Raw genomic sequence first — 57,009 nt, forward strand, 5'->3', positions numbered from 1 at the left:
CCCCCCCCCCCCCCCCCCCCCCCCCCCCCCCCCCCCCCCCCCCCCCCCCCCCCCCCCCCCCCCCCCCCCCCCCCCCCCCCCCCCCCCCCCCCCCCCGGGGGGGGGGGGGCCCCCCCCCCCCCCCCCCCCCCCACACTGTCCTGCCATCAGGCCCCTGCTTGCGCATGATGGCCTGCGTGCCGCTGGTCATCTCGATCTCCGCCACCTGGTGGCCGCGCTGCTGCAGCGCCTGCACCAGCCCCGGCGACACCAGCCCCTTCTCCACCTCGGTCGGCCCGTTGCGGCTGCCGAAGTTGCCCATGCCGATGGCCGCCTGCACGTCCATGTTCCAGTCGAGCATGCCGACCAGCGTCTTGGACACGTACTCGATGATCTGCGACCCGCCTGGCGACCCCACCGTGGCGACGAGCTGGCCGGTCTGGCGGTCGAACACCAGCGTCGGCGCCATCGACGAGCGCGGGCGCTTGCCCGGCTGCACGCGGTTGGCCACCGGCTTGCCGTTCTCGCTCGGCACGAAGGAGAAGTCGGTGAGCTGGTTGTTGAGCATAAAGCCGCGCACCATCAGATGCGAACCGAAGTACGACTCGATGGTGGTGGTCATCGAGATCGCGCCGCCGCGGTCATCGACGGCGACGATCTGCGAAGTGGAGATGCGCGGCGGCGAGCGATCCGGCGCATAGGCCATTGCGGTGCCCGGCGGCACGCCCGGCTGCGCCTTGCCGATGCTCTTGTCGCCGATCAGCTCGGCGCGCGAGGCCAGGTAGGACGGGCTGACCAGGCCAGCGACGTTGACCGGCACGAAGTCGGCATCGGCCACGTACAGGCCGCGGTCGGCATAGGCCAGGCGGTCGGCTTCCGAGATCGCGTGGACGGCATCGGGGTTGGCTTCCATCACCGCCGGCGTGTTCACGCCCTGCGGCTTCAGCGCCGCCAGCGCGTACCTGGGATTCTTCGTCTCCAGCGCCTGCAGCGTGCCAAGGATCTGGGCGATGGCGATGCCGCCTGACGACGGCGGCGGCATGCCGCAGATCTTCCAGCGCTTGTAGTCGGTGCAGACTGGCTCGCGCTCCTTGGCCCGGTATCCATTCAGGTCCGCCAGCGACAGCGAGCCGGCGTTGTTGCCGCCGTTCACCTTGGCGACGATATCGCGCGCGATCGGGCCGCTGTACAGCACGCCGGCGCCGTGCCGGGCGATATCGCGCAGCGTCTGCGCCAGCTTCGGGTTCTTCAGCACAGTGCCGGCCGGCTTGGGCTTGCCCTGTGCATCGAGGAAGTATTCAGCCATCTCGGGCGAGTTCGCCATGAACTTGTCGGCAGCCACCTGCGTGTACAGCCGCTGCGAGATCGGGAAGCCCTTCTCCGCCAGGGCGATGGCCGGCTCGAACAGCTTTGCCCACGGCAGCCGGCCATGCTGGCGGTGTGCCATTTCCAGCGCGCGCATCACGCCCGGCGTGCCGACCGAACGGCCACCGATCTGCGCCTCGCTGAATTCCATCGGCTTGCCGTCGGGCCGCAGGAACAGGTTTTCCGTGGCGCCCGCCGGGGCGGTCTCGCGGCCGTCGAAGGCCTGCACGCGCTTGCCGTCCCAGTACATGATGAAGGCGCCGCCGCCGATGCCGGTGGCCTGGGGTTCGACCAGCGTCAGTACGGCCTGCATGGCGATGGCGGCATCGATGGCCGAACCGCCCTGGCGCAGGATGGTGCGTCCTGCCTCGGTCGCGAGCGGATTGGCGGCGGCCGCCATATGGCGCTGCGCATAGACCGTCGACATGCCGGGGCGGTAGCCGGAAGCGACTTCCGGGGCCGGCGGCAGGGTGGCCGCGGGCGTTGTTGCTGCCGGCGCGGCCGGCGTGGCGGGTGTCGCGGCCGGCGCGGCAGGCGCCGCGGTCCCTCCGCCCTGCGTAGCACAAGCACCGAGCAGCGCGGCCAGCGCAAGGGCCAGCGCGCCACGCCACACCGTCGAAGAAGAGTCCAGGTGAGCCATGCGATATCTCCGGGAGGAAGGATCAGGGGGATTGTAGTGGCGATCGGCGCATCCGGGGAGCGGCAAAGTCTGAATCGCTGCACATCGCGCTGGCCTGCCCGTGGCGGCGGAAAAAATCTCGCCGCACTTAACCCCGGCCGCCCGCCTGCCCCGTTTCATCGACAGGCCGTCATGCCGGCGTCCCGCCCGGCGGCCCCCAAGGAGAACAACATGCAACTTCGCGCACCGGTCGTTTCCACCGTTGGCGCCGCCGTACTGGTGCTGGCACTGTCGGGCTGCGGCGGCCACTCGCCGTCGCTTTCGCAGGATGCTTTGCAGCCCGTGCCGCCGGCCCAGAGCCAGGTCCAGAGCCCGGCCCAGGCCGGGGTGCCGCGACCGCCGCCGGCAGCATCGCCCGCACCGTCACCGGCCTACGCGCCGTCGACCAAGGCAACCGATGCCGCCCCCGCGGCCGAAATGCATGCGCGCGCCGCCATGCTGCCGCGGCCTTACTACCTGCCGCCGCCCCAGCCGGCAGACCGCGAGCGCTACGGCGCCATCGACGAGAACGGCGTGAGGCTGGTGGCGCAGGCGCCGGTGTCCACCTTCAGCATCGACGTGGATACCGGCAGCTACAGCAATATGCGCCGGCTGCTCAATGCCGGGCGCGTGCCGCCGGCCGATGCGGTGCGCGTCGAAGAGCTGCTGAACTACTTCCCGTATGACTACGCGCCGCCCACCGACGGCCGCCCGTTCGCCGTGCATACCGCGCTGGCGCCCGCACCGTGGCATCCCGCCAATGTGCTGCTGCGCATCGGCATCCAGGGCAAGGACATGGCCGGTGGCGCGCTGCCCGCTGCAAACCTCGTGTTTTTGGTCGACGTCTCCGGCTCGATGGATTCACCCGACAAGCTGCCGCTGCTGAAGTCCTCGCTGAAGCTGCTGGTCAACAAGCTGCGCCCGCAGGACCGCATCACGCTGGTCACCTACGCCAGCGGCACGCGCGTCGCGCTGGCGCCCACGCCGGGCAGCGACAAGGCCGCCATCAGCGCGGCCATCGATCAGCTCGTGGCGGGCGGCAGCACCGCCGGCGCCAGCGGCATCGCGCTGGCCTACCAGGCCGCGCAGCAGAGCTTTATCGCCGGCGGCATCAACCGCGTGCTGCTCGCCACCGACGGCGACTTCAACGTGGGCGTGACGGACTTCCGGCAACTGAAGAGCATGATCGAGGAGAAGCGCAAGTCGGGCGTCTCGCTGTCCACGCTCGGCTTCGGCACCGGCAACTACAACGAGCAGCTGATGGAGCAGCTCGCCGATGCCGGCGATGGCGCCTACTCGTATATCGACAACCTGATGGAAGGCAACAAGGTGCTGGTCAGCGAAATGCGTTCGACGCTGGCCACCATCGCGCGCGATGTGAAGATCCAGGTGGAATTCAACCCGGCCACGGTGAAGGAGTACCGGCTGATCGGCTACGAAAACCGCATGCTGGCGCGCGAGGACTTCAACAACGACAAGGTCGATGCCGGCGATATCGGCGCGGGCCATACCGTCACGGCGCTGTACGAGCTGACGCTGGCCGGCCAGCCGGGCCTGGTCGATCCGCTGCGCTACCAGCAGGCCGCGCCGTCACCCGGGCGCGATGGCGAGCTGGCGCACGTCAAGCTGCGCTACAAGCGGCCCGCGGCGAGCGCGAGCGAGCTGATGGATGTCACCGTTGCACGGCAGGCCATCCGGCCGCTGGCGCAAGGCGATGACGATTTCCGCTTCGCGGCGGCGGTGGCGGGCTTCGGCCAGGTGCTGCGCGGCGGCAAGTTCACCGGCGCCTGGCGTTATGACGATGCGCGCGCGCTGGCGCAGGGCGCGCGCGGCGCGGACCGTTTCGGCTATCGCGGTGAATTCCTGAAGCTCGTGGACCTGGCACAGAGCCTGGCGACGTCCACGCCGGTCGGCCGCACCGACAGCGGCCAGGCAGAGCGTGCTGCGCGCTGACATGTCCTCGCGCCGTGGCGCGGCGCAAGCCGGCGCAAGCGACTGTCGCGCCGGCTTGCGCTCTCCTATACTCGGGCGCATGCAGGCAACCGATCCCGTCCCTCCCCGTCCCGCATCCGCCGATGCGCTGGCCGCCCTGCCCGACCAGGACCTGATGCTGCTGGTGGCCGGCGGCATCATCGAGCAGCCCGTCACCGAACTGTTCCGCCGCCACAATGCCGGCCTCTACAACTACGTGGCGTGGCTGTGCCAGGGCAATCGCGGCGAAGCCGAAGACATCGCGCAGAAGACCTGGGTCAAGCTGATGACCCGCTGCGGCGACTACCAGCCCACCGCGGCGTTCCGCACCTTCCTGTTCCAGATCGCGCGCAATACGTGGCTCGACCAGCTGCGCAGCGCCGACGCGCGCCAGCGCGAGACGATGGATGACGAGCCACTGGAAGTGCCCGGCGACGACCTGTCGCCCGAAGCCGAACTGCAGTTGCGCCAGCACACGCACCACGTGCACCAGGCCCTGCTGCAACTGCCGGTGGCGCAGCGTGAAGTCGTGGTGCTGCGCTTCTTCAGCGAGATGAGCGTCGAGGATATCGCGCTGATGCTGGGCGAGAAATTCGAGACGGTGAAGAGCCGGCTGCGCTATGCCTTTGCGCGCCTGCGCGGCGAGCTGGCCGGCAGCGTGCCGGGATCGCGGGAGACGCGGCCGTGAGCGCGGCGGACCGGTTTATCGATGGCGAGGACCGGCTGTCGGCGCTGCTGAAGAGCCTGCCCGCCTACGCGCCCTCCGCCGCGCTGGAAGCGTCAGTGCGGGAAGCCGCGCGCGCGGCGCAGCAGGAAGCCGATCGCGTCCGGGCCGGCGCGGCGCCGCTGCCCTTCCCGGCTCCGCCGACGCTTGCAGCCGCGGTGTTGGAGGAAGCCGCGCGCGTGCAGGCGGCACAGGCGGCGCGGCGCGATGCGCTGCTCGGGCGCGTTGCGGCAGGCGGCGAGGCAGCGGATGTACTCGGCGCACCGGTCAGCGAAGCAACGCGCGACTGGCTTGCCGCCGAAGCGCGGGCCAATGTGGCCGCGCAGAAAGAAGCGCAGTCACGCACTTTCCGCGCAGTCCGTGCGCGCCAGTGGTGGCGTTCGCTAGGACTGGCCGCCAGCGTTGCCGCGGTGGCCGGGCTGACGACCAGCATCGTGCTGCGGCAGATCGACGACGGCGCGCTGGTGCCGTCGACAACCCGCGAGATGTCCGCACCGGCACAGTCACCGGCTGCGGATATCGCGGTCGCGCCTGCCCCGGAACCCGCGCCGGAGGCTGCGACCGCAGCCCCATCAAACCCCGCACCACCGGCAGCAAAAACCGCCCCGCCCCCGCGCCGCGAAGAACAGCGTGCCACCGCGAACGAAGACAAGCGCAGCCGCGCGCCGGTCGAGCGCAGCGCACCGCGCGAACCCGCCACGGACAGCAAGCCCGCGGCGCAAGCCGGCGAAAGCCTGTCGGCCCAGGCGCCGGCGATTGTCGCAGCACCACCCGCCATGCCCGCGCCGCCGATGCCTGCCTACTCGGCCATGGCGGACGCCGCGCCGCCAGCCGCTGCTCCGGCCCCGCCACCACCCACTGCGCCTGCCCCGCAGGCCAACGTCGCCCGCAAGGCCGCACCGCTGGCGGCCGCGCGCGCGCCGGTCTCAACCGCCGCATCCGTTGCGCAGGCCATGACCGTGTCGATACAGGACGACCCCGCCGCCACCGCGGCGCGGCTGGGCACACTGACGCCGCTCGGGCTGTGGGCAGCCGAGCCGGACAATACGGAAATCAGGGAATGGGCGGAACGGCTCTGGCAGTCGATGCCAGCGGGACAGCGCCCGCCGGTGCCATATGCCGTGCAGGCCGACCGCACGCTGGCGCCGGGCCAGGTGCGCATCGACCTGCAGCCCCACGCACCGCGCTGAGCGGCACGCAGGGTCAGCGCTGCGTGATCAGCGCGTGGTGAACGACCAGCTCAGGTCGACCGGCTGCGAACCCAGCCGGCCGGTCACGCGCACGTTGTAGCGCTGCCCGCTGGCCAGCGGCGCCACCGGCGTGCAGATCGCCAGGCCGCGCGCCGCGCTCGACAGACCCGACGAGCGGCTGTCGACCTTGAGGCAGTTGACGTTGTTGCCCTGCGCATCGGTGATGGCGAAGTTGTCGGCATCGAACTGCAGCGAGGTATTGATCGCCTGCAGCGACACCGGGTAGCCCATGGTCTTGCCCTCGTAGCCCGGCGCCGGGTTGGGGCTTTCCGAGTTGACCCAGCTTGCCGGCACGTCGGCCTGGCCGTTGAACGGGTAGGCCACCATCTGGTTGTCGCTGCCCCCCTTGGCGGAGTCGGCCAGGTCGATGGTCTGGTAGTAGCTGGCCGCGGTGCCGCTGCCGTTCGGGCCCACGCTTTCGGCAAAGCCGCTGCCGGCCGAGCCGTAGCTGCCGAGCAGCGCGGCGCGGTGGAACGGCGCGTTGATCAGGTCGGAGACCAGCGCGTCCTTCGGCGACATCGACAGCTGCGCATTCGCGACCGAGGTCCAGCGGTTGGCGCCGGCCACCACTTCGGCGGTGGCATTGGTGGGGTATGCGGCCTGGATGCGGTCGTTCGGCGTGGCGCCGGTGTAGCCGGGGCGGCCGCTGGTTTCGTCGTGCGTCAGCGTGGCGTTGGCCAGCATGTAACCGGTGTGGTTCTGCGCCACGGTATTGAGCGCATCGCGCATGGCCAGCGGCGGCAGGCCGACCTGCTCGCGGCGGTAGTTGGCATAGCACAGGCCGGCGGTGCGCGGCTCCTCCAGCACGCGGTAGTTGCTGACGGCATTGCCACGTGCCGGCAGCAGCGTCACGCCGGTGCCCGCGGCGGGCGCCGGTGCCGTGCCGCTGACGGTATAGCAAGCGCCCGCAGTGGTTGGCGTGGAGGAGGTCGAGCCGGTCTGGCTGCCGGATGGCGCAGTGGTGCCGGCCTGCGTCGACCCTTGCGCCGTGCCACCCGAGGTGCCACCCGAAGTGCCGGCATCCCCGCCATCGCCACCGCCGCCACAGGCGGCCAGCGCCAGCGCGGCCGCCGCGCAGAGAGTGGTCAGGGCGAGCGTGGTGCGCCGCGCGCGTCGCGGCAGGGTCTGTTGGCTATCAGCAAGCAAGCGTGTCCCGGTCATCGGTCTGGATCGTCGTGGTCATCGGAGGAAGGAGACTGCCCGGAGGATCCGCAGGCGCGGACAAGCCGGCGCGACCAGCTGCGCGGACGCCGTGCGGAACGGCGTGCGCGGCAAGTGCGCCCGGGGCAGAAAGACCGGACGATGGTATTGGCGTGAACCGGGAGGGTCTAGCCTGCGAACAATTGCTTACGTGTGACCCGCGCGTGCTTCACGAAGTGTCCGAACAGGCGGCGCGGCGTCCGCATGGCGCCCATGCTGTGCGATCCGTGCGACACTCAGCTCGCGTTCGCCACCTCGGAAGTGGTGCCGCCCAGTGACGCCATCACCGCCATCAGCTGCTCGCGCAGCCAGCGGTTGGCGCCATCGTTCTCGCCACCGGCATGCCAGTACAGATGCAGTTCGAGCGACGGCACCTTGAACGGCAGCGACAGCAGCCGGTTGGCATAGGGCTCGTTGGCGATGCGCGCATAGCGCAGCGGCAGCGTGGCGATCAGGTCCGTGCAGCTCACCACCCGGCACGCGGCGGCATAGTGCTGGCAGCGCAGCCGCACGCGCCGTGTCAGGCCCATGCGGTGCAGCGCCTGGTCTTCCAGCCCGGCGCCACGGCGGCGCGACGACACGTGCACATGCTCGGCGGCCAGGTAGCGCTCCAGCGTCAATTCCTTCTTGACCAGCGGATGGTCGCGGCGCGCCAGTACCACCATCGGGTCGTCCATGAACGGCGCGTGGTGGATGGCGGGCGACACCGGCAGCAGGATGTCGAGGGCGGCGTCGATGGTGCCGGCCAGCAGCTCCGATTCCATCTCGCGGCGGTCGAAGCGGATCGCGGCGATCTCCACGTGCGGCGCCATCGCGGTCACGCGTGCCATCAGCGGCGGCAGCAGCGTGGATTCCAGCGCGTCGCGCATGCCGATGGTGAAGCGCCGCACCGTGTTGGTGGGGTCGAAGTGCGGCGTATCCTGCAACGTGCGCGCGAACGACTGCAGCGCGGTGCGCACCTCGGCCGCCAGCGAGCGCGCCAGCGGCGTGGGCGCCATGCCCTGCCCGCGGCGCTCGAACAGCGGGTCGTCAAACAGCGTGCGCAGCCGCCCCAGCGCATGGCTCACGGCGGGCTGGGTCAGGTTGAGCTGGCGCGCGGCCGCGGTGATGCTGCCTTCGCTGTAGATGGCGTCGAACACCACGAAGAGATTCAGGTCGATGCGGGAGAGCTGCATGGCGTCGATTCTGGCATGGAATGCAGGGAATTGATACTGGCAAATCCAGTAAATTCATTTTTCTTATTATCAGCTTTCAGATAGAGTGCATTGCATCGGCCCCTGCCGCACTGATGCCGAGGCAATAAGGCGCCGCCGCCACACCCGGCGTCCACTGATTCGTAGCGAGGAGACCACATGGATTTCGAGTACACCCCGAAGGTCAAGGAAATGCGGGCCAGGCTGCTGGCCTTCTTCGACCAGCACATCTACCCGAACGAAAAGCGTTTCGCGGAGGAAATCGACGCCAACCGCCGCGCGGGCAACGCCTGGGTGCCGACCAGGGTGATCGAGGAACTGAAGCCGCTGGCGCGCGAAGCCGGGCTGTGGAACCTCTTCCTGCCGCGCTCGCCGCGTGCGCCGCAGGGCCTGTCGAACCTGGAATACGCCACGCTGTGCGAAATCATGGGCCGGGTGCCCTGGTCGGCCGAGGTGTTCAACTGCGCCGCGCCCGACACCGGCAACATGGAAACGCTGGAGCGCTACGCGTTGGAAGAACTGAAGGACCAGTGGCTCGAGCCGCTGCTGGCGGGCGAGATCCGCTCGGCCTTCCTGATGACCGAACCCGCCGTGGCCTCGTCGGACGCGACCAATATCGAATGCCGCATCGAGCGCGACGGCGACCACTACGTGATCAACGGCACCAAGTGGTGGTCGTCGGGCGCGGGCGATCCGCGCTGCAAGGTCTATATCGTGATGGGCAAGACCAACCCGGACGCCGGCCGCCATGAGCAGCAGTCGATGATCGTGGTGCCGGCCGATACCCCGGGCATCACCATCAAGCGCTTCCTGCCGGTGTTCGGCTACGACGACGCGCCGCACGGCCACATGGAGATCGAGCTGAAGAACGTGCGCGTGCCGGCCTCGAACATCCTGCTGGGCGAAGGCCGCGGCTTCGAGATCGCGCAGGGCCGCCTCGGCCCGGGCCGCATCCACCATTGCATGCGCAGCATCGGCGTGGCCGAGCGCGCGCTGGAGTTGCTGTGCAAGCGCGCGCTGTCGCGGGTGGCCTTCGGCAAGCCGGTTTCCAGCCAGGGCGTGACCCAGGAGCGCATCGCCGAAGCCCGCTGCGAGATCGAGATGGCGCGCCTGCTGACGCTCAAGGCCGCGTACATGATGGACACCGTGGGCAACAAGGTGGCCAAGGCCGAGATCGCGATGATCAAGGTGATCGCCCCGAACGTGGCGCTGAAGGTCATCGACTGGGCCATCCAGGTCCACGGCGCCGCCGGCGTGTCGAGCGACTTCCCGCTGGCCAGCTGGTGGGCGCACCAGCGCACGCTGCGCCTGGCCGACGGCCCGGACGAGGTGCACCGCAACGCCATCGCCAAGCTGGAGCTGGCCAAGCACATGAACGTGAACCCGGACGGCATCAAGATGCCGGTGGCACGCGGTTTCTGACCGCCAGGCCATGCCGGACAGGCCCAGCCCCTGCCGGCAGTGTGGAAAACGCGCAGCCTGTCTGCGCGTTTTTTTCTTCTGTGCTTAAATCGCCCGGTTCGCCACGTCAGTGGTTGATGTGGCCACTTAGATCGCAGCCAGGAGACCTTTTGCGATGATCGACGTCTACACCTGGGCAACGCCCAACGGCCACAAAGTCCACATCATGCTGGAAGAATGCGGCCTGGAGTACAAGGTCCACCCGATCAACATCGGCGCCGGCGACCAGTTCGGCGAAGACTTCCTGAAAATCAGCCCGAACAACAAGATCCCCGCGATCGTCGATCCCGATGGCCCCGACGGCAAGCCGATCTCGCTGTTCGAATCGGGCGCCATCCTGCTGTACCTGGCCGGCAAGACCGGCAAGTTCCTGCCCGAGGATGTGCGCGGCAAGTACGAGGCGCTGCAGTGGCTGATGTTCCAGATGGGCGGCGTCGGCCCGATGCTGGGCCAGGCGCACCACTTCCGCATCTACGCGCCCGAGAAGATCGAATACGCGGTCAACCGCTACACCAACGAAGCCAGGCGCCTGTACGGGGTGATCGACACGCAGCTGTCAAAGCATGCCTACCTCGCCGGCGACGAATACACCATCGCCGACATCGCCACCTTCCCGTGGCTGCGCAGCTGGCAGAACCAGGGGGTGGATCTGGACGAGTACCCCGACCTGAAGCGCTGGTTCAACGAGATCGCCGAGCGTCCCGCGGTCAAGCGCGGCGTGGAAGTATTGGCCAGCGCGCGCAAGGCGCTGCAGGACGACAAGGCGCGCGAGGTGCTGTTCGGCGCCACGCAGTACAAGCGGCACTGAAACGGCCGGGGCCTGGCCCCGGCTGCGCTCCCTCGCCTTGCTGCCACGCCTTCAGGCTGCCACCAGCGCGGGACGGGCAGCGGCGCACCCGTCCGTGCGCCACGCGCCGTGGCCCCGATGGCCCGGCACCATGTCGTCGGCCGGCCCGAAGCAGCACAGCAGTCCGGTCCCCGGCAACACCACGTCCAGCCGGCATGATTCATCCGGGTCCGGCGCATAGATCGCGCCGGGCTGCAGGAATGCCACGTCGACACCGGCACGCGCGCGCGCGTCATGCCAATGCAGGCCCACCGCGCCGCGGTAGCACAGCGCCCAGCGCAGCCCGCGCGCCTGCAGCCGCTGGGCCCAGTCGTCGATGCGCTGGTCGAGCTGGATGAACTCCGGCTGCAAGCAGGCCCCCTCCGCCCTGCCCGTCCCCACGGCCTCTTCCGCGCCGACCGCGGCAATGCTGCCCAGCGCGCAGTGCCGCGCGCCCGCCGGCAGCGACACCCCGCACGCGGCATCGTCGTGCTGCTGCGGCACCGCGCGTACCAGGATGCTATCGACCATCGCGCGCACCTGCATCGTCACGCCGGGTGCCGGCGCGAACAGTTCGCCGCCGCCCATCAGCAGGCTGTCATGGCCGGGCGCCGACAAGCGCAGGCCGCCACGCAGGCAACCCCACCATTCATGGCGATCCGCCGCAAAGGCGTGCTGCGTTTCGCCGGCGCAGAGGAAAACGTAGTCGCAGGTATCGCCGACGCCCGCCGAGGCCGGCAGCACGCGCGACTGGAATCCGAGAGTGAGATCGGCCGACGTGCGGCGGCCGGCATGGAGGGCGCGCATCCGCGCCTCGAACAGCGTGAAGATCTGCATGGCAATCCCCCTTGCAGGGCGACAGGACGCATCCATCCTGTCGGCGCAGCGCCACGCCGCGCACGCATGACAGCGTGCGCGCAGCACTGCGCTGTGGCCCGTTTGGCACGGCCATGCAGGCCGTCCGGTTCATGCCATCGTGCCGCGCCATGTTGACTGGCGCATCCCTTATTCCGCGGATCAGGCACCGATAGTGAGGGGGAGAATAAGTTGTCGTGGCCTCAAGGTCAAACCCTTAGCCTCAGACCACTCCGAACCATTCACTACCCCATGACTTCTCGACATCTCAGACTTTTCGGATTGCATCTTGCCTGGCTGCGCAAGCAGCGCGGCTGGTCCCAGGAAACCCTGTCGCTCGAAAGCGGTCTGGCGCGCTCATACCTGAGCGGCATCGAAGGGGGCAAGCGCAACGTGGCGCTGATCAATATCTGCACACTGGCCGAAACCCTTGCCGTGCCGCCCTCCGAGATGCTGGACTTCTGCCGCCACGACGCCAGCCAGCTGGAGGTGGCACAGCCGCGCATGCCGTTCGGCAACCGGCAGCAGGCGGCGATCGAGGCCACCGTGCGCCATATGGCCGAACTGAGCGAGCCCGAGCTGAACGTGGTGGCGGCGGTGGCGCGGGCGCTGGCGGGCAAAGGCAGCTTCCGGCCACCGGTAAGCTACGTCAGGCAACCGGCCGCGAAGGGCGGCGGCGACGACACCGAGCGCTAGACGCCCAGCATGCCCTGCCGTTCGATAAAGCGGATCACTTCGTCCAGGCCCTGCCCGGACTTGACGCTGCCCATCACGAACGGCCGGGCCCCGCGCATCTTGCGCGCATCGCTCTCCATCACCTCGAGCGAGGCACCGACATAAGGCGCCAGGTCGGTCTTGTTGATCACCAGCAGGTCGGACTTGGTAATGCCGGGGCCGCCTTTTCTCGGAATCTTCTCACCACCGGCGACGTCGATCACATAGATCGTCAAATCAGAAAGTTCTGGGCTGAAAGTCGCAGCGAGGTTATCGCCGCCGGACTCGATAAAGATCACGTCGGCATCCGGAAACTTCGCCAGCATGCGGTCGACGGCTTCCAGGTTGATCGACGCATCCTCGCGGATCGCGGTGTGCGGGCAGCCGCCGGTTTCCACGCCCATGATGCGCTCGGCCGGCAGCGCACCGGAGATCGTCAGCAGGCGCTGGTCCTCCTTGGTGTAGATGTCATTGGTGATGGCAACCAGGTCATAGCGGTCGCGCATCGCCTTGCACAGCATCTCGAGCAGCGTAGTCTTGCCGGAGCCAACCGGGCCGCCGACGCCGACGCGCAGCGGAGGGTTCTTCTTGGTACGGGCCTGGGTCATGGTGCGATGTGGATTCAGGATCGGAACAGCCGGGAATACTGCGTTTCGTGGCGTGCGGACAGCAGGCCCAGCATCGGGGAAAAGGTTGAGAGTTGTGGCGGCGTGGCGTCGGCGCGGCGTACGGCTTCCTCTACGGTATCGAGCACTGCCGGGTGCAGGCGTCGGAGCATGTGCTGCCCTGCCACCTGGCCCAGCGGCACCGCCTTGATCGCGGCGGCCACCTGATTCTCGGCCCAATTGAAGCAATAGGCGGCAAGGCCGTCGCGCGCAGCGACCTGCAGCGCCACGCAGGCCGCGGTGAACGCCGTCGGCAGGCAGACCGGCGACAGCGCCGCCAGCGCGTCGCGCAACGCCGGCGTGCCCCACTCCATCTGCGCAATCAGCTTTGCCAGCGACCAGCCCATCTGCTCGGTCTCCAGCCGCAGCTCGGAGGTCTCGCGCGTGGCGTGGAACCAGTCGTTCCATGCGCTTACCTGCGCGATGTCGCTGGCAAGCCAGTGGCGATGCAACAGCAGCCACAGCGGGGCTTCGCATTGGGCCTGTACATGCAGCAGGTTGTCGCGGATCCAGCGCTCGGCGGTTGGCGCGTCATGCAGGCTGCCGCTATCGATGGCGGCCTCAAGCCCTTGGGAATAGCTGAAGCCGCCGATGGGGAGGGCTGGGGAGGCCAGGTGGAGAAGGGAGATGAGTTGGGGGAGATGGGTCATGGTTGGACCGCTCCTTTGGCGTCTGGCTCGCTATCTACGTGGCCGAGATACAACACAAATTGACGGATGTGTTCCAGGACTGCATCAGTTTGCACCAATACGTCGTGATTCCAAAACCGCAGCACATGGAATCCTTCGGACCGAAACCAGTCGTCGCGCTGAAGGTCTGCTGCTTCGGCATGCTGGCCACTATCGGCCTCGATGACGAGCTTCAGCGCCTTGCAGACGAACTCCGCAACAAAGGAGCCCATCTGGCATTGCCGTTTGAATTTCAAACCGAGAAATCGGTGGGCGCGCAAGTGAATCCCCCTCCTCCGCCAGCTCAAACCCCTTCAATGCTTATGCCCACAACCCTCACCATGCACATGATCCGCTTCATCATGGTCATGCGAGTGCGCATGACCATGATGCTCATGAAACACCGCCTGCGCCGCCGCATAGTCCTCAGCGAACGTAGCATCATGCCCATGCTTGTGCCCGCCACCATAAGCCCCCGCCTCCGGCTCGAACGGCAACTCGGCGCGTTCAGCTCGCACACCGAGCCGCTGCAGCATGTCCGCCAGCACGGGGTCATATTCCAGCCGCAAGTAATCCCGCCCGATCTCCACCGGCGTATGCCGATTGCCAAGGTGATAAGCCGCCCGCATCAGCGCATGCGCATCATCGGCCCTCACTTCCAGCACACTCTCGGCCGCTGCCCGCACTTCAACGAAGCTGCCATCCTCCGCCACCAGCAAATCGCCCCCACGCAGCACGGTGCCCCGCGGCAGGAACAGCGCCACTTCCTCGCCGCTATCAAGCACCGCCCGCAGCCGGCTCTTGCTACGTTCAGCAAAGGGCAGCACCAGCTTGGGAGCACGCCGCACCAGCACCGGCGCAATGCCGTGCGGGGCGCTCAGGAGTTTGTCGATCTTCAGCATGTCAGAACAGGAAATAGCGCTGCGCCATAGGCAGCTCGGTGGCAGGCTCGCAGGTCAGCAACTGGCCATCGGCAACCACCTGATACGTCTCAGGATCCACCGTGACATGCGGCTGCCAGTCATTGTGCACCATGTCCCGCTTGCTGACCGTGCGCGTGCCGCGCACCGCCGACAGCGTCTTGGCGAGCCCATAGCGCTCGCCGATGCCCCCCGCCAGCGCCGCCTGCGAAACAAACGTCAGCGACGACCGATGCAGGGCCCCACCCGCCGATGCAAACATCGGCCGATAGTGCACCGGCTGCGGCGTCGGGATCGACGCATTGGGATCGCCCATCGCCGCCGCGGCAATCATGCCGCCCTTCAGGATCAAACTCGGCTTCACACCAAAGAACGCCGGCCGCCACAACACCAGGTCGGCCCATTTGCCGACTTCCACGGAGCCCACCTCATGCGCAATGCCATGGGTCAGCGCCGGATTGATCGTGTACTTGGCGACATAGCGCTTGACGCGGAAGTTGTCGTGCCCGCCACGCGCATCGTTGGGATCGCCCGGCAGCTTGCCGCGCTGCAGTGCCATCTTGTGCGCGGTCTGCCAGGTGCGGATGATGACCTCGCCCACGCGCCCCATTGCCTGCGAATCGCTGGAGATCATCGAGAACGCGCCCAGGTCGTGCAGGATGTCCTCGGCGGCGATGGTTTCGCGGCGGATGCGGCTTTCGGCGAAGGCGATGTCCTCGGCAATCGACGGATCGAGGTGGTGGCACACCATCAGCATGTCGAGGTGCTCGTCCAGCGTATTGACCGTGTACGGACGCGTGGGGTTGGTCGACGACGGCAGCACGTTGGCCTCGCCGCACACCTTGATGATGTCCGGGGCATGGCCGCCGCCGGCGCCTTCGGTGTGGTACGTATGGATGGTGCGGCCCTTGAACGCGGCGATGGTCGTCTCGACAAATCCGGCCTCGTTCAGCGTATCGGTGTGGATCGCCACCTGCGTGTCGGTCGCGTCCGCCACCGACAGACAGGTATCGATCGCCGCCGGCGTGGTGCCCCAGTCCTCATGCAGCTTCAGCCCGATCGCGCCCGCTTCCACCTGCTCCAGGATCGGCCCGTGCTGGCTGGCGTTGCCCTTGCCCAGCAATCCGATATTCATCGGGTAGGCATCGGCGGCCTGCAGCATGCGCTCCATGTACCACGGCCCCGGCGTTACCGTGGTGGCGAAGGTGCCGGTGGCCGGTCCGGTGCCGCCGCCGATCATGGTGGTGACGCCGCTCATCAGCGCCTCTTCGATCTGCTGCGGGCAGATGAAGTGGATATGGCTGTCGATGCCGCCGGCGGTGACGATCATGCCCTCGCCCGCGATCACCTCGGTGCCCGGCCCGACCACGATGGTCACACCCGGCTGGATATCGGGATTGCCGGCCTTGCCGATCGCTGCGATGCGCCCGTGCTTCAGCCCGATATCGGCCTTGACGATGCCCCAGTGGTCAACGATCAGCGCATTGGTGATGACGGTGTCGACGCAGTCCTTCGCCATGCGCTGGCTCTGCCCCATGCCGTCGCGGATCACCTTGCCGCCGCCGAACTTTACTTCCTCGCCGTAGATGGTGAAGTCCTTCTCCACTTCGATGATGAGCCCGGTATCGGCCAGGCGCACGCGATCGCCGGTGGTCGGGCCAAACATCTCGGCATAGGCCTGCCTGGAGATCTTTGCCATCACAGCGCTCCCATGATCTTGCCGTTGAAGCCGTAGACGATGCGGTCGCCGTCAAGTGCCACCAGTTCGACGGTACGGGTCTGGCCGGGCTCGAAGCGCACTGCGGTGCCCGCTGCGATATTCAGCCGGAAGCCGCGCGCGGCCTCGCGGTCGAAGGCCAGCGCGGTATTGGTCTCGTAGAAATGGAAGTGCGAGCCGACCTGGATCGGCCGGTCGCCGGTATTGGCCACCGTCACGCTGACCGTGGCGCGGCCAACGTTCAGTTCGATCTCGCCGTCGGCGGGCATCAGTTCACCGGGGATCATGGCAGTCCTCCTCAGGCAACCAGCAGGCCGGCGCCGTACAGCGCCACGCCGGCGCCTGCCAGGCGCGCCAGCCAGCCGGCGCGACGGCGCAGCAGCGTGCCGGCGCCGATACCCAGCAGATGCAGCGCCATGGTGGCGACGGCAAAGCCGCCCACGTAGGCCAGCATCGCTGGCAGCGCGCCCGCGGTGGCCGGCAGTTCGGCGCCATGCGCATAGCCGTGGAATACGGCGAAGCCGCTGACCAGCAGCGTGCCGGCCCAGGCCGGCAGCTTCGCGCGCAGCGCCACCAGCAGGCCGATTACCAGCAGCGAGGCAGCGATCATCGGCTCCACGGCAGGCAACGCCATACCCGACAGTCCTAGCGCAGCGCCCACCAGCATCAGCGCGACGAACGCCAGCGGCAGCCGCAGCGTGTCGGACGCCGAGCGCGCGATCAGTGCGCTCCACACCCCCACCGCCGCCATCGCCAGCAGGTGGTCGGCCCCGGTGAACGGGTGTGCCAGGCCAGCCCACAGGCTGGCGCTGACGGTGGCGGCGTCATGGCCGGGGTGCGCCAGCGCGGCGCTGGCGGCAACGGTCAGGGTAGTGCCCAGCGCTAGGCGCAGGTAGGAAGTGCGAGTCATGGTCGGTTCTCGATTGGGTCTTGTTGTCGGGATCGGCGATGCGGCAAAACTTGTTCAGACGATGGGATGATGAACGGTGACCAGCTTGGTCCCGTCGGGGAACGTCGCTTCCACCTGGATCTCGGGGATCATCTCGGCCACGCCGTCCATCACGTCATCGCGGCTCAGCACGGTGGTGCCCTCGTGCATCAGCTCGGCCACGGTGCGGCCGTCGCGCGCGCCTTCCATGATGGCGGCGGTGATCAGCGCCACCGCCTCGGGGTAATTGAGCTTCAGCCCGCGGGCCTTGCGCCGTTCGGCCAGCAGCGCGGCGGTGAAGATCAGCAGCTTGTCTTTCTCTCGCGGCGTCAGTTCCATCTTGTGTTCCTTGTTCTACGGATGTTTTCGCTTACGTTGCCCACAGGCGCAGCGGCCGTGCGGCCACACCGTGAATCGGCTCGCGCAGCAACTGCCAGCTATCGACCATGACGTGGCGCACGGCTTCCATCTGCCGGCCGAGCACGCGCAACAGCAGCATCGACTGCCCGTTGGCTGCAAGGCAGGTCACACCTGCGCGCACATCTGGCGTATAGGGCAGCCGCTCGGCCAGCACTTCGGCCAGTTCCTGCGTGGCGCCCTCGCCCACCGCCCACAGCGTGCCCAGCACGTTCAGGCCATCAAGTCCCACCACCGCGGTGCGCAGTGGCGATGCCGCGTCGACATGCGATTGTTCGATCCACAGCGCACGCTCGCCGGCGCCGATGCGGGTGTCGAGCCACAACGCGCCGCGGGCCCACTGCTCGCCCGAGGCCTGCCGCCCCAGCACCACCGCATCCCAGCCGATCGCGCTGCCGCCCGGCGCCACATCTAACACGGTCGAGATGCGCGCACGCGCATCGTCGAACACGATGTTCTCCTGCGGCAGCCAGTCCAGCCGCGCGCCTGGCCCCACGGTGAGCCGCACATGCTGCGCCGCCTCGCGTCCGAGCGACTTGTACCACTTGCTAGCGCCCGGCGTGGCCAGCACCGCATGCGCGTCCGCCTCCACCGTCACGTCGATGTCGAGGCTGTCGCCGCCGGCCACACCTGCGGGCGGATGCAGGATCACCGCATGGCAGATCCCGCCCTCCGGATACAGCGGCTTCTGCACCAGCAGCGGCCCCTGGTGGCGGCGCTCGGCCAGCACGGTGCGTTCGCCGCGTTGCGCGAAGCGCAGCCGCAGCGTGGCCTGCCATGCGCCGGGCACGGCGACGGACGAAAGGAAATCGGGATGACGCATGGCGAGGAAGAGCCGGCGGCGGGGACGCGCGATGGCGGGGGTTGCAGGCAATCATAACGCGCTGCCCGCCTGTGCGGAAGCGGCGCGAAGCCGACAAACCCGGCCCTGCGGCGCGCCCGCGCTACACGGCGATCAGCTCCCGCACGCCGTCCTGCTCCATGCTGGCGCCCGCACCCCGCGCCACCACTTCGCCGCGGCTCATCACCACATAGTGGTCGGCAATATGGCGGGCGAACTCGTAGTACTGCTCGACCAGCAATACCGTCATGCCGAACTCGTCCACCAGCAGCCGCAGCGCGCGGCCGATGTCCTGGATGATCGAAGGCTGGATGCCTTCGGTCGGCTCGTCCAGGATCAGCAGTCCCGGCTCGCTCATCAGCGCGCGGCCGATCGCCAGTTGCTGCTGCTGGCCGCCGGACAGGTCGCCGCCGCGGCGATGGCGCATGGTGCGCAGTACCGGGAACAACTGGTAGATCCGGTCCGGCACGCCCGCGGGCCGCGCCCGGCTGGCGGCGCCGATCAGCAGGTTCTCTTCGACAGTCAGCCGCGGGAAGATCTCGCGCCCCTGCGGCACATAAGCCAGCCCGGCCGAGACGCGCTCGTACGGCGGCTTCTTCTCCAGCGCCTTGCCGTCCCAGTGGATGCTGCCGCTGCGCGTCGGCACCACGCCCATCAGGCATTTGAGCAAGGTGCTCTTGCCCACGCCGTTGCGGCCCAGCAGCGTGGTCAGCTTGCCGGCGGGCACGTCGAAGCTGACATTGCGCAGGATATGGCTGCCGCCGTAATACTGGTTCAGTGCATTGACCTGCAGCATGCTTATCTTCCCAGGTAGGATTCGATCACGCGCTCGTCGCGCTTGACGCTCTCGAGCGTGCCTTCGGCCAGCACGCTGCCCTCGGCCAGCACCGTGACCTGGCCGGCATCGCCCGCCAGCGCGGCGACGAACTCCATGTCGTGTTCGACCACCATCATCGAGCAGCTGCCGCGCAGGCCATTGAGCAGCGCCGCCAGCTGCATGGTCTCTTCATCGGTCATGCCGGCCACCGGCTCGTCCAGCAACAGCAGCTGCGGCTGCTGCATCAGCAGCATGCCGATCTCCAGCCGCTGCTTCTGCCCGTGCGACAGCAGGCCGGCGGGCCGGTAGGCTTCCGCCTCCAGGCCTGTGAGCCCCAGGGTTTCCTCGATGCGGCGATGGCCATCGGCGGTCAACCGCGCGCGCAGCGACGACCACCAGCGCTTGTCGGCTTTCATCGCCAGCTCCAGGTTCTCCCACACCGCGTGCTGCTCGAACACGGTGGGCTTCTGGAACTTGCGGCCGATGCCGACCTGCGCGATGCGCGGCTCGGTCATCCGCATCAGGTCGATGGTCTGGCCGAGGAACACGCGGCCACTGACATTGGCATTGCGCGGCCCGGTCTTGCCGGTGATGACATCCATCATCGTGGTCTTGCCGGCGCCGTTGGGACCGATCACGCAGCGCAGCTCGCCATGGTCGATCGACAGCGTCAGCTTGTTGAGCGCGCGAAAGCCGTCGAACTGCACCGTCAGGTCTTCCAGGTACAGGATCGGGCCATGCGACACATCGATGGTGCCGGGCTCCACGATGCGGCCCAGGCCGGTGGCCTCGCCGCTTTCGGCCTGGCCATGCTGGAGTGCGGCGTTCATGCTTCACCTCCTGTGCGGCCCGCGACGACGGGACTGGATACGGGTTCCGGCGCAGGCGGTGCCGCCGCGGCGCGGCGCTCACGCAGGCGGTTCCACAGCCCGGTCACGCCATCCGGCAGGTACAACGTGACCAGCACGAACATCGCGCCCAGCAGGAACAGCCAGTATTCGGCAAAGTGAGCGGTGAACAGGGTCTTGGCACCACTGACCAGGAACGCCCCGATTACCGGCCCGATCAGCGTGCCGCGCCCACCGACCGCCACCCACACCGCCATCTCGATCGAATTGCCCGGCGACATCTCGCCTGGATTGATGATGCCGACCTGCGGCACATACAGCGCCCCGGCGATGCCGCACAGCACCGCCGAGAAGGTCCACACGAACAGCTTGTAGCCGAGCGGGTTGTAGCCCGAGAACATCACGCGCATCTCAGCATCGCGCACCGCGGTGACCACGCGGCCGAGCTTGGAGGTGACGATATAGCGGCAGGCGATAAACCCGGCCAGCAGCGCCAGGAAGGTCAGCACGAACAGCGCCGCGCGCGTCTGCGGCGCGGCAATGGCAAAGCCCGCGATGCGCTTGAAGTCGGTAAAGCCGTTGTTGCCGCCGAAGCCGGTCTCATTGCGGAAGAACAGCAGCATCGCCGCGTATGTCATCGCCTGCGTGATGATCGACAGATACACGCCCTTGATGCGCGAGCGGAACGCAAAGAAGCCGAACAGCCACGCCAGCACGCCCGGAACCAGCACCACCAGCAGCAAGGCATAGCCGAGATGGTCGGTGCCGTGCCAGAACCACGGCAATTCCTTCCAGTCGAGGAACACCATGAAGTCCGGCAGCTCGCTCTTGTACACGCCCTCGCGCCCGATCGAGCGCATCAGGTACATGCCCATGGCGTAGCCGCCAAGCGCGAAGAACAGGCCGTGCCCCAGGCTCAGGATGCCGCAGTAGCCCCACACCAGGTCCAGCGCGATCGCCGCCAGTGCAAAGCACATGATCTTGCCGACCAGCGTCAGCGCATACGCGGACAGGTGCAGCGGATGGCCCTCGGGCAATACCAGCGCGCACACCGGCACGCCGATGCCGACGATCACCGTCAACGCCACCAGCACCATCCAGCCGCGCGGCGAGAACAGCGACTGGCGCTCGGGCACCGCCAGCCGGAACGGCGTGGCGGAAGAGTTCGATTGGAATCGCTGCATCATGCCTCCGCGCTGCGCCCCTTGAGCGCGAACAGTCCCTGCGGCCGCTTCTGGATGAAGAGCACGATCAGCACCAGGACAAAGATCTTGGCCAGCACCGCGCCGTAGAACGGCTCGATGAACTTGTTGATGATGCCCAGCCCGAACGCGCCGACGATGGTGCCCGCGAGCTGCCCGACGCCACCCAGCACCACCACCATGAACGAGTCGATGATGTAGGCCTGGCCCAGGTCGGGGCCGACATTGCCGATCTGCGACAGCGCGCAGCCGCCCAGCCCGGCGATGCCGGCGCCGAAGGCAAAGGCGTAGCTGTCGACCTTCCACGTGCGCACGCCGACGCAGGCCGCCATGGTGCGGTTCTGCGTGGTGGCGCGCACGAACAGCCCCAGCCGCGTGCGGTTCAGAACCGCCCAGGCCACCGCCACCACCGCCAGCGCGAACAGGATGATGACGATGCGGTTGTACGGGATCACCAGCCCCGGCATCCACTCGATGCCGCCGCTCATCCATGCGGGGTTGGCCACTTCCACGTTCTGCGCGCCGAACAGCGTGCGCACCGCCTGCATCAGCAGCAGGCTCACGCCGAAGGTCGCCAGCAGCGTTTCCAGCGGACGGCCGTACAGGTGGCGCAGCACCAGCCGCTCGAGCACGAAGCCCACCACTGCCGCGGCCAGGAACGACGCCGGCAGCGCCGCCGGCAGGTACCACGCGAACGCATCCGGCGCGTAGGTGCGGAACAGCGACTGCACCACGTAGGTGGCATAGGCGCCGATCATCAGGAACTCGCCGTGCGCCATGTTGATGACGCCGATCAGCCCATACGTGATCGCGAGGCCGAGCGCGGCCAGCAGCAGCACGCTGCCCAGGCTCAGCCCGGCGAACAGGTTGCCGACCAGTTCGGCGCGGCGCTGGTCGCTGCGCAGCGTGTCCAGCGCCTGCTGCGCGGCCAGGCGCACGTCGGCGTCGGGCTCGCGGTAATTGCCGGCGCTGTCGCGTTCCACCAGCGGCGCGAGTTTCTGGCGGCTCTGCGGGTTGCTGTCGCTGCCGAGGATGCGGATCGCCTCGAGGCGTTGGTCATGTGCCGCGGGATCGGCCGGCTCGGCAAGTACCAGGTTGGCCCAGATCACGTCGAGGCTGGCGCGCAGGCCGGCATCGGCTTCGTTCTTGCGCGCTGACTCGACCGCCGCGCGCGAGGCGCTTTCGGGCTGGTCGCGCAGCGTCGCGACCGCCTGCGCGCGCACCGCGATATCGGGCGACTGCAGCAGCAGGCTGCTGGCGGCGCTGTCGACCAGCGCGCGCAGGCTGTTGTTCAGGGTCAGGGATTCCAACTCATCCGCTTTCACCTTGACCGGCTTGCCGGTGATGGCATCGACGGTCTTGTCGCCGTCCTGGCGCACCATGCCGACCGACGGTGCGTACTGCAGCGCGTCGTCCTGCAGGGCCTTCAGGATTGGGCCGGCTTCCTCCGGCGGCGCCTTGGCCAGCGCGGTCAGCGCCGCGGTCTTGGCGTCGAAATCGTCTTCGGCCAGCGGCTTCAGGTCGGCCTGCGTGAGCGCCGCGGCCCACGGCGCCGCGGCCAGCAGCAGCGCTGCCAGCAGGGCGCGCAGCCACGGCAGCACGGAAGCGGATGAGGGATTGCGCATAGGGGCTGGCGAATTGCGGAATGAGTGTTTGGGGAGAGGCAGGTATCCATGGCGAAGCAAGCGCCATCAGGCTGGCAAGCGCCCGCCCTCTCCCCCGGCCCCTCTCCCGCACGCGGGAGAGGGGAACCAACCGGCAGCAGGTGGCCCCGGCTTACATCACCTTGTCCGGCTTGCCTTCATTACCCGAGATAAACGGGCTCCACGGCTGCGCGCGCACCGCCTTCGGCGTCTTCCACACCACCGAGAACTGGCCGTCGCCCTTCACTTCGCCGATCATCACCGGCTTGTAGAGGTGGTGGTTCTCGCCCATGGTCAGCGTAAAGCCGTCCGGTGCCTTGAAGGTCTGGCCGTACATCGCGGCACGCACCTTGTCGGTGTCGGTGCTGCCGGCCTTCTTGACGGCCTGCGCCCACATCTTGATGCCGACGTAGGTGGCTTCCATCGGGTCGTTGGTCACGCGCTTGTCGCCGCCCGGCAGGTTGTTGGCCTTGACCCACGCCGCCCATTGCTTCTTGAACGCATCGTTTTCGCTGTTCTTGACCGACATGAAGTAGTTCCATGCGGCCAGGTGGCCCACCAGCGGCTTGGTGTCGATGCCGCGCAGCTCTTCCTCACCCACCGAGAACGCCACCACCGGCACGTCCTTGGCCTTCAGGCCGGCGTTGCCCAGCTCCTTGTAGAAGGGCACGTTGGAATCGCCGTTGATGGTCGAGATCACCGCGGTCTTGCCGCCCTGGGCGAACTTCTTGATATTGGCGACGATGGTCTGGTAGTCGCTGTGGCCGAACGGGGTGTAGACCTCTTCGATGTCCTTGTCGGCAACGCCCTTGCTCTTCAGGAACGCGCGCAGGATCTTGTTGGTGGTGCGCGGATAGACGTAGTCCGTGCCCAGCAGGTAGAAGCGCTTGGCGCCGCCGCCTTCCTTGCTCATCAGGTATTCCACCGCCGGGATCGCCTGCTGGTTGGGCGCGGCACCGGTGTAGAAGACGTTCTTGGACATCTCCTCGCCTTCGTACTGCACCGGGTAGAACAGCAGCGAGTTCAGTTCTTCGTAGACCGGCAGCACCGACTTGCGCGACACCGAGGTCCAGCAGCCGAAGGTCACCGCCACCTTGTCCTTGCTGACGAGCTGGCGTGCCTTCTCCGCGAACAGCGGCCAGTTGGAGGCCGGGTCCACCACCACCGGCTCGAGCTTGCGGCCCAACACCCCGCCGCTCTTGTTGATCTCGTCGATGGTCATCAGGGCCACGTCCTTCAGCGACGTTTCCGAGATGGCCATCGTGCCGGACAGCGAGTGCAGGATACCGACCTTGATCGGCTCCTTGGACTGCGCCATGGCCAGCGGGCTGGTACCGATCATTGCCGCGGCGGCGATGGCCGACAGCTTCAGCATGTCACGTCGTTGCATTTGCAGCTCCCGTTTATGGTGTTGGTCAGGGACTACGCTCCCCGGGTGACGCTTCTGCAACTAGCGTGCCATTGGCATTACGACGGTTTGCTGCCGGGCAATGACGGCCGGCCCGCGGCCGGCGCGACGCAATGAAGCCGGCAGGCCCTGCGCGCACCATGCCCGTGCATCGCGCGTCCGCACTGAGACAGTGCGCCGGCACAAATTCGTGCACCCGCGGTGCATGGCGCAAGCGATCGCGACGAAGACGTGCGCCAGCATCGGGCTGACCCATACGGGGCACGCCCTCCAGCCGAGGTATTAAGCGCGCGCTTAAACCCGGATTCGGTTGCAGGTAAATTAGTACATTCAAGGATTAAGGCGGCCGCCCGGCACGACTACGGTGCAAGTTAGCCGCAGTCTGTCCCTGGTAGACGCGGTCGTGGCATTCCCTCTGCAACGTCGATCCGACGCCGAGAACCCGGGCCAACAACAGGAAGGAGAAACCATGCCGTACGCTGCCGATCCCACCGCGTCACCCGCCGCTGCGCAACCGCCACGCCGCCACCTGCCACGCTTGCCATTCACGCCGCTGCGCCAGTACACCCTGGCGCTGTCCGTTCTGGCCCTGACGCTCGGCGCCTGCGGCGGGGGCGGCGGCGACCCGCCTGTCGTCACTACCCCGATCACGCCCACCGCCACTGGTTGCGAACTGGACGGCAGCACCGGCGGCCAGGCCGTGGTGCTGCCCGGCGACCCCAACGCGCCGGAACAGGCCACGGGATACGCGCCCAAGGTCACGGTCTACAGCAAGACCTATATGGCAGTGACCAACAACCCGGTGTCGACCAAGACCGCCTGCGACGTGCTGAAGGCCGGCGGCACCGCCGTGGACGCGGCGGTAGCGGCGCAGATGGTGCTGAACCTGGTCGAGCCGCAATCGTCCGGCATCGGCGGCGGCGCCTTCATCATGTATTACGACGCGGCCACCAGGAAAGTCATTGCCTACGACGGGCGAGAGACGGCCCCGGCCGGCGCCGACGAGAACTACCTGCAGTGGAAATCCGCGGCCGACCAGACTGCCCCGCTGCCAAACGCTGTGCGCAGCGGCCGCTCGATCGGCACGCCGGGCACGCTGCGCGTGCTGGAACTGGCCCACAAGGAGTACGGCAAGACCGCCTGGAAGGAGCTGTTCGCGCCGGCGATCAAGCTGGCCACCGACGGCTTCGCGATCCCGCCGCGCATGGCCGCCGCAATCTCGGGCAGCACCACGGTGGCCAATATCCAGCGCGATCCCGAAATGGCCGCGTACTTCCTGAATCCTGACGGCACGCCGCGCGCGGTCAACACCATCATCAGGAATCCGGCGCTGGCCAGTGTGTTCGCCGCCGTCGCCTCCGATGGCGCCGACGCGTTCTACAAGAACGGCCCGATCGCGCAGGCCATCGTCGCCAAGATCCAGACTACCTATGACGGCAACACCACGCCGGGCGTGACCACGCTGGACGACCTCGCCAACTACCAGGCCAAGAAGCGCATCCCGGTCTGCACCACCTATCGCCAGTACGAGATCTGCGGCATGCCGCCGCCGTCGTCGGGCGGCATCGCGGTGGCGCAGATCCTGGGCATCGTCGAGAACTACGAGATGTCGCGCTACGCGCCTACGCTGGTCGACCAGAACGGCGGCAGGCCGAGCGTGCTGGGTGCCCACCTGGTCGGCGAAGCCGGCCATCTTGCCTATGCCGACCGCAACAAGTACGTCGCCGACACTGACTTCATCGCCCTGCCCGGCGGCAGTTGGGAAAGCATGGTCAACAAGCCGTACCTGCGCCAGCGTGCCGACCTGATCAGCACCGTGGGCGTGCTGACCACGCCGGTGGCGGCAGGCAACCTGGGCGACGTGCCGCTGTCGCCGTCGATGGTGGAAGAGCGTGGCACCACCCACCTGTCGCTGCATGACAAATACGGCAACGTGGTAGCGATGACCACCACCATCGAGTCAGGGCTGGGCTCGTACCACATGACCAACGGCTTCCTGCTCAACAACGAGCTGACCGACTTCAGCGCCCAGCCGTCGGTCGGCGGCGTGCTGGTAGCCAACCGCCTGCAGCCGGGCAAGCGCCCGCGCAGCTCGATGTCGCCCACGCTGGTGTTCAAGCGCAATGCCGACGGTTCGCGCGGCGACTTCTACATGACCACCGGCTCGCCGGGCGGTGCCACCATCATCCAGTACGTGGCCAAGACGCTGGTCGCGGCGCTGGACTGGGGCATGGACGCGCAGCAGGCGGTGTCGATGATCGACTTCGGCGGCTCCAATGGCGCGGGCTCGGCGATGATCGTCGGCGGCGAGCATCCCAACGTCGACACCAGCGTGCCCGCCGGTGGGCAGGCGGGCGACAACGATCCGCTGGTCAGGGGGCTGCGCAACCTGGGCCATACCGTCAACATCGCGGCGCAGTCCAGCGGCCTGAGCGCGATCATCCGCACCACCGTGGGCGGCTCGGCCGCGCTGGTGGGCGGCGCCGATCCGCGCCGCGAAGGCGTGGTGCTGGGGGATACGTTCAGGCCCTGATACTGTAGCGAAGCCACGCAGCAAAAAAACGGGGCCCCTCGCGGGGCCCCGTTTCTCGATGCGAGGACGCCAGTCCTTACATCACCATCATGTTGGTGTTCAGGTTGTGCATGATCCAGAGCGAACCAGCCACCACGATCACCAGGATCAGCGCCGTGAACAACAGCGCGATCACGTTGCTGCGCTGCTCGGACGACGTGTCCAGGTGCAGGAAGTACTTCAGGTGGACCAGGATCTGGACCGCGGCCATGCCGAGGATGATCCAGAGGATCGTGCCCTTGTCCATGCTGCCGTCCATCACGAGCTTGAACGGGATCACGGTCAGGATCACCGCCAGGATAAAGCCGATCGCATACGACTTGAAGCTGGCGTGGGTGTCATGACTCGCGTGCGAGTCGTGCGAATCGTGGGCGCCGTGCGCCGCCGGTGCGTTGTGTTGTGCCATCACAGATGTCCCATCAGGTAGACCACGGTAAACACGCCGATCCAGACCACGTCCAGGAAGTGCCAGAACAGCGACAGGCACATCAGGCGCTTGGTCAGGGTCGGGGTGATGCCCTTCTTCGACAGTTGCCACATCAGCACGATCATCCACAGCATGCCGCTGGCGACGTGCAGGCCGTGGGTGCCGACCAGCGTGAAGAACGACGACAGGAACGCGCTGCGGCCCGGGCCGGCGCCTTCGGCGATCAGGTGATGGAACTCGTTGATTTCCATCGCCATGAACGCCGCGCCCAGCAGGAACGTGATGCCGAGCCACACCTGCACGCGGCTGAGGCTGCGGTTCTGCAGCGAGATCATCGCCATGCCGTACGTGATCGAGGAGAACAGCAGGATGAAGGTCTCCACCAGCACGTAGTTGAGCTCGAACAGCTCCTTCGCCGACGGGCCGCCTGCCAGCTCGCCGCGCAGCACGGCGAACGCCGCGAACAGCCCGGCGAAGATGATGCAGTCGCTCATCAGGTAGATCCAGAAGCCATACACCGTATTGGCACTGGTATCGTGGTGCGCATGGTCATGGCCATGGCCATGCGCGTCGGCTTTGGCCGGTGCGCCGGCCTGCGCGGGGATGCGGTCTAGGACTTGAGTCGACATGGTTCTCAGGCTTGCGAAGCAATGCGCTGCAGATGGCGCGTTTCGATCTGCTCGACCTCGGTGGCCGGCACGTAGTAGTCGATATGGTCGTCGTTGCTGCGGTGGATGAACGCCCACACCATGCCCACCAGGCCAACGATGGCCATCCACCAGATATGCCAGGTCAGGGCAAAGCCGAACACCAGGCTGAAGGCGCCGATGATGAAGCCCGCGCCCGTGTTCTTGGGCATGTGGATCTTCTCGTAGCCTTCGGTCGGCAGCGTCTCGCCACGGGCCTTCATGTCGGAGAACGCGTCCAGGTCACGCACCACCGGGGTGTGCGCGAAGTTGTAGAACGGCGGCGGCGACGAGGTGGCCCACTCCAGCGTGCGGCCGCCCCACGGGTCGCCGGTCACGTCGGCCAGCTTCTTGCGGTCGCGGATCGACACGACGATCTGCAGCACCTGGAAGAAGATGCCCAGCGCCACGAACACCACGCCGACCACTGCCAGGTACAGCCACGGCGTCCAGGCCGGGTTATCGGTGTGGTTCAGGCGGCGGGTCATGCCCATCAGGCCCAGCACGTACAGCGGCATGAAGGCGAAGTAGAAGCCGACCAGCCAGCACCAGAAGGCGCACTTGCCCAGGCGCTCGTTCAGCTTGAAGCCGAACGCCTTCGGCCACCAGTAGGTGATGCCGGCCAGGTAGCCGAACAGCACGCCGCCGATGATCACGTTGTGGAAGTGGGCGATCAGGAACAGGCTGTTGTGCAGCACGAAGTCAGCGGCCGGCACGGCCATCAGCACGCCGGTCATGCCGCCGATCACGAAGGTGATCATGAAGCCCAGCGTCCACAGCACCGGCGAGGTCATCTGGACCCGGCCGCGGTACATCGTGAACAGCCAGTTGAAGATCTTCACCCCGGTCGGGATGGAGATGATCATGGTCGTGATGCCGAAGAACGCGTTGACGTTGGCCCCCGAGCCCATCGTGAAGAAGTGGTGCAGCCACACGATGAACGACAGCACCATGATCGCGGCGGTCGCGTACACCATGCCCTTGTAGCCGAACAGCTTCTTGCCCGAGAACGTGGCGATGACTTCAGAGAAGATACCGAACGCCGGCAGGATCAGGATGTACACCTCGGGGTGGCCCCAGATCCAGATCAGGTTCACGTACATCATGGCGTTGCCGCCACCTTCGTTCGTGAAGAAGTGCATGCCGAGGTAGCGGTCCAGGCCCAGCAGCGCCAGCGTCACGGTCAGCACCGGGAAGGCGGCCACGATCAGCACGTTGGTGCACAGCGCGGTCCAGGTGAACACCGGCATGCGCATCAGCGTCATGCCAGGCGCGCGCATGCGCAGGATCGTCACCAGGAAGTTCACGCCGGTCAGCAAGGTGCCCAGGCCTGAGATCTGCAAGCTCCAGAGGTAGTAGTCCACCCCCACGCCCGGGCTGAAGTCCAGTCCCGACAGCGGCGGGTAGGCCAGCCAGCCGGTCTTGGCGAATTCACCGACGCCCAGCGAGATGTTGACCAGCATGGCGCCCGACACGAACAGCCAGAACGACAGCGTGTTCAGGAACGGGAAGGCCACGTCGCGCGCGCCGATCTGCAGCGGCACGACCAGGTTCATCAGGCCGGTCATCAGCGGCATGGCCACGAAGAAGATCATGATCACGCCATGGGCGGTGAAGATCTGGTCGTAGTGCTCAGGCGGCAGCACGCCGGTCGCGCCATTGGTGGCGAGCGCCAGCTGGGTGCGCATCATGACCGCGTCGGCGAAGCCGCGCAGCAGCATGATCAGCGCGACCAGGCAGTACATCACGCCGATCTTCTTGTGGTCGACCGAGGTGAACCACTCGTTCCAGAGGTAGCCCCACTTCTTGAAATAGGTGATCGCGCCTAGCAGCGCGGCACCGCCCAGGGCGACGCCGGCCAGAACGACCATGATGATCGGCTCATGAAACGGAATCGCCGACAAACTCAACTTGCCAAACATCATTGCTCCCAGGATTACGCGCCCGCCGACAGCTTGGCCGGCGTGGTCATCGACAGCTTCTCTTCACCGAGCGTGTTGCGCGACGTGCAGATCGGGCCGCCCTTGAACCCATCGGCGGCGAGCGCCGTGCCGCTGTGGTCCATGTACTTGTGCAGGATGTTGTGGAAGAGCTTGTCTTCCACCTTGCCGTAGTACGTGACCGGCTCCTTCTCGCTGGGTTGTGCCAGCGTCTTGTAGCCTTCAACGCCCAGTTCGGTCGACGAGGCGCGAACCTTGGCGACCCACTGGTCGAACTCGTAGTTCGACATGGCGACCGCCTTGAACTTCATGCCCGAGAAGCCGCCGCCGCTGTAGTTGGCGGACACGCCGTCATACGAGCCGGCTTCGTTGGCGATCAGGTGCAGCTTGGTCTCCATCCCTGCCATGGCGTAAACCTGGCTGCCCAGTTGCGGGATGAAGAATGAATTCATGATCGAATCCGAGGTGATCTTGAAGTTCACCGGGGTGTCGACCGGGAAGGCGATCTGGTTGACCGTGGCGATGTTCAGTTCCGGATAGATGAACAGCCACTTCCAGTTCAGCGCCACCACCTCGACGGTGACGGGCTTCTTGTTCGATTCCAGCGGCTTGTACGGGTCCAGGTCGTGCGAGGACTTCCAGGTGATGATGCCCAGCGCGATGATGATCAGGCAGGGGATCAGCCACACCACCACTTCGATCGCGGTGGAGTGCGACCAGTCCGGCTCATAGCGCGCCGAGGTATTGGACGCGCGGTACTTCCAGGCAAACACCAGCGTCAGCACGATCACCGGCAGCACCACCAGCAGCATGAGCCAGGTGGCGATCAGGATGATGTTCTTGATGTCGACGCCGACCTGCCCTTTCGGGTCGAGCAGCGTCATGTTGCAGCCAGCCAGCAGAAGCAGGCCGAGGCAGGGCAGGAACCGCGTCCAACGCGGCAGTATGGGTTTCTTCATGTCACGACTGGTTTGGTTACACCGCGTTTTGGGCAAAAGCGCGGCTAAACCGCCTGATGCTCGCGCAAGAGGCGTGGGGCTATGGGAAAACCGGAAGGACGTGTCCTTAGCTGGCGTTGCGGTCGGGCGGCGGATCTAACGCCGGGGGACCATGCGGCCTTGCAACGCCATGAACACGGAAGGACAACTGACTGCGCGCGCTGCAGGCCCTGTGGGACCTTGCCGGCGCTGCGGTACCTGATGGCCGAAACCGCGAACGGTCCCGGCTCAGTACAGCGGCCGGGTAGCGTTGGAATACGAGGTTTTTGCACCTCCCGACGGACCCGCCTTCATGGCAGGCGCGGTTTTCGGCCGGGGGGCACAACACGTAAAACATCGTGGGCGCGACTGTACCGCAACGCAACATTGAGGGTAAACCCAACGACACGGAACACACTGTTCGGCAGAACGGACAATCGGCGCTGCCGCGTGCAGTCCGAGTCTTGATCGGCGTCAACGCCACAAATCCGCATGTAAATATGCAGAAAGCCGCGCATTGCGCGGCTTTCGGGGCTGCGACAACTTCATGTGGCATATTGTCGCAGTGCATCAGAACCGACGTCGCACCTCAGCCATACCGGCGCGTGATCGACTCCGCTACGCACACGGGACGGTCGCTGCCTTCGCGCTCGATCGTCACTTCCCAGCTGGATTGCGCGCCCACCAGCTGCGGCGACTTGGGCAAGGGGTCGAGCCGTTCGACCTTCAGCAGCTTGATGCGGGCGCGCAGCTTGCTGCCCACCGGCACGGGTGCGGTGAAGCGCACGCGGTTCAGGCCATAGTTGACGCCGATCTTCGACGGCATATGCAGCGCGTTGTGCATGAACTTCGGCAGCAGCGACAGCGTCAGGAAGCCGTGGGCGATCGGGCCGCCATAGGGCGATTCCTTCTTCGCCCGCTCCACGTCGACGTGGATCCACTGGTGGTCGCCGGTGGCCTCGGCAAACTGGTTGACCTGCTGCTGCGTCACTTCGATCCAGTCGCTGACCGCGACTTCCTGCCCTTGCAGGCCTTCCAGCTCTTCGAGCGATGCGATGGTGCGCATGGCGATTGTCTCCTCGATGGGTGGGTTGATTGTGCTTACGCGGGGCGGCGGCCGTACATGCCCATGCCCTTGACCGTGCAGACCAGTTCGCCGCGCTGGTTGGTGGCTTCCCACCGGGTGTGGACCACGCCGCGGTCCGGCTTGGACTGCGACGGGCGCGCATCCAGCACGGTCAGCGCCACCGACAGCGTGTCGCCGGCATAGACCGGCTTGATCCAGCGGATCTCGTCCACGCCCGGCGAGCCCATGCTGGCCGCCTTGCCGGTGATGCTGGTGACCAGGACGCGCATCATGATCGAGCAGGTCATCCAGCCGCTCGAGATCAGCCCGCCGTAGATGCTGTTGGCGGCGGCTTCCTTGTCGATATGGAAAGGCTGCGGGTCGTACTGGCGGGCGAACGTCAGGATCTCTTCCTCGGTGACGAGGTAAGAGCCCAGTTCACGGCGGCTGCCGACTTCAAAGTCCTCGAAATACAGCATCGGTTGTCTACTCCGTTGTGGATGGCTATGGCCTTGTCTTGACGATGATCGCATGCATGCCAGGACCGGGTGTCCGTATTTGCCGAACCCGGCCCTAACATCCCGCAAAGAAAAAACCGCGCCAAGGCCGAAGGCCTATGGCGCGGTCATGGCGCTGGAGGTATGCCGCCACCGTTGGGAACGCTCCCCTCTCCAGCAAGCGGGAGAGGGGAGCGAACCGGCAGTGTGCATGCTTTGCCAGCAGTCTGGATCAGGCAGCTTCCTGGAACCCCGGCTGGGCGGCAAACCTGCCCAGGTGGTGGTCCACGTCGCCGAAGGTGGTGTTGATCAGCGTCAGCCGCTTGAACATATGCGCGGCCGGCAGTTCGTTGGTCACGCCCATGCCGCCGTGGATCTGCACCGCTTCCTGGCCGACCGTGCGGGCTGCCTGCCCCACGCGCGCCTTGGCGGCGGAGACATAGCGGCGGCGCTCTTCCGGCGTTACCTCTTCAAAGCGGGCCGCCGCCAGCAACGTGATCGAGCGCGACTGCTCGGCATGGATGAACATCTCCACCATGCGGTGCTGCAGCGCCTGGAAGCGCGCGATCGGCTGGCCGAACTGCTGGCGCGTCTTGGCGTACTCCAGCGTGGCGGCGTTGAGCGTATCCATCACGCCCACGGCCTCGGCGCACAGCAGCACGGCGGCGTAATCGGCCACCTGCTCGATCAGCGCGAAGGCCTTGCCGGCCTCGCCCAGCAGTTGCGCGGGCGCATCCTGCAAGGTAATGTCGGCCGCGCGCAGGTTGTCGATGGTGCGGTAGTCGGTGATGCTGACGCCGGCGCCCTTCGCATCCACCAGGAACAGCGAGATGCCGTCCTGGTCGGCGTCGGCGCCGCTGCTGCGCGCCGACACGACCAGCTTGTCGGCCTGGCCGCCGTGCAGCACCACGGCCTTGCGGCCGCTGAGCTTGCCGTCGCGGGCGGTGACGCGCACGTTGTTCAGTTCATAGCGCGCCTGCGGCTCGTTGAAGGCCACGGCCAGCTTCAGTTCGCCGCCGGCCACTTGTTCGAGCAGCGCATCCTGGCCGCCAGCCAGCCCCAGCGCGTAGGCGCCCACCACGGTGGCGAAGTACGGCTCCACCACCAGGCCGCGGCCCAGCTCCTGCTGCACCACCATCATGTCGAGCGCCTTGCCCGCGAAGCCGCCCTGCTCTTCCGGCACCGGCAGCGCCGTCAGGCCGAGCTCCACCAGCGAGCCCCATGCGCCCTCGCCGTAGCCGGCGGCGCTTTCATAGTTCTTCTTGCGATCCTCGAAGCCGTAGTCCTTGTCGATAAAACGGCGGACGGCGTCGGCCAGCTGCTTCTGTTCGTCGCTGAGATTGAAGTTCATGTTACGTGTCTCCTCACAGCCCCAGAATCATCTGGCTGATGATGTTCTTCTGAATTTCGTTGGACCCGCCGTAGATGGAGGTCTTGCGATAGTTGAAGTAGTACGCGGCCAGCGGCGCGGCGTCGTCGTTGCCGGTGACGGCGTGCTCGGTCTCGCACTCCAGGTAGGCGGTGTCGAACGGCTGCGCGTACGGGCCGACGGCCTCGACCATCAGCTCGGTCAGCAGTTGCTGGATCTCGGTGCCCTTGATCTTGAGCATCGACGCCTCGGGCCCGGGGCCCTTGCCGGCGGCTTCGCTCGACACCACGCGCAGCACGGTGATCTCCAGCGCCATCAGCTCGATTTCCAGCGCGGCCACCTTGGCGCCGAACACCGGATCCTCCAGCAGGGGCTTGCCGTTCTTCTGCTGCTGGCGCGCCACGCGCTTGAGGAAGCCCAGCTCGCGCTTGGAATTGCCCACGCGGGCAATGCCGGTACGCTCGTGGCCGAGCAGGTACTTGGCGTAGGTCCAGCCCTTGTTCTCTTCGCCGACGCGGTTCTCGACCGGCACCTTGACGTTGTCGAAGAAGACCTCGTTCACCTCATGCTCTTCGTCGAGCATGATGATCGGGCGCACGGTGATGCCCGGCGTCTTCATGTCGATCAGCAGGAACGAGATGCCCTCTTGCTTCTTGGCTTCGGGATCGGTGCGCACCAGGCAGAAGATCATGTCGGCATGCTGGCCGAGCGTGGTCCAGGTCTTCTGGCCGTTGACGATGTAGTGCTTGCCGTCCGGGGTCAGCTCGGCGCGGGTCTTCAGCGACGCGAGGTCAGAACCCGAGCCCGGCTCCGAATAGCCCTGGCACCACCAGTCGGTGCAGTCCAGGATACGCGGCAGGTAGTACGACTTCTGCTGCTCGTTGCCGTACTTCATGATCACGGGCGCAACCATCGCCACGCCGAACGGCAGCACGCCGGGCGCGCCGACGCGGGCATTCTCTTCGTCCCAGATATGGCGTTGCGTGGCGTTCCAGCCGGTGCCGCCGTACTGGACCGGCCAGTGCGGCGCCGACCAGCCCTTGCCGGCGAGGGTCTTGTGCCAGCGCACCAGGTCGTCGCGGTTCGGACGGCGGTGGTTGAGAATCTTGCCGCGGATGTCCGCCGGCAAGTTGGCTTCGAGCCAGCTACGCACTTCCTCGCGGAAGGCGTTGTCGGACGCCGAGTAGTTGAGATCCATGCCCGTCTCCATGTGGTGCCGGCATTGCCTGAAGCTGCCGGCGGTTTGTTCTGCCTGCGCGTCATGCGCCGACAGCAACGGGCACAGGACGCAATTCAGTGAGCCGTCTGCTTCAGCGCATCCGGCACGACGAGCGGGAACGTCTCTATGCCCTCTTCCGCCAGCGCCTGCACTTCCTCAGCCGAGGCCGAACCGCGGATACCGCGTTCCGGCGCTTCGTCATAGTGCATGCGCCTTGCCTCCTCGGCAAAGCGGTCGCCAACATCCTCGGTCTGGGCCAGCACCTGCTTCACTGCCTTCATATAGAGCGCTTGCAGTGTTGCCGGTGGCGCAGGTTGCTGCGCCGGCTTGGCGGCACCCCTCGGCGCGGTCGCGCCTGACAGGTTCAGGCGCGGCGCGCTGGGCAGCCGCGTCACGGCGTGGTCGCCACAGACCGGGCATTGGACGAGGTCACGCGAGATTTGCGACTGCGCTTCTTCCTCCGAGGCAAACCAGCCCTCGAAACGATGGTCATGCGCGCAGCGCAGGTCGAGCACCTTCATGATTTTTCCAGCCCGTCAAAAGCTATATTATCCGTGAATCGAATTTTTGTGAACGGTCGTGCTAAATTTTTTCGAACGACCGTTCGGAACAGCTTCCTGGCGCACAGAATACCGCGACGCCATGCTCCGCTCGTGTTTCCAGCTTAGCCCAGTGCAGCGCGGCGTGCCGGCCGTGGCTCAGCCTCGCAGCGGCTGTTCGCCCGGCTGCCAGGCGCCGGAAATCACTTTTTCCAGCCAGAACGCGCCGATGATGGTCTTCACATCGGTAATGCGCCCGCTGTGCACCCAGTCGATCACCTGTCCGACGGGCGTGATGAAGGTTTCGATGAACTCGCCGTCGTCCAGCTGTGCCTCGCCGTGCGTCAGGTCGCGCGCCAGGAAGATGTCGATGAATTCGGTCGAATAGGAGATGACCGGATGGATGCGCGTCAGGTAGTCCCAGCGCGCCGCGCTGTAGCCGGTCTCCTCCAGCAGTTCGCGTTCGCCGCAGCGCTGCGCGCCCTCCTCCGGATCGAGCTTGCCGGCGGGAAATTCCAGCATCACTTCGCCGATCGGGTAGCGGAACTGGCGCTCCATCAGCACGGTGCCGTCGTCGAACAGCGGGATCATCATCACCGCTCCAGGGTGGACGATGTACTCGCGCCCGGTCTGCTTGCCGTCGGGCAGCCTGACGATGTCTTGCTTGAGGGTAAGGAACTTGCCGCGATGGACCGTGGCCGAGGCGACGCAGACTTCCTTCAGTGCGTCGTCGTTCTCAGCAGGGCCAGCGGTGACAGGGGTGCCGCCTTGAGTCTTGTCGGTCATGGACGCTCCGGATCAGGCAGGGCCCGGCGCCGACAAGACCGGCTTCAGGCCGTGCGGTGTTTGACGAGGTATTGCCAGGTGAAGCCCGGGAAGGCAAACACCAGCATCATGCAGGCGGTGATAGCGTAGAACTGCCAGCCCTGCGGGAAGGCGTTGCCAAGGCTGGCCTCCACCGCAAAGCCGGCGGCGCCGGCCACCGCGTACCACACGATCAGTTCCAGCAGGCGCAGCCAGATCGGCTTGCGCGCCCGCCGCAGCGGAATCACCGCGAACAGGCGCTGGTTCACAAACGGCAGGTTCGCACTGACGAGTGCCAGCAGGATGACAAACCAGCCGCTTGCGGATGCGCTCATGAGATGCGGCGGATCAGGAACCCAGCGTCGCGCGGATGGCCTGGTAGCACAGGTTCATCAGCGCGGCCGGGAAAATGCCCAGCAGGATCACCGCGGCACCGTTCACGCTCAGCATCGAGCGCAGGCCAAAAGTGGCTTCCAGCTCCTCTTCGGCAGCGGGCGCATCGAAGTACATCAGCTTGACGATACGCAGGTAGTAGAACGCGCCGATCAGCGAGAACAGCACCGCCACCACCGCCAGCCAGGTCATGCCGGCCTTGACCACCGCATCCAGCACGGCCAGCTTGGCATAGAAGCCCACGGTCGGCGGAATCCCGGCCAGCGAGAACATCATCACCAGCATCAGGAACGCGAACCACGGGTTGCGGCGCGACATGCCCTTCAGGTCTTCCAGCGTCTCGGCCTCGAAGCCCTTGTTCGTGCGCAGCAGGATGATGCCGAAGGTGCCCAGCGTGGTCAGCAGGTAGGTCACCGAGTAGAACATCGCCGAGCTGTAGGCATCCGCGGCACCGTCGGCCTTGTTGGCCACCACGCCCGACAGCAGGCCCAGCAGCACGAAGCCCATGTGCGAGATGGTCGAGTACGCCAGCATCCGCTTCAGGTTGCTCTGCACGATGGCCGTCAGGTTGCCGATGGCCAGCGAGATGATCGACAGCACCACCAGCATCATCTGCCAGTCATTGGCCAGCGGCAGCAGGCCTTCCACCAGCACGCGGATAAACAGCGCGAACGCCGCGACCTTCGGGCCGCCGGCGATCAGCAGCGTCACCGCGGTCGGCGAGCCCTGGTAGATGTCCGGGATCCACATGTGGAACGGCGCGGCACCCAGCTTGAACGACAGGCCGGCGACGATAAAGACCACGCCGAAGGCCAGCATGGTGGTGTTGACGCGGCCCGACTCGACCACGCGGAACACCTCGCCCAGGTTCAGCGAACCGGTGGCGCCGTACATCATCGAGATGCCGTACAGCAGGAAGCCCGAAGCCAGCGCGCCCAGCACGAAGTACTTCATCGCCGATTCAGAGGTCACGCGTGAATCGCGGCGCAGCGCCACCAGCGCGTACGACGACAGCGACAGCAGTTCCAGGCCCAGGTACAGGGTCAGGAAGTTGTTGCCGGTGATCATCACGATCTGGCCGCCGAGCGTAAACAGCGCGAGCTGGTAGAACTCGCCGGCGAACATGTCGCGCTCGGCCAGGTAGCGGCGCGTGTAGACCAGCGTCACGAACAGGCCGGCAGCACAGAATGCCGACAGCACATTCGCCATCGGGTCGATCACCACCAGGTTCGCGAACGCGTAGTGCGACTCGCCGCTGGCGGCGTTCAGGCCGAACCAGACGGTCAGCACCAGGGTGGTCAGCAGCGACAGCGGATAGGCCACGCTTTGCTTGCCCTTGCCGCGTGCAAGGTCGATCCAGTTGACCGCGCCGATGGCGATCGCCAGGAAAATGATCGGCGCTACGGGGCCGAGTGTCGAGGACGGTTGCATGTTGATATCTCTCCCCGATTACAGCTTGGACTGCGCCGCATGCTGCAGCAGGTTCACCACGGACGGGTGCATCACGTCGGTAAAGGGCTTCGGGTGCAGGCCCATGTACAGCGTCACGATGGCCAGCAGGCCGAGCATGACGAACTCACGCTTGTTCAGGTCGGCCAGCTCGCGCACGTGCTGGTGCACGGCATCGCCGAAGATCACGCGCTTGACCATCCACAGCGAGTAGGCGGCGCCGAAGATCAGCGCGGTGGCAGCCAGCAGGCCGATCCAGAAGTCGAACTTGACCGCGCCCAGGATCACCATGAATTCGCCGACGAAGCCCGAGGTAGCCGGCAGGCCGCAGTTGGCCATCGCGAAGAACACCGCCAGCGCGGCGAACTTGGGCATGGTGTTGACCACGCCGCCGTAGTCGGCGATCTGGCGCGAGTGCACGCGGTCGTACAGCACGCCGATGCAAAGGAACATCGCGCCGGAGATAAAGCCGTGCGAGATCATCTGCACGATGCCGCCTTCCACGCCGATGTCGCTGAAGATGAAGAAGCCCAGCGTGACGAAGCCCATGTGGGCGATCGACGAGTACGCCACCAGCTTCTTCATGTCGGCCTGCACCAGCGCCACCAGGCCGATGTAGATCACCGCGATCAGCGAGATGGTGATGATGAACGGGGCCAGGTAGTGGCTCGCGTCAGGCGCGATCGGCAGCGAGAACCGCAGGAAACCGTAGGCGCCCAGCTTCAGCATGATCGCCGCCAGCACCACCGAACCGCCGGTCGGCGCTTCCACGTGGGCGTCGGGCAGCCAGGTATGCACCGGCCACATCGGCACCTTGACCGCGAAGGCGACGAAGAAGGCGATAAACAGCGCGATCTGCTCGTTCATCGACAGCTTGGCCTGGTGCCATTGCAGGATGTCGAAGGTGCCGGTCTTGTTGTACAGGTACAGCAGCGCCACCAGCGTCATCAGCGAGCCGGCCAGCGTGTACAGAAAGAACTTGAACGCGGCATAGACGCGGTTCGGACCGCCCCAGACGCCGATGATGATGTACATCGGGATCAGCGTGGCTTCGAAGAACACGTAGAACAGCATGCCGTCCAGCGTGCAGAACACGCCGACCATCAGGCCCGACAGGATCAGGAACGAGGCCATGTATTCGGCCACACGCTCGGTGATCACTTCCCAGGCCGAGATCACCACGATCACCGTGATGAAGGCGGTCAGCACCACGAACCACATCGAGATGCCGTCAACGCCCAGCAGATAGTGGATGTTGAAGCGCTCGATCCAGTCCGCCTTCTCGACGAACTGCATCGCCGCGCTGGTACGGTCGAAGCCGAAGACCAGCGGCAGCGTGACGACAAAGCTGGCGATCGAGCCGAACAGCGACATCCAACGGACAAAGCCAGGGCTGCGGTCCGAGCCGAAGGCCAGGATCAGCAGGCCGAAAAATACAGGCAGCCAGATTGAGAAAGACAGAACCATTTCTATGTTTTCCTTACTTGGTGCCTATCACTTGGTGCCGATCACGCCCGTGACCGTCAGCGTCAGCAGCACCAGCATGCCGACGATCATCGCGAATGCGTAGTGGTAGATATAGCCCGATTGCAGGTAGCGGCTGGCCGAAGCGAACGAAGCCACCACGCGTGCCGAGCCGTTAACGAGCAGGCCGTCGATCAGCCCCTGGTCGCCGCCCTTCCACAGGCCGGTACCGAGCAGGCGTGCACCGCGGGCGAACACCACCTGGTTGATGGCATCCATGTAGTACTTGTTGTCGAGCAGCTTGAAGACGCCTGCGAAGCGGTTCTTGATCGCCTCGGGGATGTCCGGGCGCTTCATATAGAAGAACCACGACAGCACCACGCCGGCGACGGCCAGCCACAGCACGGGGGTGGTCAGCGAGTGAGTCGCCATTGCCACCCAGCCGTGGAACGCTTCCTTCAGCTCGGCCATGGCGTGGTGGTTCTCGCCGACGAAGATCACGTCCTTGAAGGCAACGCCGTTCTTGAAGAAGTTGCCGAACAGCATCGGCTCGATCGCGATGGCACCGACGATCACCGACGGGATCGCCAGCAGCACCAGCGGCAGCGTCACCACCCACGGCGACTCGTGCGGCTTTTCGCCTGCGGCCAGACCATGGTGGTGGTCGTGCGACACTTCCTCGTCCTCATGGTCGCCCTCATGGCCCTGGTGGGCATGGTTCTGACCCCAGCGCTCCTTGCCGTGGAACACCATGAAGTACATGCGGAACGAGTAGAACGCGGTGACGAACACGCCCGCCAGCACGGCGTAGTAGGCAAAGCTGGAACCGGCGATATGCGACTCCTTGACGGCCTCGATGATCGAGTCCTTGGAGTAGAAGCCGGCGAAGAACGGCGTGCCGATCAGCGCCAGCGAACCCACCAGCGACGTGATCCAGGTGATCGGCATGTACTTGCGCAGGCCGCCCATGTTGCGGATGTCCTGGTCGTGGTGCATGCCGATGATGACCGAGCCGGCGCCCAGGAACAGCAGTGCCTTGAAGAAGGCGTGCGTCATCAGGTGGAACACGGCCACCGAGTAGGCCGAAGCGCCCAGCGCCACGGTCATGTAGCCGAGCTGCGACAGCGTGGAGTAAGCCACCACGCGCTTGATGTCGTTCTGGATGATGCCCAGGAAGCCCATGAACAGCGCCGTGATGGCACCGATCACCAGCACGAAGGACAGCGCCGTATCCGACAGCTCGAACAGCGGCGACATGCGCGCCACCATGAAGATGCCGGCGGTCACCATCGTTGCCGCGTGGATCAGTGCGGAGATCGGGGTCGGGCCTTCCATCGAGTCAGGCAGCCAGACGTGCAGCGGGAACTGCGCCGACTTGCCCATCGCGCCGATGAACAGGCAGATGCAGGCCACGGTGATCATCAGCCAGTCGGTGCCCGGGAAGATCACGGTCGCGAGCTTCTCGCGCGCGGCGAACACTTCGGTGTAGTTCATGCTGCCGGCGTAGGCCAGCAGCAGGCCGATGCCGAGGATAAAGCCGAAGTCACCGACGCGGTTGACCAGGAACGCCTTCAGGTTGGCGAAGATCGCGGTCGGGCGGGTGTACCAGAAGCCGATCAGCAGGTACGACACCAGGCCCACCGCTTCCCAGCCGAAGAACAGCTGCAGGAAGTTGTTGCTCATCACCAGCATCAGCATCGAGAAGGTGAAGAGCGAGATGTAGGCGAAGAAGCGGTTGTAGCCGGGATCCCCGTCCATGTAGCCGACGGTGTAGATGTGCACCATCAGCGAGACGAAGGTCACCACCACCATCATCATCGCGGTCAGCGAGTCGACCAGGAAGCCGACCTCCATCTTCAGGCTGCCGATGGCCATCCACTCGTAGACGGTGCCGTTGTAGCTGGCGCCGTTCATCACGTCGAGCAGCACCATCACCGACAGCACGCAGGCAATGGCCACGCCCAGAATCGTCGAGGTGTGGGCCACCATCCGGCCGCCGCGCGACTCCGAGGAAAACAGGTCAAAGAACTTGGTACCGAACAAACCGGCGATCGCGGAGCCGACTAGCGGCGCCAGCGGGATCGCAAGCAGCAGGTTGGGGTTGAGCGTGGTTGCCATAGGACGCTTAGTGGTGTGCGGTCGGTGAGTCTTGGGTATCTGCGTAGTGCGGCACGGATCAGCCCTTCAGGGTGTCCAGGTCGTCCACGTTGATCGTATCCAGGTTGCGGAACAGCACCACCAGGATTGCCAGACCGATTGCCGACTCGGCGGCGGCCACCGTGAGGATGAAGAAAACGAAAACCTGACCAGCGAGGTCGCCCAGGTAATGCGAGAAGGCGACGAAGTTGATGTTCACCGCAAGCAGCATCAGCTCGATCGCCATCAGCAGCACGATCACGTTCTTGCGGTTCAGGAAGATGCCGACGATGCTGATCGCGAACAGGATCGCACCGAGGACGAGGTAGTGAGCGAGAGAGAGCACAGCGTTTCTCCGGGCTTTAGTTCTTATTGGCGGCAGCCGCGGCTTCCGTCTGCGAGGTCTGGCTTTCGGACTGCATCGGCACCAGGCGCACGCGCTCGTCGCGGCGGGTACGCAGCTGCGCCGACACGTCCTGGGCCTTGACGTCCTTGCGGCGGCGCAGGGTCAGCGCCACGGCGGCGATGATGGCCACCAGCAGGATGATGCCGGCCACTTCGAAGGCGTAGATGTAGTCGGTGTAGATGACCTTGCCGAGCGCGGCGGTGTTCGAGTAGCCCGGGTCCTGCGACCCGTTGGTCACCACCGGCGTGGTGGTGCCGATGAAGTTGCGCACCAGCACGATCGCCATTTCGGCAATGATCAGCGCGCCGACCACCGAGGCCATCGGCACGTAGGTCCAGAAGTCGCGGCGCAGGTGCTCGATATCGATATCGATCATCATCACCACGAACAGGAACAGCACCATCACCGCGCCGACATAGACCAGCACCAGCAGGATGGCGAGGAATTCCGCCTTGAGCAGCATCCAGATCGCGGCCGCCGTGAAGAACGACAGCACGAGGAACAGTGCGGCGTGCACCGGGTTCTTCGCAGTGATGACTTTCAGTGCGGAGAGCACCAGCACCAGCGCAAAGACGTAAAAGATGGTGGTCGTGAGTTCCATGGTCCCTATCGGATCCTCTCTGGGCCGTCCGGCACAAGCCACCCCATCGGGTGGCCCGCTCCTGCGGCATCCTTGCTTTGGCCCCTTGCATTGAAGGGGCCGAATTCACATTCGGTGGCAGCGGCGATCCGATGCGATCGCGCTGCCGTTCGATACTGCCGCCGCTCAGCGATACTTGGCGTCGGCAGCCTTGGCTGCGGCGATCTGCGGCTCGTAGCGGTCGCCCACTGCCAGCAGCATGTCCTTGGTGAAGTACAGGTCGCCGCGCTTCTCGCCGTGGTACTCCAGGATCTGCGTTTCGACGATGGCGTCGACCGGGCAGGCCTCCTCGCAGAAACCGCAGAAGATGCACTTGGTCAGGTCGATGTCATAACGCGTGGTACGGCGCGTGCCGTCGTTGCGCACGTCCGACTCGATCGTGATGGCCAGCGCCGGGCACACTGCCTCGCACAGCTTGCAGGCGATGCAGCGCTCTTCCCCGTTGGGGTAGCGGCGCAGCGCGTGCAGGCCGCGAAAACGCGGCGAGATCGGCGTTTTCTCTTCCGGAAACTGGACGGTGACCTTGCGCGCGAAGAGATAGCGGCCGGTCAGCGCCATGCCCTTGAAGAGTTCCTTCAGGAGCAGGCTGTTGAAGAAGTCCTTGATGGCGAGCAGCATGATGCTTCCTAGTATTTCCACACGGTGCGCGCGCCGTCGTGTTGCAGCACGCGCACCGTCGTTTGGCCGTTCAGTGCCAGATGTTCCAGGGCGACTTGATCCAGATCGCCACGATGATCAGCCACGCCACGGTCAGGGGGATGAACACCTTCCAGCCCAGGCGCATGATCTGGTCATAGCGGTAGCGCGGGAACGAGGCGCGGATCCAGATGAAGACGGACAGCAGCAGGAATACCTTGGCGAGCAGCCAGAAGAAGCCGGGGACCGCATTGGTCACCGCGCTTGCGAACGGCGGCGCCCACCCGCCCAGGAACATCAGCGCGGTCATCGTCGAGATGATGATCATGTTGATGTACTCGGCCAGGAAGAACAGCGCGAAGCCCATGCCCGAGTATTCGATCATGTGGCCGGCCACGATTTCCGATTCGCCTTCCACCACGTCGAACGGGTGGCGGTTGGTTTCGGCCACGCCCGAGATGAAGTAGATGCCGAACATCGGCAACAGCGGCAACCAGTTCCACGACAGGATGTTGATGCCCATGTCGGCGAAGTAGCCGGTGTTCTGGCCGTTGACGATGGCCGACAGGTTCAGGCTGCCGGCAACCATCAGCACCGTCACCAGCGCGAAGCCCATGGCGATTTCATACGACACCATCTGTGCCGCGGCGCGCATGGCGCCGATAAAGGCGTACTTGGAGTTCGAGGCCCAGCCGGCCAGGATCACGCCGTACACGCCCACCGAGCTGATCGCCATCACATAGAGCAGGCCGGCGTTGACGTCCGCCAGCACCACTTCGGCCTGGAACGGAATCACGGCCCAGATCGCCACGGCGGGCATCAGCACCATCAGCGGGGCAATCAGGTACATGCCCCGGCTGACCTGCGTGGGCATCATGACTTCCTTGAGCAGCAGCTTCAGCACGTCGGCAATCGGCTGCAGCAGGCCGAGGGGGCCCACGCGGTTCGGGCCGAGGCGGACGTGCATCCAGCCGATCAGCTTGCGCTCCCACAGAATCAGGTAAGCCACGCACAGCAGCAGCGGCACCACAATGACCACGGCGCGAATCAGGATCCACAGCGGCGTCCATGCGCCGCCGAAGATGGCGTGGCCTTGCGAGGTAATCCAGTCGATCATGTTGCGTTCTCGCTATTCTTCTGCGCTTAGGCGGTGACTTCGGCCTGGCGGCCGACCGGGAGCTCGACGGCCTTCTCGACCGTCACGGTACCGAACATCCCGCCCAGCCCGATGGCCGCCGGCGTTGCCGCCGGCACGCGCACGGTGTTGGCCGGCAGCGTGGCTTCCAGCACGGCCGGCAGCACTACGCTGCCCTGCCCTTGCGTGACGCGCACCGGGTCGCCCGACTGGATGCCCAGGCGCTTGAACAGATCGGCCGGCAGCGCGATCTGCATGGCGCGGCGCGCGGCGGCGGTGAGCTGCAGCGAATCGGCACGGCGCACGATCGGGTCGGCGTGGTAAATGGGCACGTCGGCGATGCGTTCGATACCGCCGGCAGCGGCGCTGACGCGGATCGGCGCGTCGGTGCCGTTGTCGAGCAGCGCGGCGACCGGGGCCGACAGCACTTCGGCGCGGACCGCCTCGGCGGTGTCGTAGTCGAAACCGGCCACGTCCAGCAGGTTGCCCAGCACGCGCAGCACCTTCCAGCCCGGGCGCGATTCGCCCAATGCGCGGATCACGCCGTTGAAGCTCTGCGGCAAGCCTTCGCAGTTGACGAAGGTGCCCGAGGTCTCGGTGAACGGCGCCACCGGCAGAATCACGTCGGCGTATTCCATCGCCGCTTCCGAACGGAACGGCGACAGCACCACCACCGTGCTGGCCTGGGCCAGCGCGGCCAGCGCCTTGCGCGGCTCGGCGGTATCGAATTCCGGTTCGGTGTTCAGCAGGATGTAGGCCTTGCGCGGCGTGTCCAGCATCGCCTGCGCATCAGCGCCGCCCTGCCTGGGCAGCGCGCCGGCGACATAGCCGCCGACGGTGTTGGCTGCCTCGGTCAGGAAGCCCAGCGTCGCGCCGGTTTCGGTGGCGATCCACTGTGCCAGCGCGTGCAGCGCCGAGAACTGCGGATGACGCACGGCCTCGTTGCCGAGGAACACGGCGCGGCGCTCGCCCGACAGCAGCGCTTCTGCCGTCTTTCTGGCAGTGTCGCCGCCGTCGAAACCGTCGGTGCCGGCCGGGGCGGCCACGCCCTTGGCGGCGGCCACGGCACGGGCCACGCCGGCGAGCGCCGCGGCCCAGCCCGACGGCGCCACGTCGATGCGGGCGGCCACGGGCATCAGCAGGTCTTCACCGCCGGCACCCAGCACGGCGACACGGGCACCCTTCTTGGCAGCCTGGCGCAGGCGCGAAGCCAGCAGCGGATGATCCTTGCGCAGCGACGAGCCGATCACCAGCACGCGTTGCAGCGTGGTCACGTCGGCCACCGGCATGCCGAGCCACGGCGTGCCCTTCATCCCGGCCGAGAAATCGGACTGGCGCAGGCGGAAGTCGACGTTGTCGCTGCCCAGGCCGCGCATCAGCTTGCCCAGCAGGAACAGTTCTTCCAGCGTGCTGTGCGGGCTGGCCAGCGCGGCGATCTGGTCGGCGCCATGATCGCGCTTGATGCCGGCCAGGCCGTTGGCCACGTATTCGAGCGCGGTCTGCCAGTCGGTTTCCATCCATTCGCCGCCCTGCTTCAGCAGCGGGCGGGTCAGGCGGTCGGCGCTGTTCAGGCCTTCATACGAGAAGCGGTCCTTGTCGGAGATCCAGCACTCGTTGATGTCTTCGTTTTCCAGCGGCAGCACGCGCATCACGCGCTGGTTCTTGGTCTGCACCACCAGGTTCGCGCCCAGGCCGTCGTGCGGCGACACCGACTTGCGGCGCGCCAGTTCCCAGGTACGGGCCGAGTAGCGGAACGGCTTGCTGGTCAGCGCGCCGACCGGGCACAGGTCGATCATGTTGCCCGACAGTTCCGAATCCACGGTCTTGCCGACAAAGGTGGTGATCTCGGAATGCTCGCCGCGGCCCAGCATGCCCAGCTCCATCACGCCGGCCACTTCCTGGCCGAAGCGCACGCAGCGGGTGCAGTGGATGCAGCGGGTCATCTCTTCCATGGAGATCAGCGGGCCCACATTCTTGTGGAACACCACACGCTTCTCTTCCTTGTAGCGCGACTCCGAGGCACCGTAGCCCACGGCCAGATCCTGCAACTGGCATTCGCCGCCCTGATCGCAGATCGGGCAGTCGAGCGGGTGGTTGATCAGCAGGAATTCCATCACGGACTTCTGCGCCTTGACCGCCTTCTCCGAATTGGTGAAGACCTTCATGCCGGGGGTCACCGGCGTGGCGCAGGCAGGCAGCGCCTTCGGGGCCTTTTCGACCTCGACCAGGCACATGCGGCAGTTGGCCGCGATGGACAGTTTGCGGTGGTAGCAGAAGTGCGGGATGTAGGTGCCCAGCTTGCGGGCGGCTTCCATCACCAGGCTGCCTTCAGCAACCTCAACCTTCTTGCCGTCGATCTCTAGTTCAACCATGTTCTGCCACGCTTAGATGTAGGCCGGAACCATGCACTGCTTGTGTTCGACGTGATACTCGAACTCTTTCCAGTAGTGCTTGAGCATGCCGCGGACCGGCATCGCCGCGGCATCGCCGAGCGCGCAGATGGTGCGGCCCATGATGTTTTCCGCGACGTTATTGAGCAGGTCCAGGTCTTCCTGGCGCCCCTCTCCGTGTTCGATGCGATTGACCATGCGGTAGAGCCAGCCGGTGCCTTCGCGGCACGGCGTGCACTGGCCGCACGATTCCTCAAAATAGAAGTACGACAGGCGCAGCAGCGAGCGGACCATGCAGCGCGTCTCGTCCATCACGATCACCGCGCCCGAGCCCAGCATCGAGCCGGCCTTGGCGATCGAGTCGTAGTCCATGTCGGACGCCATCATCAGGTCGCCCGGCACCACCGGTGCGGACGAGCCGCCCGGGATCACCGCCTTGATGCGCTTGCCGCCACGCATGCCGCCCGCGAGCTCCAGCAGCTTGGCGAACGGCGTGCCCAGCGGGATCTCGTAGTTGCCGGGACGCTCGACGTCGCCCGAGATCGAGAAGATCTTGGTGCCGCCGTTGTTCGGCTTGCCCATCTTCAGGTAGTTCTCGGGGCCGATGGCCAGCAGGAACGGCACCGCGGCAAAGGTCTCGGTGTTGTTGATGGTGGTCGGCTTGCCGTACAGGCCGAAGCTGGCCGGGAACGGCGGCTTGAAGCGCGGCTGGCCTTTCTTGCCTTCCAGCGATTCGAGCAGCGCGGTTTCCTCGCCGCAGATATAGGCGCCGTAGCCGTGGTGCGCGTGCAGCTGGAAGCTGAAGCCCGAACCCAGGATGTTGTCACCCAGGAAGCCGGCAGCGCGCGCCTCTTCGAGGGCTTCCTCGAAGATCTTGTACTCGTTCCAGATCTCGCCGTGGATATAGTTGTAGCCCACGGTGATGCCCATCGCATACGCGCCGATGGCCATGCCCTCGATCAGCGAATGCGGGTTGTAGCGGATGATGTCGCGGTCCTTGAACGTGCCGGGCTCGCCTTCATCGGTATTGCAGACCAGATATTTCTGACCCGGGAACGTGCGCGGCATGAAGCTCCACTTCAGGCCGGTCGGGAAGCCCGCGCCGCCGCGGCCGCGCAGGCCGGAGGCCTTGACATCGGCGATCACCTGCTCGGGCGGGATCTTCTCGGTCAGGATGCGCTTCAGTTGCTGGTAGCCGCCACGCTTGACGTAGTCTTCCAGGTGCCAGTTCTTGCCGTCCAGGCCGGCCAGGATCAGCGGCTGGATATGGCGGTCGTGCAGACAGGTCATGTTACTTGCCCCCCTTGGCGGCTTCGGCCTTGAGCTCGTCGACAAGCGCGTCGAGCTTGGCGTCGCTCATGAAGCTGCACATGCGGGTGTTGTTGACGATCATCACCGGCGCGTCGCCGCAGGCGCCCATGCACTCGCCCTCTTTCAGGGTGAAGCAGCCGTCAGCGGTGGTCTCGTTGTAGTCGATCCCGAGCTTGCGCTTCAGGTACTCGCCGGCCCGCTCGCCGCCCGACAGGGCGCACGGCAGGTTGGTGCAGACGGCGAGCTTGAATTTGCCCACCGGCTTGGTGTCGTACATGTTGTAGAAGGTCGCCACCTCTTCCACCCACACGGGCGGCATCTCGAGGTAGTTGGCGACGAACTGCATGACTTCGGGGGAAACCCAGCCCACCTCGCCCTGCGCCACGGCAAGCGCCGCCATCACGGCCGACTGCTTCTGGTCGGCCGGATACTTCGCGATCGCGCGATCGATTTCCTTGAGAGCTTCTGCTGATAGCATGGTCATTGCAGTAAAACGGCGGAGGCAGCGCACTGGGCGTCCATCCGCAGGTTTGCAGCCGTCGCTGCCGTTCCGCCGGCGGGCCTTAGGCCTTGCCGGTCCGCCGCGGGTCTTCCGGGCCGCCCCCGTCCGGGGAGCGCCGCGGAAAGCGCCCGGATCGTCGTCCGGGCCGGCGGTCCGTGATTAACGGTCGATCTCGCCGAAGACGATGTCTTGCGTGCCGATGATCGTTACCGCGTCAGCAATCATGTGTCCCTTGGCCATCTCGTCGAGGGCGGCCAGGTGCGGGAAGCCAGGTGCACGGATCTTCAGGCGGTACGGCTTGTTCGCGCCGTCCGAGATCGCGTAGATGCCAAACTCGCCCTTCGGGTGCTCCACCGCTGCGTACGCTTCGCCTTCGGGCACGTGGATGCCTTCGGTGAACAGCTTGAAGTGGTGGATCAGCTCTTCCATGTTGGACTTCATGTCCACGCGCGAGGGCGGCGCCACCTTGTGGTTGTCGGTGATCACCGGGCCCGGGTTGCGGCGCAGCCAGTCCACGCACTGCCTGATGATCCGGTTGGACTGGCGCATCTCTTCCACGCGCACCAGGTAGCGCGCGTAGCAGTCGCCGCCCACGCCCACCGGGATGTCGAAGTCCAGCTTGTCGTACACCTCGTACGGCTGCTTCTTGCGCAGGTCCCATTCGATGCCCGAGCCGCGCAGCATCGGGCCGGTAAAGCCCATCTGCAGCGCGCGTTCCGGACTGACCACGCCGATGTCCACCAGGCGCTGCTTCCAGATCCGGTTGTCGGTCAGCAGCGTCTCGTATTCGTCGACGTACTTCGGGAAACGGTTGGTGAAGTCCTCGATAAAGTCCAGCAGCGAGCCCGAACGCGCTTCGTTCATGGCCTTGATGGCACGCTCGTTGTGGACTTTGGAGGCACGATATTGCGGCATCGTGTCAGGGAGGTCGCGGTAGACGCCGCCCGGACGATAGTAGGCCGCGTGCATGCGCGCGCCCGACACCGCCTCGTACATGTCGAACATGTCCTCGCGCTCGCGGAAGGCGTAGAGGAACACCGCCATCGCGCCCACGTCGAGCGCGTGCGCGCCGATCCACATCAGGTGGTTCAGCAGGCGGGTGATCTCGTCGAACATCACGCGGATGTACTGCGCGCGGATCGGCACTTCGATGTCCAGCAGACGCTCGATCGCCATCACGTAGGCGTGCTCGTTGACCATCATCGACACATAGTCGAGGCGGTCCATGTAGGGCACGCTCTGGATCCAGGACTTCTGTTCGGCCAGCTTCTCGGTGGCACGGTGCAGCAGGCCGATATGCGGATCGGCGCGCTGGATGACTTCGCCGTCCAGTTCCAGCACCAGGCGCAGCACGCCGTGCGCGGCCGGGTGCTGCGGGCCGAAGTTCAGGGTGTAATTCTTGATGTCTGCCATGGCGCGTTCTCAGTGCTCCAAACCGCCGTACTTGTCCTCGCGGATCACGCGCGGCGTGATTTCGCGCGGCTCGATCGTGACCGGCTGGTAGATGACCCGCTTCTGCTCCGGGTCGTAGCGCATCTCGACATAGCCGGAGACCGGGAAATCCTTGCGGAACGGATAGCCGACGAAACCGTAGTCGGTCAGGATGCGGCGCAGGTCCGGGTGGCCGTCGAACACGATGCCGTAGAAATCGAAGGCTTCGCGCTCGAACCAGCTCACCGAGTTCCACACGTCGATCACCGACGGCAGCACCGGGAAATCATCATCAGGCGCGAACACACGTACGCGCAGACGCCAGTTATGCGTCACCGACAGCAGGTGCGAGACCGCGGCGAAGCGCGGGCCTTCCCAGGCGCCGTCGCCGTATTCGGAATAGTCCACGCCGCACAGATCGATCAGCTGCTCGAAACGCAGCGAGGGATCGTCGCGCAGGATGCGGGCCGCTTCCAGGTAGTCTTCGGACTTGACGATCAGCGTCAGTTCGCCGGTCGCCTCGATCAGTTTCTGCACGCGCTTGCCGAGAACCTTCTCGAGCGCGGCCTTCAGGGTGTCAAGCTTCGCCATGTCAGCCCTTGCGCGCGATGGTGTTGGTACGCTTGATCTTGTTCTGCAGCTGGATCACGCCGTAGATCAGCGCTTCGGCCGTCGGCGGGCAGCCCGGCACGTAGATATCCACCGGCACGATCCGGTCGCAGCCACGCACCACCGAATACGAGTAGTGGTAGTAGCCGCCGCCGTTGGCGCACGAACCCATCGAGATCACCCAGCGCGGTTCGGCCATCTGGTCGTAGACCTTGCGCAGCGCGGGGGCCATCTTGTTGCACAGCGTGCCGGCCACGATCATCACGTCCGACTGGCGCGGCGACGGGCGGAACACCACGCCGAAGCGGTCCAGGTCATAGCGCGCGGCGCCGGCATGCATCATTTCCACGGCACAGCAGGCCAGGCCGAAGGTCATCGGCCACAGCGACCCGGTGCGGGTCCAGTTGATCAGCTTGTCAGCGGTAGTCGTGACAAAGCCTTCGTTGAGAACGCCTTCGATTGCCATTTCACATCACTCCCAATCGAGCGCGCCCTTTTTCCAGATGTAGACGAAGCCCACGATGAATTCCAGCAGAAACACGCCCATGGCGATGAATCCCGGCCAGCCGATATCCTTCAGGGCAACACCCCACGGAAACAGGAAGGCGGTTTCGAGATCGAACAGGATAAACAGGATGGCGATGAGGTAGTAGCGCACGTCGAACTTCATGCGCGCATCCTCAAACGCTTCGAAGCCGCACTCGTACGGCGACAGCTTCGCGGGATCGGGCTTGTTCGGACCGAGGATCCGACCGATCGACATCAGTGCCACGCCGAGCACGACACCGAAGATGATGAAGATGAGAACGGGGAAGTAGGCTTCGAGATTCAAGGTACGGCCAGCCTTATCTGGAATGTTGTCAACAGCACCAGCTGAAGCGGCGTCCTGTTGCCCACCCCAGGCGCTAAGCCATGAGAATCACGGCGCGCCGCCTTGCGGACTGCCGGAGCCCCACGCTCGGGTGCATTGCCCGGCCAGGGACTCCGATCAAGTTGTTTGGTGCCGACGGCGAGACTCGAACTCGCACAGCTTTCGCCACTACCCCCTCAAGATAGCGTGTCTACCAATTTCACCACGTCGGCTGGGGGAGAAACAATATTGCCTGGCGCCGGGTTTTCAGGCCCTTCAGGCCTTTTGCAGAGGCTTTCGCCTTCGCTCAAGACCCATCGCTGGGGAATCGTTTCAAGCCTTGCATTCTAACCCAAATTTCTTGCTTTGTTCAACGCACAACCGCAAAAAAACTCAGGAATCCGCCGCAAGGCCAGCGGATTATTTCGGTACGGCGGGAGCAGCGGGTGCCGATGCAGCAGCGGCAGCGGCCGGCGCCGCAGCGGGTGCCGAAGCGCCTGCCGTGGCGGGCGCCGATGCCGGCGCCGCTCCCATCACGCCCAGCGAAGCAGCGGGCTTGTAGTTGCCCAGCAGCGTCAGGGCCAGCGTGCAGACAAAGAACAGCGTCGCCAGCACGGCGGTAGTGCGCGACAGGAAGTTTGCCGAGCCGGTGGCGCCGAACAGGCTGCCCGAGGCGCCCGAGCCGAACGCCGCGCCCACATCGGCGCCCTTGCCATGCTGGATCAGCACTAGGCCAATCACGCCCAGCGCCGACAACACCTGCAGCACCACCAACAAAGTCTTGAAGATTGCCATTTGATTTAAATAAGCTTACGTGCCTGATCGGTCGATCGGTACGGCCGGCATTCAGGCGTTGCCGATCGCGAGAAAATCGTCCGACTTCAGCGAGGCGCCGCCGATCAGCCCCCCATCGATGTCGGCCATGGAAAACAGTTCGGCCGCATTATCCGGCTTGACGCTGCCGCCGTACAGGATGGGCATGCGCTCGGCCACGCCGGCGTCGCGCGCCGCCACCTGGCCCCGCAGGAAGGCGTGCACCGCCTGCGCCTGCTCGCTGGTCGCGGTCTTGCCCGTGCCGATCGCCCAGACCGGCTCGTAGGCGAGCACCACGCGGCTGAGCTGCTCTACCGACAGCGCTTCCAGCACCGCCTGCAGCTGGCGGCCGACCACGGCCTCGGTCTCGCCCGCTTCGCGCTGGGCCAGCGTTTCGCCGACGCAGACCACCGGCACGATGCCGAATTCCAGCGCGCGCAGCGCCTTGGCCGCCACCACCTGGTCGGTTTCGCCGTGATAAGTGCGGCGCTCGGAGTGGCCGACAAGCGCATAGGTGCAGCCGAACTCGCCCAGCATCGACGCCGCCACTTCGCCGGTAAAGGCACCGCGCGCCTCTGCCGACACATCCTGTGCACCCCAGGCTACCTGCGAGCCATTGAGCAGCGCCTGGCATTGTGCAAGATAGGGGAACGGTGCGCAGACCGCCAGCGACGCACGCGCCGCACCAGCCTTGATACCGTCGAGCAGCGCGGCGTTCGCAGCCAGGCTGCCATGCATCTTCCAGTTGCCGATGACGAGCTTTTGTCTCACTTGGTGCCCCTCCGAAATCAAACCCGGTATTGTAGCGTGTCGCAGGGGCGGGACGCTACCGCCGCCCTCTGGTGACGGGCGGCGGCATTGCGATGGCTTCAGACTCTTCGGGCCGGTTACCAGGTCAGCACGATCTTGCCGATATGCTCGCTCGACTCCATCAGGCGGTGCGAGTCGGCCGCCTGCGCGGCCGGGAATACCTGGTGGATCACCGGCTTGATCTTGCCGGCGGCCAGCAGCGGCCACACCTGCTCGTGCAGCGCGGCGGCGATCTTGCCCTTGAAGGACGCGGGACGCGGGCGCAGCGTCGAGCCGGTCACGGTGATGCGCCGGCGCAGGATGTCGCCCAGCGGGATCTCGGCCTTGGCACCGCCCAGCAGCGCGATGATGACGATGCGGCCATCGTCGGCGATGCACTTCAGCTCGCGCGCCAGGTACGGGCCGGCGACCATGTCGAGGATCACGTCGACGCCCTTGCCTTCGGTCAGCGCAGCCACTTCGGCGACGAAGTCCTGGGTCTTGTAGTTGATCGCGCGATCGGCGCCGAGATCCTCGCAGGCCTTGCACTTTTCATCGGTGCCGGCGGTGACGAACACCTTGAAGCCCAGTGCCTTGGCAATCTGGATCGCGGTGGTGCCGATGCCGCTCGAGCCGCCCTGGATCAGCAGCGTCTCGTCCTTGCCGCGCGGGCCCTGGCCCAGGTAACCGCGGTCGAACACATTGCTCCACACGGTGAAAAAGGTTTCGGGCAGCGCCGCGGCCTCGATGTCGCTCAGGCCATCCGGCACTGGCAGGCACTGCGCCACCGGCGCGGTGCACAGCTGCGCGTAACCGCCACCCTGCACCAGCGCGCAGACGCGGTCGCCGACCTTCAGGCCGAAGCGGTTGTCCGGATGCGACAGATCGCCGCCCACCACCACGCCTGCCACTTCCAGTCCCGGCAGGTCCGACGCGCCCGGCGGCACCGGGTAGTTGCCGGTGCGCTGGAAGACATCCGGGCGGTTGACGCCGGCGGCGGCCACGCGGATCAGGATCTCGCCCGCGCCGGGCACCGGGTCGGGACGCTCGATGAGCTGGAGAACTTCCGGGGCGCCGTATTCGCGGATCTCGATGGCTTGCATGCTTCTTTGCTCCTTGTCGTTGCTCGGTGTGAGCCTTGGCTCGATGGGTTGCCGCAGTGTAAACAAAAAAACGGCCGGGCATCGGCCGGCCGTTTTTCCGCGGCACCGCCTTGCGGCGGCACCTTTGGGACAGTACTGCCCCGCTTACTGCTGCTGCTCCGAGCCACCGGCCGGCGCTGCCGGTGCGGCGCTTTCGCCGGCATTGATCGGGCTGATGCTGCCACCCTCTTCTGCCAGCGCGGCCTTCAGCGACAGGCGCAGACGGCCCTTTTCGTCGGCCTGGATCAGCTTGACGCGGACTTGCTGGCCTTCCTTCAGCCAGTCCTTGATGTCCTTCACACGCTCGTTGACGATTTCCGAGATGTGCAGCAGGCCATCCTTGCCCGGCAGGATGTTGACGATGGCGCCGAAGTCCAGCAGCTTCAGCACGGTGCCGTTGTAGATCTTGCCCACTTCGGCTTCCGCGGTGATGCCCTCGATGCGGCGCTTGGCTTCGGCCATGCCTTCGGTCGAGGTCGAGGCGATGGTGATCGTGCCGTCTTCCTGGATGTCGATGGTGGTGCCGGTTTCCTTGGTCAGCGCCTGGATGGTCGAGCCGCCCTTGCCGATCACTTCGCGGATCTTGTCCGGATGGATCTTCATGGTGATCATGCGCGGCGCGTGCGCCGACAGCTCGGTGCGGGCATGGCCCATCGCTTCCTGCATCTTGTGCAGGATATGCAGGCGGCCTTCCTTGGCCTGCGCCAGCGCGACCTGCATGATCTCCTTGGTGATGCCCTGGACCTTGATGTCCATCTGCAGCGCCGTGATGCCGTTGTCGGTACCCGCCACCTTGAAGTCCATGTCGCCCAGGTGATCTTCATCGCCCAGGATGTCGGTCAGCACGGCAAATTTGTTGCCTTCCAGGATCAGGCCCATGGCCACGCCGGCCACGTGCGCCTTCACCGGAACGCCGGCGTCCATCAGGGCCAGGCAGCCGCCGCAGACCGAAGCCATCGACGACGAACCGTTGGACTCGGTGATTTCCGAAACCAGGCGGATGGTGTAGGCAAATTCGTCTTCCTTCGGCAGCACCGGGATCAGTGCGCGCTTGGCCAGACGGCCGTGGCCGATTTCACGGCGCTTCGGGCTGCCCACGCGGCCGGTTTCACCGGTGGCGAACGGGGGCATGTTGTAGTGGAGCATGAAGCGGTCGCGGTACTCGCCGGCGAGCGCGTCGATGATCTGCTCGTCGCTCTTGGTGCCGAGCGTCGCCACCACCAGCGCCTGCGTCTCGCCGCGGGTGAACAGCGCCGAGCCGTGCGCGCGCGGCAGCACCGACGAGCGGATCTCGATCGGGCGTACGGTGCGCGTGTCGCGGCCGTCGATACGCGGCTCGCCGGCCAGCACCTGGCCACGCACGATCTTGGCTTCCAGGTCGAACATGATGTTGCCGACTTCCACCTTGTCGGCTTCCACGCCGGCGGCTTCGAGGGCGGCCGCCACGTTGGCGTTCACTTCCTTCAGCTTCTGGCTGCGGGCGGACTTCTGACGCAGCTGATAGGCTTCCTGCAGCAGCGGCAGCGCGACTTCGCTGACCTTGGCGATCAGCGGCTCGTTCTTGGCGGCCGGGGCCCAGTCCCACTCGGGCTTGCCACCTTCGCGCACCAGCTCATGGATCGCGTTGATCGCGATCTGCATCTGCTCATGGCCATAGACCACGGCGCCCAGCATCACGTCTTCCGACAACTGGTTGGCTTCCGATTCCACCATCAGCACGGCGCGCTCGGTACCGGCGACCACCAGGTCCAGGTCCGAGGTAGCGAGCTGCGAGCGGGTCGGGTTCAGCAGATACTGGCCGTCCTTGTAGCCCACGCGCGCGGCGCCGACCGGGCCATTGAACGGAATGCCCGACACGGCCAGCGCGGCCGACGCGCCGATCAGCGCGGGGATGTCGGCGGGCACTTCCGGGTTCAGCGACACCACGTGGATCACCACCTGGACGTCGTTGTAGAAGCCTTCCGGGAACAGCGGGCGCAGCGGACGGTCGATCAGGCGCGAGATCAGCGTCTCGTTTTCCGACGGACGGCCTTCACGCTTGAAGAAGCCGCCGGGGATCTTGCCGGCCGCGTAGGTCTTCTCGATGTAGTCGACGGTCAGCGGGAAGAAGTCCTGGCCCGGCTTCGGGCTCTTGGCGGCGACCACGGTCGCCAGCACCACGGTGTCTTCCACATCGACCAGCACGGCACCGCCGGCCTGGCGGGCGATTTCGCCGGTTTCCATGCGAACCGTGTGCTGGCCCCACTGGAATTCCTTGACGATCTTGTTGAACATGGACATTTGCATTCCTTGTCTTGCGTGCACGCCGCAAACGTTGCTGCAATGATTGCGCAGCGTGCCACGCCTGCGTTCTCAGCCGCAGGCTAACTGCCGGAGGCGGTTGCAGTCGCAGGGAAGTGCTATGCCATTCCAGCGCGGCACTGTCTGCCGATGGCGCGCTGGAATGACACAAAGCCCTGTTTCCTTGGCCGGTCCGGATACTAAAACCAGAAAAAAAGAACAACTTACTCCGTTGCGCGGCTTGCCGCAACGGGCGCCCGGGGAATC

The 57,009-nt window shown here is 65.9% G+C and carries 54 protein-coding genes and 1 tRNA gene; 7 read left to right on the forward strand and 48 right to left on the reverse strand.

Translation table 11 applies throughout. The features are described from left to right. Positions 1-1,984, reverse strand: a 1,984-nt coding sequence (gene ggt, locus AB1I47_RS19050; RefSeq protein ID WP_354685302.1) for a gamma-glutamyltransferase, incomplete at its 3' end; no start/stop codon positions are given. 210 nt (positions 1,985-2,194) lie between these two features. On the opposite strand from ggt, the gene AB1I47_RS19055 reads away from it, so the two are divergent. The 3 genes from AB1I47_RS19055 to AB1I47_RS19065 all read left to right on the forward strand — a co-directional run bounded on the left by AB1I47_RS19055 (position 2,195) and on the right by AB1I47_RS19065 (position 5,887). Continuing rightward, positions 2,195-3,955, forward strand: a complete 1,761-nt coding sequence (locus AB1I47_RS19055) for a vWA domain-containing protein (RefSeq protein ID WP_354685303.1) — start codon at positions 2,195-2,197, stop codon at positions 3,953-3,955. 79 nt (positions 3,956-4,034) lie between these two features. Next, complete coding sequence (locus AB1I47_RS19060; RefSeq protein WP_354685304.1) at positions 4,035-4,661, forward strand: RNA polymerase sigma factor; 627 nt, start codon at positions 4,035-4,037, stop codon at positions 4,659-4,661. Further along, positions 4,658-5,887, forward strand: a complete 1,230-nt coding sequence (locus AB1I47_RS19065; protein ID WP_354685305.1) for a hypothetical protein — start codon at positions 4,658-4,660, stop codon at positions 5,885-5,887. Before AB1I47_RS19060 ends, AB1I47_RS19065 begins: the two co-directional genes overlap by 4 nt. Positions 5,888-5,914: 27 nt before the next feature. Here AB1I47_RS19065 and AB1I47_RS19070 read toward each other — a convergent pair whose 3' ends face one another. Next, on the reverse strand, positions 5,915-7,108 hold the full coding sequence (locus AB1I47_RS19070) for a CAP domain-containing protein (protein ID WP_354685306.1): 1,194 nt from the start codon (positions 7,106-7,108) through the stop codon (positions 5,915-5,917). A gap of 275 nt (positions 7,109-7,383) precedes the next feature. After that, the gene (locus AB1I47_RS19075; RefSeq protein ID WP_354685307.1) at positions 7,384-8,322 is read right to left on the reverse strand and encodes a LysR family transcriptional regulator; all 939 of its coding nucleotides are present in this window, start codon (positions 8,320-8,322) and stop codon (positions 7,384-7,386) included. 177 nt (positions 8,323-8,499) lie between these two features. Here AB1I47_RS19075 and AB1I47_RS19080 point away from each other — a divergent pair, with 177 nt between their 5' ends. Further along, the gene (locus tag AB1I47_RS19080) at positions 8,500-9,762 is read left to right on the forward strand and encodes an acyl-CoA dehydrogenase family protein (RefSeq protein ID WP_354685308.1); all 1,263 of its coding nucleotides are present in this window, start codon (positions 8,500-8,502) and stop codon (positions 9,760-9,762) included. A gap of 154 nt (positions 9,763-9,916) precedes the next feature. Continuing rightward, complete coding sequence (locus AB1I47_RS19085; protein WP_354685309.1) at positions 9,917-10,609, forward strand: glutathione binding-like protein; 693 nt, start codon at positions 9,917-9,919, stop codon at positions 10,607-10,609. Between the two features lie 51 nt (positions 10,610-10,660). On the opposite strand, the gene AB1I47_RS19090 is transcribed toward AB1I47_RS19085, so the two are convergent. After that, positions 10,661-11,464 carry a hypothetical protein gene (locus AB1I47_RS19090; protein WP_354685310.1) on the reverse strand — a complete coding sequence of 268 codons (804 nt, stop codon included), beginning with the start codon at positions 11,462-11,464 and terminating at the stop codon, positions 10,661-10,663. 270 nt (positions 11,465-11,734) lie between these two features. Between AB1I47_RS19090 and AB1I47_RS19095 the strand changes: the two genes are divergently transcribed. Then, the gene (locus AB1I47_RS19095) at positions 11,735-12,178 is read left to right on the forward strand and encodes a helix-turn-helix domain-containing protein (RefSeq protein WP_354685311.1); all 444 of its coding nucleotides are present in this window, start codon (positions 11,735-11,737) and stop codon (positions 12,176-12,178) included. On the opposite strand, the gene ureG is transcribed toward AB1I47_RS19095, so the two are convergent. The 14 genes from ureG to urtA form a co-directional block, all read right to left on the reverse strand. Further along, positions 12,175-12,804: an urease accessory protein UreG gene (gene ureG, locus AB1I47_RS19100; protein WP_354685312.1), complete on the reverse strand. Its 630-nt coding sequence runs from the start codon at positions 12,802-12,804 to the stop codon at positions 12,175-12,177. The genes AB1I47_RS19095 and ureG overlap by 4 nt on opposite strands. 14 nt (positions 12,805-12,818) lie before the next feature. Further along, positions 12,819-13,511, reverse strand: a complete 693-nt coding sequence (locus AB1I47_RS19105; protein ID WP_354685313.1) for an urease accessory protein UreF — start codon at positions 13,509-13,511, stop codon at positions 12,819-12,821. Further along, on the reverse strand, positions 13,508-13,810 hold the full coding sequence (locus AB1I47_RS19110) for an endonuclease domain-containing protein (protein ID WP_354685314.1): 303 nt from the start codon (positions 13,808-13,810) through the stop codon (positions 13,508-13,510). Before AB1I47_RS19110 ends, AB1I47_RS19105 begins: the two co-directional genes overlap by 4 nt. Before the next feature lie 33 nt (positions 13,811-13,843). Next, positions 13,844-14,431 carry an urease accessory protein UreE gene (gene ureE, locus AB1I47_RS19115; protein ID WP_354685315.1) on the reverse strand — a complete coding sequence of 196 codons (588 nt, stop codon included), beginning with the start codon at positions 14,429-14,431 and terminating at the stop codon, positions 13,844-13,846. A 1-nt stretch (position 14,432) separates the two neighbouring features. Then, positions 14,433-16,151 carry an urease subunit alpha gene (gene ureC, locus AB1I47_RS19120; protein ID WP_354685316.1) on the reverse strand — a complete coding sequence of 573 codons (1,719 nt, stop codon included), beginning with the start codon at positions 16,149-16,151 and terminating at the stop codon, positions 14,433-14,435. Then, positions 16,148-16,453: an urease subunit beta gene (locus AB1I47_RS19125; protein ID WP_354685317.1), complete on the reverse strand. Its 306-nt coding sequence runs from the start codon at positions 16,451-16,453 to the stop codon at positions 16,148-16,150. The genes ureC and AB1I47_RS19125 overlap by 4 nt, the downstream gene beginning before the upstream one ends. An 11-nt stretch (positions 16,454-16,464) precedes the next feature. Next, on the reverse strand, positions 16,465-17,076 hold the full coding sequence (locus AB1I47_RS19130) for a HupE/UreJ family protein (RefSeq protein ID WP_354685318.1): 612 nt from the start codon (positions 17,074-17,076) through the stop codon (positions 16,465-16,467). A gap of 54 nt (positions 17,077-17,130) precedes the next feature. Continuing rightward, positions 17,131-17,433, reverse strand: coding sequence for an urease subunit gamma (locus tag AB1I47_RS19135; protein ID WP_022534090.1), 303 nt, complete (start codon positions 17,431-17,433; stop codon positions 17,131-17,133). Between the two features lie 31 nt (positions 17,434-17,464). Next, positions 17,465-18,334, reverse strand: a complete 870-nt coding sequence (locus AB1I47_RS19140; protein ID WP_354685319.1) for an urease accessory protein UreD — start codon at positions 18,332-18,334, stop codon at positions 17,465-17,467. Between the two features lie 121 nt (positions 18,335-18,455). Beyond that, positions 18,456-19,148 carry an urea ABC transporter ATP-binding subunit UrtE gene (gene urtE, locus AB1I47_RS19145; RefSeq protein WP_354685320.1) on the reverse strand — a complete coding sequence of 231 codons (693 nt, stop codon included), beginning with the start codon at positions 19,146-19,148 and terminating at the stop codon, positions 18,456-18,458. A gap of 2 nt (positions 19,149-19,150) precedes the next feature. Further along, positions 19,151-19,999 carry an urea ABC transporter ATP-binding protein UrtD gene (urtD, locus tag AB1I47_RS19150; protein ID WP_354685321.1) on the reverse strand — a complete coding sequence of 283 codons (849 nt, stop codon included), beginning with the start codon at positions 19,997-19,999 and terminating at the stop codon, positions 19,151-19,153. After that, a complete protein-coding gene (gene urtC, locus AB1I47_RS19155) occupies positions 19,996-21,201 on the reverse strand; it encodes an urea ABC transporter permease subunit UrtC (RefSeq protein WP_354685322.1) in 1,206 nt (401 codons plus the stop codon). Before urtC ends, urtD begins: the two co-directional genes overlap by 4 nt. Further along, entirely contained in the window at positions 21,201-22,844 is a 1,644-nt protein-coding gene (urtB, locus tag AB1I47_RS19160; protein ID WP_354685323.1) for an urea ABC transporter permease subunit UrtB, read from the reverse strand. Before urtB ends, urtC begins: the two co-directional genes overlap by 1 nt. A 151-nt stretch (positions 22,845-22,995) precedes the next feature. Beyond that, the gene (urtA, locus tag AB1I47_RS19165; RefSeq protein WP_354685324.1) at positions 22,996-24,252 is read right to left on the reverse strand and encodes an urea ABC transporter substrate-binding protein; all 1,257 of its coding nucleotides are present in this window, start codon (positions 24,250-24,252) and stop codon (positions 22,996-22,998) included. A gap of 487 nt (positions 24,253-24,739) precedes the next feature. On the opposite strand from urtA, the gene AB1I47_RS19170 reads away from it, so the two are divergent. Beyond that, entirely contained in the window at positions 24,740-26,803 is a 2,064-nt protein-coding gene (locus tag AB1I47_RS19170; RefSeq protein WP_354685325.1) for a gamma-glutamyltransferase family protein, read from the forward strand. 76 nt (positions 26,804-26,879) lie between these two features. Here the strand turns inward: AB1I47_RS19170 and cyoD are convergent, their stop codons facing one another. The 30 genes from cyoD to pnp form a co-directional block, all read right to left on the reverse strand. Then, a complete protein-coding gene (gene cyoD / locus AB1I47_RS19175) occupies positions 26,880-27,248 on the reverse strand; it encodes a cytochrome o ubiquinol oxidase subunit IV (RefSeq protein ID WP_354685326.1) in 369 nt (122 codons plus the stop codon). Beyond that, positions 27,248-27,898 (reverse strand): cytochrome o ubiquinol oxidase subunit III, encoded by a 651-nt coding sequence (gene cyoC / locus AB1I47_RS19180; RefSeq protein WP_354685327.1) that lies wholly within the window; start codon positions 27,896-27,898, stop codon positions 27,248-27,250. The genes cyoD and cyoC overlap by 1 nt, the downstream gene beginning before the upstream one ends. A gap of 5 nt (positions 27,899-27,903) precedes the next feature. After that, positions 27,904-29,877, reverse strand: a complete 1,974-nt coding sequence (gene cyoB / locus AB1I47_RS19185; RefSeq protein WP_354685328.1) for a cytochrome o ubiquinol oxidase subunit I — start codon at positions 29,875-29,877, stop codon at positions 27,904-27,906. A gap of 14 nt (positions 29,878-29,891) precedes the next feature. Next, positions 29,892-30,854 carry a ubiquinol oxidase subunit II gene (gene cyoA, locus AB1I47_RS19190; protein ID WP_354685329.1) on the reverse strand — a complete coding sequence of 321 codons (963 nt, stop codon included), beginning with the start codon at positions 30,852-30,854 and terminating at the stop codon, positions 29,892-29,894. A gap of 607 nt (positions 30,855-31,461) precedes the next feature. Next, positions 31,462-31,938 carry a MaoC family dehydratase gene (locus AB1I47_RS19195; RefSeq protein WP_354685330.1) on the reverse strand — a complete coding sequence of 159 codons (477 nt, stop codon included), beginning with the start codon at positions 31,936-31,938 and terminating at the stop codon, positions 31,462-31,464. A 35-nt stretch (positions 31,939-31,973) separates the two neighbouring features. Beyond that, complete coding sequence (locus AB1I47_RS19200; RefSeq protein WP_354685331.1) at positions 31,974-32,417, reverse strand: MaoC family dehydratase; 444 nt, start codon at positions 32,415-32,417, stop codon at positions 31,974-31,976. A gap of 250 nt (positions 32,418-32,667) precedes the next feature. Continuing rightward, positions 32,668-33,786, reverse strand: a complete 1,119-nt coding sequence (locus AB1I47_RS19205) for an acyl-CoA dehydrogenase family protein (protein WP_354685332.1) — start codon at positions 33,784-33,786, stop codon at positions 32,668-32,670. 13 nt (positions 33,787-33,799) lie between these two features. Further along, positions 33,800-35,002, reverse strand: coding sequence for an acyl-CoA dehydrogenase family protein (locus tag AB1I47_RS19210; protein ID WP_354685333.1), 1,203 nt, complete (start codon positions 35,000-35,002; stop codon positions 33,800-33,802). A gap of 95 nt (positions 35,003-35,097) precedes the next feature. Further along, positions 35,098-35,544, reverse strand: a complete 447-nt coding sequence (locus AB1I47_RS19215; protein WP_354685334.1) for a DUF1178 family protein — start codon at positions 35,542-35,544, stop codon at positions 35,098-35,100. A 177-nt stretch (positions 35,545-35,721) separates the two neighbouring features. Next, positions 35,722-36,348 carry an NUDIX hydrolase gene (locus tag AB1I47_RS19220; protein ID WP_354685335.1) on the reverse strand — a complete coding sequence of 209 codons (627 nt, stop codon included), beginning with the start codon at positions 36,346-36,348 and terminating at the stop codon, positions 35,722-35,724. Positions 36,349-36,392: 44 nt separating this feature from the next. Then, positions 36,393-36,701 (reverse strand): DUF2818 family protein, encoded by a 309-nt coding sequence (locus AB1I47_RS19225; protein ID WP_354685336.1) that lies wholly within the window; start codon positions 36,699-36,701, stop codon positions 36,393-36,395. A 13-nt stretch (positions 36,702-36,714) separates the two neighbouring features. Next, positions 36,715-38,190 carry an NADH-quinone oxidoreductase subunit NuoN gene (nuoN, locus tag AB1I47_RS19230; protein ID WP_354685337.1) on the reverse strand — a complete coding sequence of 492 codons (1,476 nt, stop codon included), beginning with the start codon at positions 38,188-38,190 and terminating at the stop codon, positions 36,715-36,717. An 18-nt stretch (positions 38,191-38,208) separates the two neighbouring features. After that, positions 38,209-39,675, reverse strand: a complete 1,467-nt coding sequence (locus AB1I47_RS19235; protein WP_354685338.1) for an NADH-quinone oxidoreductase subunit M — start codon at positions 39,673-39,675, stop codon at positions 38,209-38,211. Between the two features lie 27 nt (positions 39,676-39,702). Beyond that, the gene (gene nuoL / locus AB1I47_RS19240; protein ID WP_354685339.1) at positions 39,703-41,790 is read right to left on the reverse strand and encodes an NADH-quinone oxidoreductase subunit L; all 2,088 of its coding nucleotides are present in this window, start codon (positions 41,788-41,790) and stop codon (positions 39,703-39,705) included. A 58-nt stretch (positions 41,791-41,848) separates the two neighbouring features. Next, positions 41,849-42,154, reverse strand: coding sequence for an NADH-quinone oxidoreductase subunit NuoK (gene nuoK / locus AB1I47_RS19245; RefSeq protein WP_022534069.1), 306 nt, complete (start codon positions 42,152-42,154; stop codon positions 41,849-41,851). A 16-nt stretch (positions 42,155-42,170) separates the two neighbouring features. Beyond that, a complete protein-coding gene (locus AB1I47_RS19250) occupies positions 42,171-42,815 on the reverse strand; it encodes an NADH-quinone oxidoreductase subunit J (protein ID WP_354685340.1) in 645 nt (214 codons plus the stop codon). A 165-nt stretch (positions 42,816-42,980) separates the two neighbouring features. Beyond that, positions 42,981-43,472, reverse strand: coding sequence for an NADH-quinone oxidoreductase subunit NuoI (gene nuoI / locus AB1I47_RS19255; protein ID WP_022534067.1), 492 nt, complete (start codon positions 43,470-43,472; stop codon positions 42,981-42,983). A gap of 70 nt (positions 43,473-43,542) precedes the next feature. Further along, on the reverse strand, positions 43,543-44,607 hold the full coding sequence (nuoH, locus tag AB1I47_RS19260; RefSeq protein ID WP_354685341.1) for an NADH-quinone oxidoreductase subunit NuoH: 1,065 nt from the start codon (positions 44,605-44,607) through the stop codon (positions 43,543-43,545). Between the two features lie 26 nt (positions 44,608-44,633). Beyond that, positions 44,634-46,997 (reverse strand): NADH-quinone oxidoreductase subunit NuoG, encoded by a 2,364-nt coding sequence (gene nuoG, locus AB1I47_RS19265; RefSeq protein WP_354685342.1) that lies wholly within the window; start codon positions 46,995-46,997, stop codon positions 44,634-44,636. Positions 46,998-47,009: 12 nt separating this feature from the next. Next, positions 47,010-48,305, reverse strand: coding sequence for an NADH-quinone oxidoreductase subunit NuoF (gene nuoF / locus AB1I47_RS19270; RefSeq protein WP_354685343.1), 1,296 nt, complete (start codon positions 48,303-48,305; stop codon positions 47,010-47,012). Between the two features lies 1 nt (position 48,306). Further along, positions 48,307-48,804: an NADH-quinone oxidoreductase subunit NuoE gene (gene nuoE / locus AB1I47_RS19275; protein WP_354685344.1), complete on the reverse strand. Its 498-nt coding sequence runs from the start codon at positions 48,802-48,804 to the stop codon at positions 48,307-48,309. Positions 48,805-48,987: 183 nt separating this feature from the next. Beyond that, positions 48,988-50,241 (reverse strand): NADH-quinone oxidoreductase subunit D, encoded by a 1,254-nt coding sequence (locus tag AB1I47_RS19280; RefSeq protein ID WP_354685345.1) that lies wholly within the window; start codon positions 50,239-50,241, stop codon positions 48,988-48,990. Between the two features lie 9 nt (positions 50,242-50,250). Next, on the reverse strand, positions 50,251-50,850 hold the full coding sequence (locus AB1I47_RS19285; RefSeq protein ID WP_354685346.1) for an NADH-quinone oxidoreductase subunit C: 600 nt from the start codon (positions 50,848-50,850) through the stop codon (positions 50,251-50,253). Between the two features lies 1 nt (position 50,851). Next, positions 50,852-51,334: a NuoB/complex I 20 kDa subunit family protein gene (locus tag AB1I47_RS19290; protein ID WP_011297145.1), complete on the reverse strand. Its 483-nt coding sequence runs from the start codon at positions 51,332-51,334 to the stop codon at positions 50,852-50,854. A gap of 6 nt (positions 51,335-51,340) precedes the next feature. Then, on the reverse strand, positions 51,341-51,700 hold the full coding sequence (locus AB1I47_RS19295; protein WP_012352330.1) for an NADH-quinone oxidoreductase subunit A: 360 nt from the start codon (positions 51,698-51,700) through the stop codon (positions 51,341-51,343). A 166-nt stretch (positions 51,701-51,866) separates the two neighbouring features. Next, a tRNA-Leu gene (locus AB1I47_RS19300) sits at positions 51,867-51,951 on the reverse strand. A 187-nt stretch (positions 51,952-52,138) separates the two neighbouring features. Continuing rightward, complete coding sequence (gene secG, locus AB1I47_RS19305; protein ID WP_022534059.1) at positions 52,139-52,513, reverse strand: preprotein translocase subunit SecG; 375 nt, start codon at positions 52,511-52,513, stop codon at positions 52,139-52,141. Positions 52,514-52,564: 51 nt separating this feature from the next. Next, positions 52,565-53,302, reverse strand: a complete 738-nt coding sequence (gene tpiA / locus AB1I47_RS19310) for a triose-phosphate isomerase (RefSeq protein ID WP_354685347.1) — start codon at positions 53,300-53,302, stop codon at positions 52,565-52,567. A gap of 116 nt (positions 53,303-53,418) precedes the next feature. Beyond that, entirely contained in the window at positions 53,419-54,423 is a 1,005-nt protein-coding gene (locus AB1I47_RS19315; protein ID WP_354685348.1) for an NAD(P)H-quinone oxidoreductase, read from the reverse strand. A gap of 144 nt (positions 54,424-54,567) precedes the next feature. Beyond that, positions 54,568-56,742, reverse strand: coding sequence for a polyribonucleotide nucleotidyltransferase (pnp, locus tag AB1I47_RS19320; protein ID WP_354685349.1), 2,175 nt, complete (start codon positions 56,740-56,742; stop codon positions 54,568-54,570). Between the last annotated feature and the right edge of the window lie 267 nt (positions 56,743-57,009).

It is taken from the genome of Cupriavidus necator, assembly GCF_040578825.1.
GTDB classification, from domain to species: domain Bacteria; phylum Pseudomonadota; class Gammaproteobacteria; order Burkholderiales; family Burkholderiaceae; genus Cupriavidus; species Cupriavidus necator_E.

Coding starts and splice junctions, on each gene's coding strand:
- AB1I47_RS19280 (WP_354685345.1), bottom strand. CDS start 50,241: ATGGCAGACATCAAGAATTACACCCTGAACTTCGGCCCGCAGCACCCG.
- AB1I47_RS19225 (WP_354685336.1), bottom strand. CDS start 36,701: ATGAGCGCATCCGCAAGCGGCTGGTTTGTCATCCTGCTGGCACTCGTC.
- cyoB (WP_354685328.1), bottom strand. CDS start 29,877: ATGTTTGGCAAGTTGAGTTTGTCGGCGATTCCGTTTCATGAGCCGATC.
- AB1I47_RS19095 (WP_354685311.1), top strand. CDS start 11,735: ATGACTTCTCGACATCTCAGACTTTTCGGATTGCATCTTGCCTGGCTG.
- ureE (WP_354685315.1), bottom strand. CDS start 14,431: ATGCTGAAGATCGACAAACTCCTGAGCGCCCCGCACGGCATTGCGCCG.
- AB1I47_RS19195 (WP_354685330.1), bottom strand. CDS start 31,938: ATGCGCACCATCGCATCGCTCGAAGAGCTGGAAGGCCTGCAAGGGCAG.
- urtA (WP_354685324.1), bottom strand. CDS start 24,252: ATGCAACGACGTGACATGCTGAAGCTGTCGGCCATCGCCGCCGCGGCA.
- nuoE (WP_354685344.1), bottom strand. CDS start 48,804: ATGCTATCAGCAGAAGCTCTCAAGGAAATCGATCGCGCGATCGCGAAG.
- AB1I47_RS19070 (WP_354685306.1), bottom strand. CDS start 7,108: ATGACCGGGACACGCTTGCTTGCTGATAGCCAACAGACCCTGCCGCGA.
- urtC (WP_354685322.1), bottom strand. CDS start 21,201: ATGCAGCGATTCCAATCGAACTCTTCCGCCACGCCGTTCCGGCTGGCG.
- AB1I47_RS19205 (WP_354685332.1), bottom strand. CDS start 33,786: ATGAACTTCAATCTCAGCGACGAACAGAAGCAGCTGGCCGACGCCGTC.
- ureG (WP_354685312.1), bottom strand. CDS start 12,804: ATGACCCAGGCCCGTACCAAGAAGAACCCTCCGCTGCGCGTCGGCGTC.
- cyoA (WP_354685329.1), bottom strand. CDS start 30,854: ATGAAGAAACCCATACTGCCGCGTTGGACGCGGTTCCTGCCCTGCCTC.
- AB1I47_RS19140 (WP_354685319.1), bottom strand. CDS start 18,334: ATGCGTCATCCCGATTTCCTTTCGTCCGTCGCCGTGCCCGGCGCATGG.
- urtD (WP_354685321.1), bottom strand. CDS start 19,999: ATGAACGCCGCACTCCAGCATGGCCAGGCCGAAAGCGGCGAGGCCACC.
- nuoL (WP_354685339.1), bottom strand. CDS start 41,790: ATGGCAACCACGCTCAACCCCAACCTGCTGCTTGCGATCCCGCTGGCG.
- AB1I47_RS19060 (WP_354685304.1), top strand. CDS start 4,035: ATGCAGGCAACCGATCCCGTCCCTCCCCGTCCCGCATCCGCCGATGCG.
- AB1I47_RS19220 (WP_354685335.1), bottom strand. CDS start 36,348: ATGACCGACAAGACTCAAGGCGGCACCCCTGTCACCGCTGGCCCTGCT.
- AB1I47_RS19080 (WP_354685308.1), top strand. CDS start 8,500: ATGGATTTCGAGTACACCCCGAAGGTCAAGGAAATGCGGGCCAGGCTG.
- AB1I47_RS19125 (WP_354685317.1), bottom strand. CDS start 16,453: ATGATCCCCGGTGAACTGATGCCCGCCGACGGCGAGATCGAACTGAAC.
- pnp (WP_354685349.1), bottom strand. CDS start 56,742: ATGTCCATGTTCAACAAGATCGTCAAGGAATTCCAGTGGGGCCAGCAC.
- urtB (WP_354685323.1), bottom strand. CDS start 22,844: ATGCGCAATCCCTCATCCGCTTCCGTGCTGCCGTGGCTGCGCGCCCTG.
- AB1I47_RS19105 (WP_354685313.1), bottom strand. CDS start 13,511: ATGACCCATCTCCCCCAACTCATCTCCCTTCTCCACCTGGCCTCCCCA.
- AB1I47_RS19215 (WP_354685334.1), bottom strand. CDS start 35,544: ATGAAGGTGCTCGACCTGCGCTGCGCGCATGACCATCGTTTCGAGGGC.
- AB1I47_RS19130 (WP_354685318.1), bottom strand. CDS start 17,076: ATGACTCGCACTTCCTACCTGCGCCTAGCGCTGGGCACTACCCTGACC.
- AB1I47_RS19285 (WP_354685346.1), bottom strand. CDS start 50,850: ATGGCGAAGCTTGACACCCTGAAGGCCGCGCTCGAGAAGGTTCTCGGC.
- urtE (WP_354685320.1), bottom strand. CDS start 19,148: ATGCTGCAGGTCAATGCACTGAACCAGTATTACGGCGGCAGCCATATC.
- AB1I47_RS19250 (WP_354685340.1), bottom strand. CDS start 42,815: ATGGAACTCACGACCACCATCTTTTACGTCTTTGCGCTGGTGCTGGTG.
- AB1I47_RS19290 (WP_011297145.1), bottom strand. CDS start 51,334: ATGGCAATCGAAGGCGTTCTCAACGAAGGCTTTGTCACGACTACCGCT.
- AB1I47_RS19135 (WP_022534090.1), bottom strand. CDS start 17,433: ATGGAACTGACGCCGCGAGAGAAAGACAAGCTGCTGATCTTCACCGCC.
- AB1I47_RS19235 (WP_354685338.1), bottom strand. CDS start 39,675: ATGGTTCTGTCTTTCTCAATCTGGCTGCCTGTATTTTTCGGCCTGCTG.
- AB1I47_RS19075 (WP_354685307.1), bottom strand. CDS start 8,322: ATGCAGCTCTCCCGCATCGACCTGAATCTCTTCGTGGTGTTCGACGCC.
- nuoN (WP_354685337.1), bottom strand. CDS start 38,190: ATGCAACCGTCCTCGACACTCGGCCCCGTAGCGCCGATCATTTTCCTG.
- AB1I47_RS19170 (WP_354685325.1), top strand. CDS start 24,740: ATGCCGTACGCTGCCGATCCCACCGCGTCACCCGCCGCTGCGCAACCG.
- cyoC (WP_354685327.1), bottom strand. CDS start 27,898: ATGTCGACTCAAGTCCTAGACCGCATCCCCGCGCAGGCCGGCGCACCG.
- AB1I47_RS19200 (WP_354685331.1), bottom strand. CDS start 32,417: ATGCTGTATTTCGAGGACTTTGAAGTCGGCAGCCGCCGTGAACTGGGC.
- nuoG (WP_354685342.1), bottom strand. CDS start 46,997: ATGGTTGAACTAGAGATCGACGGCAAGAAGGTTGAGGTTGCTGAAGGC.
- nuoF (WP_354685343.1), bottom strand. CDS start 48,305: ATGACCTGTCTGCACGACCGCCATATCCAGCCGCTGATCCTGGCCGGC.
- cyoD (WP_354685326.1), bottom strand. CDS start 27,248: ATGGCACAACACAACGCACCGGCGGCGCACGGCGCCCACGATTCGCAC.
- nuoH (WP_354685341.1), bottom strand. CDS start 44,607: ATGATCGACTGGATTACCTCGCAAGGCCACGCCATCTTCGGCGGCGCA.
- AB1I47_RS19210 (WP_354685333.1), bottom strand. CDS start 35,002: ATGGATCTCAACTACTCGGCGTCCGACAACGCCTTCCGCGAGGAAGTG.
- AB1I47_RS19055 (WP_354685303.1), top strand. CDS start 2,195: ATGCAACTTCGCGCACCGGTCGTTTCCACCGTTGGCGCCGCCGTACTG.
- AB1I47_RS19315 (WP_354685348.1), bottom strand. CDS start 54,423: ATGCAAGCCATCGAGATCCGCGAATACGGCGCCCCGGAAGTTCTCCAG.
- nuoI (WP_022534067.1), bottom strand. CDS start 43,472: ATGCTGCTCGCCATCAAGGACTTCTTCAACAGCCTGCTCCTGAAGGAA.
- AB1I47_RS19085 (WP_354685309.1), top strand. CDS start 9,917: ATGATCGACGTCTACACCTGGGCAACGCCCAACGGCCACAAAGTCCAC.
- secG (WP_022534059.1), bottom strand. CDS start 52,513: ATGGCAATCTTCAAGACTTTGTTGGTGGTGCTGCAGGTGTTGTCGGCG.
- AB1I47_RS19090 (WP_354685310.1), bottom strand. CDS start 11,464: ATGCAGATCTTCACGCTGTTCGAGGCGCGGATGCGCGCCCTCCATGCC.